The sequence below is a fragment of the Streptomyces sp. NPDC018833 genome, assembly GCF_044390825.1.
In the GTDB taxonomy this organism is placed as follows: Bacteria; Actinomycetota; Actinomycetes; order Streptomycetales; family Streptomycetaceae; genus Streptomyces.
Genome location: NZ_JBIRZM010000006.1, coordinates 114933 through 171189, shown reverse-complemented (window position 1 = coordinate 171189; position 56257 = coordinate 114933). Strand labels below are relative to the sequence as shown.

Here is a 56257-nt window from a genome sequence, read left to right as displayed (position 1 = left end):
GACGATGACCGCCTTCGGGGTGGCCGTCGACGCACTGAAGGAACTCGGCCTCGGTGCCGAGGACGTGGTCCGCACACGTATGTACATCACCCACGCCCGGGATATAGATGAAGTGGGCCGCGCACACAAGGAGTGGTTCGGCGAGGTCCGTCCGGCCGCGTCGATGCTGATCGTCGCCGGCTTCGTCGACCCCTCGCTGGTCGTCGAGGTGGAGGTCGAGGCGTACCGAGGAGGTGCGGAATGACCCTCGCGGTCCGAGTGATCCCCTGCCTGGACGTCGACGCCGGCCGGGTCGTCAAGGGCGTCAACTTCCAGAACCTGCGCGACGCGGGCGACCCCGTCGAGATGGCCAAGCTGTACGACGCCGAGGGCGCCGACGAGCTCACGTTCCTCGACATCACCGCCTCGTCCGGGAACCGGGAGACGACATACGACGTGGTGCGCCGCACCGCAGAGCAGGTCTTCATCCCGCTCACCGTCGGTGGTGGCGTGCGCAGCGCCGAGGACGTCGACAAGCTGCTGCGGGCGGGCGCCGACAAGGTCGGCGTCAACACCGCCGCGATCGCCCGGCCGGAGCTGATCCGCGAGATCGCCGAGCGGTTCGGCCGCCAGGTGCTGGTGCTCTCGGTCGACGCCCGGCGGACCGCCTCGGGCTCGTTCGAGGTCACGACGCACGGCGGCCGCAAGGGCACCGGCATCGACGCCGTCGAGTGGGCGCACCGGGCCGCCGAGCTGGGCGCCGGCGAGATCCTGCTCAACTCGATGGACGCCGACGGCACCAAGGACGGCTACGACACCGAGATGATCGCGGCCGTGCGCAAGCACGTCACGGTCCCGGTGATCGCCTCCGGCGGCGCCGGCAGGCTTGCCCACTTCCCGCCGGCCGTCGAGGCCGGCGCGGACGCGGTGCTCGCCGCCTCCGTGTTCCACTTCGGCGATCTGCGGATCTCGCAGGTCAAGGAAACACTGCGGGCGGCGGGCCACCTGGTGCGCTGAGGCAGTGGCTCCCTGCTCCTTGAGGGCCGTTGCTGAGGCCGGTGTCGACCCGGAGAGCATCGGCCCCGTGCCGCCGGGGCCGGGGCCGCCGCCCTCCGGTCGGTTCCGGAGCGGGGCGGGCGTTGTATGCGCCCCGCGCGGTAGGTCCGCTTGACCTACCCCGCTGCTGTGTGACGCCGCCGGTGCCGCACCGTACCGAGCCGCCGCCGCGCACGGACTGCCGGCGGCGGTGATGGAGGGCCGCGCGGGAGCCTGCCGCCTGGCTGGCCCATCGGGCCGTGCGGTACGACCTCCGGTGGCCCGACCCGGCCTACCCGAACGACTTGATCCGACCTGTTACGGAATGTCGCGATCTGTCACGGCCTGCTACACGTGACCGCGGCAGGCGTCGGGCGCGAGACCGTCGCCGTGGAGGCGTGGCGTCTTTCGAGAGGTCATCGACACAGATGCGTTGCTGGACCGTGATGCGGAAAATGTCGCATACCCCTGGGTACCGACCAGGCGGTATGCCATTCTCGGACGTCAGGAAGATCCGGTGCACGGCCTGCCCCCAACCGCCGCACCGGAGCCAACCGACTCCCTGTGGAGGCCGCCATGCCGCACGTCCTGCGTTCGCGCGTCAGAGCCCTGCCCGCGCCCTTCAGCGGACCGCAGCGTTCGCGCTCGCTCGTCGACGCCGAGGCACTCGCCGTCCTGCACCGGGCCGCGCAGGTCCTCCTCGACAACCTGGACGGCCTCACCAGCAGCCTGGTGGCGGAGCTGCGCGAGCAGGAACCGGCGTACCGCGCGATGATCGAGGCCGATCCCTCGGGGGTGTGGCAGGAGGTCCACCTGTCGCTCCGGCACAGCATCGAGTCGATGATCCGGCCACGCGAGATGCGGGAGGCGGCGCGGCTGATCTCACGGCGGATCGGCGCATCGCGGGCCGAGCAGGGCGTGCCGCTCGACGCGCTGCTGCACGCCTTCCGTCTCGGCGGCGCCATGGCGTGGCAGGGGCTCGTGGACGAGACCGCGCGCCGTCATCCGGAGGACATGCGGCTGCTCGTGCACGTGGCCGCGGACGTGTGGACTTTCGTCGACGAGCACTGCCGCCTGGTCGCCGAGGCGTACCACCAGACGGAACGGCAGCTGGCCTGGCGGAGGGAGAACAGGGTGCGGCTGATGACCGGGGCACTGCTGGACGGCACCACCCGCATCACCGACCTCCCCGAGGTCGCCGCGACCCTGGCCCTGCCGGAGGCCGGCCGGTACGCGGTGGTCGCCGTCTCTCCCGGCGCCCCGGCCGTCCACGCCCCGCCGGCGCTGCCGGCCGGCACCCGCGCCATGTGGCACGCGTCGGGGGACGGCGAACTGGCGATCGTCCTCCTGGACGCGGACCCCGACACGGACTGGCATCCGGGCGGGCGTGGGTATCCGGTCGCGGACGGCAATGTGGGCACGGACGGGCCCTGGGCCGCGAACGGGCACCCGGACACGGACAGCCACGCGCGTACGGCCAGGAACGCGGACACGGCCGGCCACCCGCACACGGCCGGCCACCCGGCCGCGGGCGGGAGCCCCGGCACGGGCAGCCGTCCGGGCGCGGACGGGAGCCGGGACATGGACAGGCAACCGGGCGCGGAGGTGGAGCACGGCGGCCTCGCCCGTCCGGAGCCGCCGCTTCGCACCAGGACAGGCGCCCCCACCACACCCGCCGAGCTCGCCGCGCGCCTGGACGTGCCGCCCGGCGTCCGGGTCGGCATCAGCCCGGTCGTCACCGGTCTGGCCGCCGTGGGGGAGGCCCGCGGCTACGCGGAGATCGCGCTGCGCGCCTGTCCGCGTGACGGCGGTGTCGTCCTCCTCGACGAGCACCTGCCCGCCGCGCTCGTCGTCACCTCGCCGAATCTCGGCAGGGCGCTGGCCGACCGCGTACTCGGCCCGCTCGGCTGCATCGACCCCGCCGACCGCGAACTCCTCGTCGAGACCCTCACCGCGTGGTTAAGGTCCGACGGCTCCGCGCAGCGCGCCGCGAAGCTCCTGTACTGCCACCGCAACACGGTGCTCAACCGGCTGCGGCGCTTCGAGCAGCTCACCGGCCGGTCGCTGTCCCGGCCGTCCGACGTGGTCGAGGTGTCTCTCGCGCTCACGGCCGCACGCCTGCTGACGACCTGACATAAACCGCCCTGCGCCGGGGCACAGGCCCGCGCCGCCTGCGCCTGTGCTCCGGCACCGGAGATCCGCGGACCGCTGTACGCGCCGCCGTGGCCCTGGTGGCGTGGGCGTCACGCATTCCCTCGTACCTCTGGTCCTCGCTGCGGGCGGCGAAGGCCCCTTCCTTGCCCTTGTCGTCCTTCTCGTCTTCGTCGCGGCCTCGCTTGTGCTGTGCGGCCTGGCGGCCGCCGACGAGGACGACCCGACGCGGGCGGCGTGCGGTGGGCGATCTACGGGACGCTGCAGCTCCTCGCCGTGCTGATGGCGTTGTCACCGGTCACCTCGGGCACACCGACCTCCCTCTTCCCGGACCAGGACTTCCACTGGTTCCCCGTGCGGACGCCGGGTCTGGTCACCATCCCGGTGGGCTTCCCGCCGGCACTTGCGGGATCACGCCGTGGGCGCGCGGCCCTCGCGCCCACGGAGGTGTGGGCCGCCGGCCGGCGACGGCGCCGACGGGACCACGATCGTGCGCGCCGCCGAGGAATGCTCTCCTGGGCTGCGCCGCACGAGCGCCGTACGGGCTGTGCTCCCCGCACCCGGGCCGCATGGAACTCCCCGCGCTGCTTCCGCCCGCGGACGTACGGTGTGTCCCGCACGGTGGCCGACGGTCACGAGGGGCTGAGGCGCGGTGCCCGGCGCCCCACGGACGATCACGGCCCCCGGCTGGCGGACCCGCCTCGTCACCGGCACCTGCCGGCGCACGATGTTGTCAGTCCCCGCCGACCTGGTGCCCCGGGACCTCAGATCCCCAGCTTCGCCTCACGCACCCGCGCGATCGCATCCTTGTCGCCCTCCAGGTCCACCCGCGAAGCGTCCTGGCGTCCGAAGGCGAAGAACGTCAGCTCGCCGGGCTCCCCGGTCACCGTCACGACCGGCGTCCCGCGGTGCGCCACCGCCGTCTGCCCGTCCGGCCTGCGCAGCACCAGGCCCACCGGCGACCTTCGTCCCAGCAGCCGCGCGCCCTTCTCCAGACGCGACCACAGGACGTTCTCGAACACCTTGTCCAGATCGCGCGGCGCCCAGTCGGGCTGCGCCCGCCGCACGTCCTCGGCGTGGACGAAGAACTCGACCGTGTTCGCCGCCTCGTCGACCTGCTTGATGGCGTACGGGGACATCCGCGGTGGGCCCGTACGGATCAGCTGGACCAGCTCCTCGTACGGCTTGGCGGCGAACTCGGCCTGGATCCGCTCCGCACGGTCCTTCAGCGCCCTGAGCAGAATCCCGCCCGCGGCGTCGGGCCGGTGCTCGCGCATCACTAGGTGCGCCGCCAGCTCTCGTGTCGTCCAGCCGCCGCACAGGGTCGGAGCATCCGGTCCGGCCGCCTCCAACAGATCGGCGAGGAGAAGTCGTTCACGCTTCGCATGGGTCGACATGCCCGCCAGCGTACGGCCGCTCAGACGGGTCCGCCCGGTGGAGGAACCGCCGCCCCGGCCGGGTCCGCACAGTGGACGCACCGTCCGACCCGCCCCACGGCACGGCACAATGGGCGCATGACCAGCAGTGTCCCCGCGAGTGCCCTCGACCTCGCCGTCGCCGCCCGCCTCAAGCGCAGCGCCGACGGCCTCCTGCCCGCCATCGCCCAGCAGTACGACACCGGTGAGGTGCTGATGCTCGGCTGGATGGACGACGAGGCACTGCACCGCACCCTGACCACCGGCCGCTGCACCTACTGGTCCCGCAGCCGCCAGGAGTACTGGGTCAAGGGCGACACCTCCGGCCATGTGCAGCACGTGAAGTCGGTCGCCCTGGACTGCGACGCCGACACCGTGCTCGTCAAGGTCGACCAGGTCGGCGCCGCCTGCCACACCGGCGCCCGGACCTGCTTCGACGCCGACGTCCTGTTCGACGCCGATGCCGTGTCGCTCGGCGAGTAGGGTCTGCCGCCATGGATCTCGAGACCTTCCGCAAGCTGGCCGCCGACCGCCGTGTCATCCCCGTCAGCCGCCGCCTGCTCGCGGATGGCGACACGCCGGTCGGGCTCTACCGCAAGCTCGCCGCCGAGCGCCCCGGCACGTTCCTCCTGGAGTCGGCGGAGAACGGCCGCTCCTGGTCGCGCTACTCGTTCATCGGCGTGCGCTCAGACGCCACGCTGACCGTGCGCGACGGCGAGGCGCACTGGCTCGGGGGCCCGCCCGTCGGCGTCCCCACCGGCGGTGACCCGCTCACCGCCCTGCGCGAGACCGTGCAGACCCTGCACACTCCGCGTGACCTGGCATCCGCCATGCCCCCCTTCACCGGCGGCATGGTCGGCTACCTCGGGTACGACATCGTCCGCAGGCTCGAGAAGATCGGCCCCGGCGAACGCGACGACCTGCGGCTGCCCGAGCTCACCATGCTGCTCACCTCGGACCTCGCGGTCATGGACCACTGGGACGGCAGCGTCCTGCTGATCGCCAACGCGATCAACCACAACTGCCTCGACACCGGGGTCGACGAGGCGTACGCGGACGCCGTGGCCCGCCTCGACGCCATGGAGGCGGACCTCGCCCGGCCGATCGTCTCCGCGCCCGCCGCACTGCCGCCCTCGGAGCTGCCCGAGTTCTCCGCGCTGTGGGGAGGGCGGGACTACCAGGACGCCGTCGAGGACATCAAGGAGCGCATCCGGGCCGGCGAGGCGTTCCAGGTCGTGCCCTCGCAGCGGTTCGAGACGCCGTGCACGGCCGGCGCGCTGGACGTCTACCGGGTGCTGCGGGCCACCAACCCCTCGCCGTACATGTACCTCTTCCGCTTCGAGGGCTTCGACGTCGTCGGCTCCAGCCCCGAGGCGCTGGTCAAGGTCGAGGACGGGCAGGCCATGCTCCACCCGATCGCCGGCACCCGCCCGCGCGGCGCCACCCCGCAGGAGGACCACGACCTCGCCGAGGAACTGCTCGCCGACCCCAAGGAACGCGCCGAGCACCTGATGCTCGTCGACCTCGGCCGCAACGACCTCGGCCGTGTCTGCGAACCCGGCAGCGTCGAGGTCGTCGACTTCATGTCGATCGAGCGGTACTCCCACGTCATGCACATCGTCTCCACCGTGACCGGCAGGGTCGCCGAAGGCCGTACCGCCTTCGACGTCCTCACCGCCTGCTTCCCCGCGGGCACCTTGTCCGGTGCGCCCAAGCCCCGCGCGATGCAGATCATCGACGAGCTGGAGCCGTCGCGGCGCGGACTGTACGGCGGCGCCGTCGGCTACCTGGACTTCGCCGGCGACTCCGACACCGCCATCGCCATCAGGACGGCGCTGCTGCGCGACGGCACGGCGTACGTCCAGGCCGGAGCGGGTGTCGTCGCCGACTCCGACCCGGTCGCCGAGGACACCGAGTGCCGCAACAAGGCGGCGGCGGTGCTGCGCGCCGTTCACACCGCCAACCGCCTGAACGACGCCGCGGGGCGTAAGGGATAGTGGACGCGTGAGTGCCGTACCCGTACCCCAGTCCCGCGCGGCGGCCCCGTCGGCCGCCACGAGCGGCAGCCGCCGCAGCCTTGCCGCGGCCCTGCTCCTCGGCGCCACCGGCGCGACCGTCGTCCTGCTCGCCGCCGGCCGGATCTGGGCCGAGGGCCACGCCTTGGTCGGCGGCGGAACCGTTGCGCTCGACGCGAAGGGCGGGGACGTCACGGGCGTGCCCACCGCCCTCGCGATCGTCGGTCTCGCCGCGCTCGTCGCCGTCTTCGCCGTGCGCAACGGCGGCCGCGTCGTCGTCTCCGGGCTGCTGGCCCTGAGCGGCGCGGGTGCGACGCTGGCCGCGCTGCTGGGCGCGTCCGACAGCGCCGCGCTGGACGAGCAGGCGGCGCGGACCACCGGCGACGCCGGCGCGACGGTCGAGGCGCTCACGCACACGGCCTGGCCGTATGTCACCGTGGCCGGCGGGGGGTTGATCCTGCTCGCCGGAGTCCTGGCCCTGCGGTACGGCAGGCAGTGGCCGACCATGTCCGGCCGCTACGAGCGCGACGGGACGCCCCGTCCCCGCAAGGCGGCCGTGGTGGACCCCGACCGGCCCGAGGACCTCTGGAAGGCCCTGGACCGCGGCGAGGACCCGACGCGCGAAGGGTGACCCCAGCTCATCACGCCTGTCGTCGTACGGGACAATGACAGCGAGCGTCCGGCTCAGCACGAGCACCAGCTCACGACAGCGCATCAGAAACGAGGAGCAACTCATGGCGGGCAGCAGCCACGGACACACCCCGGCCGCCTGGACCGGTGTCACCATCTCGTTCATCGGCTTCTGCGTCGCAGGCGTCTTCATGGTGGCGAACAGCCCGGTCGGCTTCTGGGCCGGTTCGGCCCTGATCGCGCTCGGCGCGATCGCGGGCGGCGCCATGAAGAGGGCCGGCTTCGGCACCCCCAAGGAGCCGCAGGACGTGGTCGAGGCCCGGGAGCGTGCCGCCGCACGGGAGCGGGCGACCGCGTGACGCGGTGACGACCCGACCCACGAGACGGCGCAGCACGGACACGACCGGGCTGCGCCGTTCTGCTGCAACGGTGCAGAATCACGCCATGACCGCGATGCCCCGCCCTACGCCCCGCCCCGCCGCCGAGCCGGGCACGCCGCAGGGGGGCGCCGCTGCGCCGCCGGTCACGCCCGTGGCTGCGGCGACCGGCACGCCGCCCGTGGCCCACGCCGGTCCGACCGCGTCCGACCGGCCCGCGCTGCCGCCTGCCCATTCGGGTGCGCGGGGGCCGGTGGGCCAGGAGATCGCCGCGCCGGTCCGGCGGCTTGCGACGCCGCAGGCGGCCGCTGTGCCGGGCAGGCCGCTCCAGGGCGCCGTCGCCGCCACGCGACGGGCGGCCCCGGCGCCGGGCACGCCGCAGGGGGGCGCAGGTACTGCCCCGGTCGGGAGCGCCGTTGCGCCGGTCGGCCCGCCTGTCGGTTCGGCCGCGCGGGGGCCGGTGGGCCAGGAGATCGCCTCGTCGCCGCAGCCGGCTGCTGAGCCCGGTACGCCACACGCGCTCGCCACACCGCACAGGGACCCAGCGCCCGACGGGTCGGCGCGTGGGTGGGCCGTCCGGGACGGCGTGGACGCAGTGGGCGTGGGCGGCGGCGCGCGACACAGCGGGGTCGCGCGGCGGGTCGCCGCGCCCCTCGCGGCGCTCAGTGGCGTCGCCGCCGCCTTCGCCTACGTCGGCACCGTCGACCCCAACGAGCCCGGCCATTACCCCGTCTGCCCCCTCCTCCGCTTCACCGGCATCTACTGCCCCGGCTGCGGCGGCCTCCGCAGCGCCCACGCCTTCATCCACGGCGATCTGGCCACCGCCCTCGGAGCCAACGCCGCCGCCGTCGCCGGCTACGCCGTTTTCGCCGTCGTATGGGTCCTGTGGCTGGTTCGCTCCGTTCAGGGCCGGCCGCTGCGCATCGGTCTCACCCCCGGCTGGTGGTGGGTCGTGGGCAGCGTCCTGCTCGCCTTCAGCGTGGTGCGGAACCTGCCGTTCGGATCCATGCTCGTCCCGTGAAGTCCCAGGTAGTGGGACAGCGGCCGACCGGATGAGCACCCTGGGCGCTCCTGCGGATACCATCGAGTTGGCTGATCCTCAACCATCACCGTCCCGGAAGGGGGCCGCTCGCGTGAGTGTGCTCGACGAGATCATCGAAGGTGTGCGCGCCGACATGGCAGAGCGGCAGGCGCGCGTCAGCCTCGACGAGCTCAAGGAGCGCGCCGCCAAGGCTCCCGCGGCCAAGGACGGCGTCGCCGCACTGCGCGGTGAGGGCGTCACGGTGATCTGCGAGGTGAAGCGCTCCAGCCCCTCCAAGGGCGCGCTCGCCGCGATCGCCGACCCGGCGGGACTCGCCGCCGACTACGAGGCGGGCGGCGCGGCCGTCATCTCCGTGCTCACCGAGCAGCGCCGCTTCGGCGGATCGCTCGCCGACCTCGAGGCCGTCCGGGCCAGGGTCGACATCCCGGTGCTGCGCAAGGACTTCATCGTCTCCGCGTACCAGTTGTGGGAGGCGCGCGCGTACGGCGCGGACCTGGCGCTCCTGATCGTCGCCGCGCTGGAGCAGGAGGCCCTGGTCTCCCTGATCGAGCGTGCCGTGTCCATCGGCCTCACCCCGCTGGTCGAGGTGCACGACGAGGACGAGGTCGAGCGTGCCGTGGATGCTGGCGCGAAGATCATCGGCGTCAACGCCCGGGACCTGAAGACGCTCAAGGTCGACCGCTCCACGTTCGAGCGGGTCGCCCCCGAGATCCCGGCGCACATCGTCAAGGTCGCCGAGTCGGGTGTGCGCGGCCCGCACGACCTGATCGCCTACGCCAACGCGGGCGCGGACGCCGTGCTCGTCGGCGAGTCCCTCGTCACCGGCCGCGACCCCAAAACGGCGGTCGCCGACCTGGTGGCGGCAGGTGCCCATCCCGCGCTGCGGCACGGGCGGGGCTGAACCACAGCATGACCGCCGTCCGCCGCCGACCGACCCCGGGCTCGCGCCCGGGTGCCGTCGGCGTGCCCGCGGCGACGCCCACACCGGCGTGCGGCCCGTACGCGCGCCTGGCCCGGGGCTGCCGACCGCGCGGCTGCCGGGCGCCGGCGCGGCGGGTGCACGGGCGGCGGGTGCGTTACGTCATCGGCGACGAGCCGGGACAGGTCAACGGGATGCGATGGCGCGCCGCGGCGCGCGCCGGCCGCTAGGCCGTTTCCTCCCATGCTCTTCCCGGGGCCCCGCCCCGGACCCGTACCGCCTCCGGCCGGTTCTCGATCACCGGGCGGGCTCCCTGCGGAGCCCGGCCGGCGCTCGGGGGCAGCCGCGAGGCGCGGGGTGGGAAGGTCTGCGACGGCGCGCGGCACGCCCGACGTCCTGCACACCCACATCCGGGGCCCCGCCCCGAAACGCCCTGAAACAAGGAGCATCGTCGCCATGTCCAGCGACTACTTCATCCCCGACCCCGAGGGTCAGGTCCCCAGCCCCGCGGGCTACTTCGGTGACTTCGGCGGAAAGTTCATCCCCGAGGCCCTCGTCGCCGCCGTCGACGAGGTCGCGGTCGAGTACGAGAAGGCCAAGTCGGATCCCGCCTTCGCGGCCGAACTCGGCGAACTCATGGTCAACTACACCGGCCGTCCCAGCGCCCTCACCGAGGTCTCCCGGTTCGCCGAGCACGCCGGCGGTGCGCGCGTCTTCCTCAAGCGCGAGGACCTCAACCACACCGGCTCGCACAAGATCAACAATGTGCTGGGCCAGGCCCTGCTCACCAAGCGCATGGGCAAGACGCGGGTCATCGCCGAGACCGGCGCCGGCCAGCACGGGGTGGCCACGGCCACCGCCTGCGCGCTGTTCGGCCTCGACTGCACCGTCTACATGGGTGAGATCGACACCCGGCGGCAGGCGCTCAACGTCGCCCGCATGCGGATGCTCGGTGCCGAGGTCGTCGCCGTGAAGTCCGGCAGCCGTACCCTCAAGGACGCCATCAACGAGGCGTTCCGTGACTGGGTCGCCAACGTCGACCACACCCACTACCTCTTCGGCACCGTCGCGGGTCCGCACCCCTTCCCCGCCATGGTCCGTGACTTCCACCGCGTCATCGGCGTCGAGACCAGGCGTCAGATCCTGGAGCGCGCCGGGCGCCTCCCGGACGCCGCAGTCGCCTGCGTCGGCGGCGGGTCGAACGCGATCGGGCTCTTCCACGCCTTCATCCCGGACACGGACGTCCGCCTGATCGGCTGCGAGCCCGCCGGACACGGCATCGGGACGGGGGAGCACGCGGCCACCCTCACCGCGGGCGAGCCCGGCATCCTGCACGGCTCGCGTTCCTACGTCCTCCAGGACGACGAGGGCCAGATCACCGAGCCGTACTCGATCTCGGCCGGGCTCGACTACCCGGGCATCGGCCCGGAGCACTCGTACCTCAAGGACATCGGCCGTGGCGAGTACCGCGCGGTCACCGACGACGCCGCCATGCAGGCGCTGCGCCTGCTGTCCCGCACCGAGGGCATCATCCCGGCCATCGAGTCGGCGCACGCGCTGGCCGGTGCGCTCGAGGTCGGCCGCGAGCTCGGCAAGGACGGACTGATCGTGGTCAATCTTTCCGGCCGCGGCGACAAGGACATGGACACCGCCGCCCGTTACTTCGGGCTGTACGACACCGACGCCCGGGTCGAGGCCGACGCCTCCGCCGACAACGGCGCCGCCGAGATCCAGGGGGACGTGAAGTGAGCGGCAACATCCAGCTTCTGAGCGACACGCTCGCGGCGGCGAGGAACGAGGGCCGGGCCGCGCTCATCGCCTACCTGCCCGCCGGTTTCCCGACCGTCGACCTCGGTATCGAGGCGGTCAAGGCAGCCTTCGACGGCGGCGCCGACGTCGTGGAGGTCGGACTGCCGCACAGCGACCCCGTCCTCGACGGGCCGGTCATCCAGACCGCCGACGACATCGCCCTGCGCGGCGGCGTCCGGATCGCCGATGTGATGCGCACGGTCCGCGAGGCCCATGCGGCCACGGGCAAGCCGGTGCTGGTGATGACGTACTGGAATCCGATCGACCGGTACGGCGTCGAGCGGTTCACCGCCGAGCTCGCCGACGCGGGCGGCGCCGGGTGCATCCTGCCCGACCTGCCGTTCGAGGAGGCGGGCCTGTGGAGGGAGCACGCCGAGAAGCACGGTCTCGCCACCGTCTTCGTCGTCGCTCCGAGCAGCAGGGACGAGCGGCTCGCCAAAATCACGGCGGCCGGTTCCGGCTTCGTATACGCGGCCTCCCTGATGGGCGTCACGGGCACGCGTGAGTCGGTCGGCGCGCAGGCCCAAGACCTGGTGGCGCGCACGCGTGCCACCACGGACCTGCCCGTGTGCGTCGGACTCGGCGTGTCCAACCCGGCCCAGGCGGCCGAGGTCGCCTCGTTCGCCGACGGCGTGATCGTCGGCTCCGCCTTCGTCAAGCGCATGCTCGACGCGCCGGACGAGACCGCGGCCGTCGACGCCGTACGGGAACTGGCGGGCGATCTTGCCCGGGGTGTGCGCGGCGACGCGTAGCTCGTACGGGTGGATGTGGGACCGGGGAGGCGTGCTGACGCCTCCCCGGTTCGTTTGCGGATTGTGAGCGAGAACGAAGAACGGAAGCGGACCGCACGCGAGCGGCTCCAGCAGGAACGGAAGCGGGACCAGGCGCGCGAGAAGCGCAGGCGGACCCTGATCGTGGCGGCGGCCGTCGTCGGGGTCCTCGGCCTGGCCACCGTGGTCGGCCTGATCGCGGCGAACAGCGGCAAGGACGGGGACGGCCCGTCGCAGACCGGTCCGCTCTCGGCGCCGAGCGGGGCGGAGGGCGAGGAGCAGCTCGCGATCCCGGTCGGCGCGAGCGATGCGCCCTCCACCCTCACCGTGTGGGAGGACTTCCGCTGCCCGGCCTGTGCCCAGTTCGAGAACGCCCTGCGGGAGACGATCCACGAGCTGGAGAAGGCCGGCCAGATCAAGACCGAGTACCACCTCGCCACCCTCATCGACGGCAACATGGGCGGCACCGGCTCCCTGCGCGCGGCGAACGCGGCGGCCTGCGCCCAGGACGCCGGCAAGTTCCCCGAGTATCACGACGTGCTCTTCATGAATCAGCCGCCCGAGCCGGACGACGCCTTCGCCGACAACGACAGGCTCATCGAGCTCGCAGGCAAGGTCGAGGGCCTAGACACGCCCGCCTTCCGCAGCTGCGTCGAGGACGGCAAGCACGACGGCTGGGTCAAGAAGTCCAACGAGGCCTTCCAGAAGGGCGGCTTCCGCGGCACGCCGACCGTGCAGCTCAACGGCGAGTCGATCTTCCCGACGAAGGGCAAGGAGCAGATCTCCGTGGCCAACTTCAAGAAGTGGGTCGAGGAAGCCAACAAGGGCAAGAAGCCCGGCACCCAGCAGCCCGCGGCGGGCGTCGGCGGGTCCGCGGGCGCGTCGTCGCCCTGACCCCGCCGCTTCCGCGGCACGGCGTCCGCTCCGTGTGCACGACGGCCGGGGGCAGGGGCTCGTTACCCAGACGTTGCCGGGTGGGTTGTCGTACGTCCCACCCGGCACGGTAGCGTCGGTGCTGCCATGGACATCGCCTACATTCCCAGCCCGTCGACCGGAGTCATCCATCTCGGACCGCTCCCGCTGCGCGGCTATGCCTTCTGCATCATCATCGGCGTCTTCGTAGCCGTCTGGTTCGGCAACAAGCGCTGGGTCGCCCGGGGCGGCAAGGCCGGCACCGTCGCAGACATCGCCGTCTGGGCCGTGCCCTTCGGCCTCGTCGGCGGCCGGCTCTACCACGTGATCACCGACTACCAGCTGTACTTCAGCGAGGGTGAGAACTGGGTCGACGCATTCAAGATCTGGGAGGGTGGCCTCGGTATCTGGGGCGCGATCGCGCTGGGCGCGGTCGGTGCCTGGATCGGCTGCCGCCGCCGGGGCATTCCGCTTCCGGCCTGGGCCGACGCCCTCGCCCCCGCGGTCGCCTTCGCCCAGGCGATCGGCCGCTGGGGCAACTGGTTCAACCAGGAGCTGTACGGCAAACCCACCGACCTGCCCTGGGCCCTGAAGATCACCGAGGGCCCGAACCGCGAGGCCGGCCTCTACCATCCGACGTTCCTCTACGAGTCCCTGTGGTGCATCGGCGTCGCGCTGCTCGTGATCTGGGCAGACCGCCGCTTCAAGCTGGGCCACGGCCGGGCGTTCGCGCTCTACGTCGCCGCCTACTGCGTGGGCCGCGGCTGGATCGAGTACATGCGGGTCGACGAGGCGCATCACGTGCTGGGCCTGCGGCTGAACGTATGGACCTCGATCGTGGTCTTCCTGCTGGCCGTGGTGTACATGGTCGTCTCGGCCCGGCTGCGCCCGGGCCGTGAGGCGATCGTGGAGCCCGCGGCGGTGGACCTCGCCAAGAAGGCCGGGGACGAGAACGCCGAGCACACTGAGAGCAGCTCTGAGAACACCGACGACGTCGGCGCCACGACCGCCGATGTCGCGCCCGAGGCCGATGCGGCCGATCACCCCGATGCGGTCACCGACGCCGACGCCGACGCCGACGGGGACGCGGCCACGGACGCCAGATCGGCGGGCAAGGGCTGATACGGCAGAGCCGTGACGAAGACCGCCGGAGGCGACGCCTCCGGCGGTCTTCGCGTATCGGGAGTGGAGTCCGGGGTCTTGAGCAGCCGCCCTGGAACGGGTGGGGCTCGGCCGTCGCCTCGACCACCGCCCGTACGCGCTGTCCGGCGGTGAGAAGCAGCGCGTCGCGATCGCCCGTGCGGGGGCCGGCCAACCGGCCGTCCTGCTCGCCGACGAGCCGACCGGAGCACTCGACTCCAGGGAGGGTGCGGCGGTGATGGAGTTGCTCCATGAGCTCCATGAGCTCCATGAGCTCCATGAGCTCCACGAGTTCCACGAGCTGCCCGAATGGGGAAACCCTGGGACTCCGGGGCTAAGACTCCCGGGCCCGGTTCGTGTGGGCCGGGAGTCCGGTGGGGTGCCCGCACCGGACCGCGCACCAGGGCACGGCCCGCGCCGCGCCGCACACCAGGGCGCGGCCCGCACCGGACGGCGGGCGCACCGGGCGGGGGCCGGTGGTGTCAGGGCTCCCAGTCCCGTGCGGCGATGTCGAGCGTGCGCTGCGCGGCCGCCACGACCGCCGCATCGACGAACCGTCCGTCCGGCAGGGCCATCGCGCCCTCGTCCTCGGCGGCCGCCTTCACGATCTCCTCGGCGGACTCGATCTCCTGAGGAGTCGGCCGGTAGGCGCGTTCGATGACCGGCAGCTGACGGGGATGGATGGCCGCGCGGCCGAGGAAGCCGAGGGAGCGGCCGTGGGTGCACGACGCGTGCAGCGCGTCGAGGTCGAGGATGTCGGGGAACACGGACTGCGTCGGCGGCGCCAGCCCCGCCGCTCGGGCCGCGACCACCGTGCGGGTGCGCGGCCAGTCGAGACCGGTGTCGCCGCGCACGCCCAGATCGGCGCGGAGATCGGACTCGCCGAGGGCGATGCCGCGGACCGCGTCATGGGCGGTGGCGATGGCGTACGCGTGCTCGACCGCGAGCGCCGACTCCAGCAGCGCGTACAGGGGGACGCCCGGTGCCGAGGCCGCGATCTGCTGAATGTCAGTGGCGTATGCGACCTTGGGAACACGCAGCGCTGTCAGACCCGGCAGCCCTGTGAGGGTCTCGATGTCCAGGGGGGAGTTGATGCGGACATGGACCGGCAGGGGCAGGTGGGAGGAGAGCAGTTCGGCCGTGGCGGCAAGGGCGTATTCCTTGCGGCCCTGGGCCACCGCGTCCTCGAGGTCGACGATGACGACGTCGGCGCCGGAGGCGATGGCCTTGTGCACGACGTCGGGGCGGTCACCGGGGGCATAGAGCCAGGTCAGGGGGAAGGTCATAGAGCTCCTTCGGTGCGCAGCGCGGTGATGTCGGCCGGGGTGAGACCCAGTTCGGAGAGCACCTCCTCGGTGTCGGCGCCGTGCGGGCGCCCGGCCCAGCGGATGGCGCCAGGAGTCTCGGACAGCCGGAAGAGGACGTTCTGCATACGCAGCGGGCCGAGCTCGGGGTCCGGGACCTCGGTGATCGTCCCGAGCGCCTGGTACTGGGGGTCGGCGACGATGTCACGGACGTCGTAGACCGGAGCGATCGCCGCCTCGGCTTTTTCGAACGCGGCCACGGCGTCCGTGCGGGTGTGCCGTGCGATCCATCCGCCGACCGCCTCGTCGAGCAGGTCGGCGTGCTCGGCGCGGCCGTGGCCGGTGGCGAACCAGGGCTCGTCGATCAGCTCGGGGCGGCCGACCAGGTGCATCACGCGTTCGGCGACGGACTGGGCGGAGGTGGAGACCGCGAGCCAACTGCCGTCGGCCGTGCGGTAGATGTTGCGGGGCGCGTTGTTGCGGGACCGGTTGCCGGTGCGCGGCTGGACGTAGCCGAGCTGGTCGTACCAGAGCAGTTGCGGTCCGAGTACGGCGAGGATGGGTTCGATGATCGCCATGTCGACCACCTGGCCCCGGCCGGTGGTGGTGCGGGCGGCGAGCGCGGTCATCACGGCGTAGGCGGTGGCGAGCGCGGCGACGGAGTCGGCGAGGCCGAAGGGCGGCAGGGTGGGCGGGCCCTCCGGCTCGCCGGTGGCGGCGGCGAATCCGCTCATCGCCTCCGCGAGCGTTCCGAACCCGGGCCGGTTCGAGTACGGCCCGAACTGGCCGAAGCCCGTGACCCGGGTGAGGACGAGACGGGGGTTGGCCGCGCTCAGTTCCTCCCAGCCGAGGCCCCACTTCTCCAGGGTGCCCGGGCGGAAGTTCTCGACGACCACGTCGGCCGTCGTCGCGAGGCGCAGCAGCGTGGCCCGGCCGCCGGGTGTGGACAGATCGAGGGTGACAGTGCGCTTGTTGCGGCCGAGGACCTTCCACCACAGCCCGACGCCGTCCTTGGCGGGCCCGTGGCCGCGGGACGGATCGGGGCGGGTGGGGTGCTCGACCTTGATGACCTCGGCACCGAAGTCGCCGAGCAGGGTGGCGCACAGCGGACCGGCGAAGAGGGTCGCGAGGTCGAGGACGCGGAGTCCGGTCAGGGGAGCGGGCGGGGTGTCCGGTGTGGGAGAGGGGGTCATGAGGCGGCGTCGATCTCGGGGCGGTAGGGCATGGAGGTGGACGCTCCTGGGCGTTGGACGGACAGGGCGGCGGCGGTGGAGGCCCACGCCAGGGCCTCGGGGACCGGTTTTCCTTCCCCGAGGGCGACGGCGAGGGCGCCGGCGAAGGTGTCGCCGGCCGCGGTGGTGTCCACGGCGGCGACCTGGGGTGCGGGCACGGTGACGGGTTCTCTGTCGCGGGCGGCGTACAGACAGCCCGCGGCGCCGAGGGTGATGACGACCGCGGGGACCTGTCGCAGCAGGGCTTCGGCCGCGCCGTGCGGGTCGGCGATCCCGGCGAGGGCGGCCGCCTCGTGCTCGTTGGGCACCAGCAGGTCGATGACGGAGAGGAGTTCGGGTGGCAGCGGCTGCGCGGGAGAGGGGGTGAGCACGGTGCGTACGGAATGCCGGTGAGCGGCCTCGGCACCGTTGAGCACGGCGCTGAGCGGAAGTTCGAGCTGCAGCAGGACGAGGTCGGCCGTGGCGATGAGGGCTTCGTCGCCGGGTGAAAGCCCCGTCACGGTGCCATTGGCGCCGGGGATGACGACGATGGAGTTCCCGCCCTCGTCGTCGACGACGATGTGCGCGGTGCCGGAGGGGCCGTCCGCGGTGCGCAGCAGGTCGGTGTCGACGCCCGACGCGTCGAGGGTGTGACGGAGCACGGCGCCGAAGTCGTCGGACCCCACGGCGCCGATCATGGCGACATCACCGCCCGCGCGGGCGGCGGCCACGGCCTGGTTCGCGCCCTTGCCACCGGGGACCGTACGGAACTCCCGTCCCGTGACGGTCTCTCCGCGCTTGGGGGCGTGTGCGACATAGGCGACGAGGTCCATGTTGGTACTGCCGAGCACCACGATGCCGGTCATGGGCGGAGTGCCTCCTTCAGCGTGAGACGGGCCAGGGTGTCGAAGCCGGTACCGTCGAATCCGGCGACGGAGGTGGACAGCCGGTTCTTCAGCGGGGCCGTCCAGTGGTCCGGCAGCCTCCCGGGGTGGCCGGCCAGCAGCCCGGCGAGCGAACCGGCCGTCGCACCGCCCGAGTCGGTGTCGAGCCCGCCGGAGACGGCACGCGAGACGGTGCCGGTGAATTCGCCTTCGGCATGGGTGAGCGCGGCGGCGAGCAGGGCGGCGTTGGGCAGGGCGTGCACCCAGTGGTACGCGCCGTAGGCCGCGTGCACAAGGTCGACGGCGCGGTCGAAGTCGACCTCCGAGCGGGCCGTTTCGACGCCGAAGCGTACGGCGCGGGCGAGGCGGGAGCCGGTCGGTACGACGGTCAGGCCGGTGGCGATCGCCTCGTGCACATCGGTGGTGCCGCCGGCCGCCGCCGCGATGGCGCCGGCGGTGAACATCGCGCTGTAGACGCCGTTCGCGGTGTGGGTGAGCACGGCGTCGCGGTACGCCTGCTCGGCCGCGGCGGCCGGATCGCCGGGGTTGGTCCAGCCGTGCAGGTCGGCCCGGATCGCGGCGCCGATCCATTCGCGGAAGGGGTTGCGGTGGGTGGCGGTGAACGGGGGCTCGATGCCGGAGAGGAGGTTGCGGTAGGCGACGCGTTCGGCGGTGAAGGTCCGCCCGGCGGGGAGTTCGTCCAGCCACAGGGCGCCGACCTGCGCTGTGGTGAACGCGCGGCCGTGGCGCTGGAGGAGGGCAAGGGCGAGGAGGGGATAGTTCAGGTCGTCGTCCTCGGGCATGCCGTCGATGTTCTCGGCGAGCGATGTGGCCGCGCTGCGCCGGTTCCACGGGTGCGTGGCGGCGAGTTCGGCAGGCAGGCCCTTGGCGGTGAAGTAGGTGGTCGGGGGCCAGTTCCCGGTGGCGCGGCCGATGGCGCGGATGGCCTGGAGGGGCAGCTTCTCGACGGGCTTGCCGAGCAGGCACCCGACGGCACGGCCGAGCCATGCGGCGTGCAGGGCGTGCAGCAGAGACTCGTCAGGGGGCCGGGACACGGCGGGCGTGCGCCCCTCGGGCCCGGCGGCCGCGAGCCGCGAGCCGCGAGCGTGGACGTCCGGTCCCCACTCGGGGGAATGCGGTGCCCCGGGCGGCGGCAGGGGGCCTTCGGCGGGTGGCGGGTCGCCCGGACGGCCGGGCACGACGCCCGGCGCGGACGGCACGGCGCCCGAGGCAGGGGGCGCGCTGTCCCGGGCGTCGGGGCGGGGATCCGTTTCCCGGGCCCCGAGACCAGGCTCGGCGGCCGGGACGGGGTGGCGGTCAGGGCCGCGCCGCGGGGACGACGGCCACTGGGGGCAGGCCGCGACGATCGAAGGCCAGTCCGTCGGTTCGTCGGCCGCCAATGGGGAGGACAGCGCGGCCAGTTCGTCGAGCAGCTCTCCGGCGAGCGCCCGCAGCTCCGGGCGCGGCGGGTCCGGGGAAGCGCCCGCCCGGGGCGGGGCGTAACCGCCGCCGGCGGCCAGCCAGCGGTCGCGCACGGCCGTGGCGTCGCGGCCGTCCTGCTCCGCCTGGCGGAGCTCGTGGCCGACGAGGTCCTCCGGCTGCACCCAGGTAAGGCGCAACAGGCTGGTCATCGGGCGTCCGTCAGCTCGGCGAACGCCGCCTCGTGGGCGCGGCGGCGCGCCAGGTCCCGGGCGTGGATCTCCCGGGCCACGGTCGTCAGCTCAACGGCGGGCGCACGCAGATCGACCCGGCTCGCCTCGGCGACCCGCTCCGCCCACTCCTGCGGTACGGCCCCCTCGCCGTGCAGGGCGCCCGCGATCGCGCCGGCCATCGTCGCGATCGAGTCGCAGTCGCGCCCGTAGTTGACGCACGACAGGACCGTACGCCGGAAGTCGCCGTCACCGACGAGCAGCATGCCGAGGGCGATCGGCAGCTCCTCGATCGAGTGCAGTCGCGAGGGCCGCCGCGCACCCAGCGACGGGGCGCGGTAGTCGGGACCGACCGTGTCGAACGGTGCCACCGCGGCCCGCAGCGGGCCGAGCGCGGACTCGAAGTCCGAGTGATGGGCGGCGGTTTCGGCGGCGGCCTCGATCGCGGCCTGTGTGCCGTCCTTCGCGAGGGCGAGCGCCGCGTCCACCACGGTGGCGGGCGTCGACCGAGGAAGACAGGCCGCGGCGACCGCCGCCGCGAAGACGCCCGCAGCCTCACGGCCGTACGAGGACTGGTGTGCGCCGGCGATGTCGAGGGCCTCGTGGTAAGCGGCCGTCGGGTCCGCCGCGTTGACGAGGCCGACCGGTGCCATGTACATCGCGGCACCGCAGTTGACGATGTTGCCGACGCCCGCCTCGCGCGGGTCGTTGTGCCCGTAGTACAGGCGGTGGACGATCCACTTCTCGGCCAGGAAGACCCGGTGCAGGGGGAGGGCCTCTGCCTCCAGTTCAGGGATCCAGCGGGTGTTGGAGATCAGGTCCGGGACGAGGTGGTCGGCGACGGCGTAGGCGTCCAGATGGTCGCGGACGGTGGCGTAGACGCGGACCAGGGCGTGGGTCATCAACGTGTCGTCGGTGATGTGGCCGTTGCCCTTGTGGTACGGGGCGAGGGGGCGCGCGGTGCGCCATTCGTCGCCGTTCCAGGGGCCGACGATGCCCTCGACGCGGCCGCCGTGCCGCTCGACGATCTGTTCCGGTGTGTAGCCCTCGACGGGCCCGCCGAGAGCGTCGCCGACGGCGGCGCCCACGAGGCTGCCCCGGAAGCGGTCGTCGAGTGAGGGGGGCGGGGGAGTCGTGCGCTCTGCCGACGTCGTGCTCGTCGCGCTCGCCGTCGTGTTCGCCGTCGCTGTCGTCATGCCCCAATTGTTCCCTTGGGGTGGCGGTTGACGGCGTACCGCGCGCCCGGATTCGACCGTGGCCCCTCGGCTGCCCTACAGCGCGACCGCGAGCAGGGCGGCGAGTTCGATGAGATCCGTCCCGGCGAGATGGGGCAGGGCACAGCCCGCGAGGATGCGGCAGCTGTCGCGCCAGGTGCCGGGCACGGCGTCGCCGCCGCCGAGGACGCCGGTCAGCGCGCCGGCCAGCGCGGGCGCGGAGTCGGCGACCCGGGAGAGGCATGCGGCCGCGGGCACCGCCTCGGCGACCCGGCCGTGGGCCGCGATGGTGACGGCGAGCGCGATGGGGACGGTCTCGGCCGCGGCGATGCCGTAGCTGTAGACGTGGTCGACGATCTGATGCTCCAGCAGGGGCACGAGCTCGAACGCCCCTTCGGTACCGCGGGCGAGTGCGACGGCGTGGCGCGCGTTGCGGCCGATCTCCGTGGACTCGGGGAGCTGGGCCAGTGCGGTCTCGACGGTGTCGTCGGCCGACGCGCCGCCGAGCGCCGCGGCCACGGCGGCGGCCATGGCACGCGCGCCGTGCACGCCGTCGCCGTCCTGGGTGTAGCGGGCGTCGAACTCGGCGAGTTCGGCGGCCGCGGCGGGGTCGCCGGGGTGCACGACGGCGAGTACGGCGGCCCGTACGCAGGCAGCGTCGTCGAAGTAGTGCGGATTGTCGTGGCCGGTGGCGGGCGGGCGCAGCCCGGCCGCGAGGTTGCCCAGCCCCGCGCGTACGGAGATGCGGGCGCGCAGGGGGATTACGGCTGACTCGACCTCGGGGGCGCGGTCGGCGGCGGCGGCGACCTGGCAGGCGAGCGAGTTCCAGGCCAGGTCCACGGCGGCGCGCACCCGGCGGCCGGGAGTGAGGCCGCGGAAGTGGTCCCCGCAGGCGGTGAGCACGGTCCCGGCGGCGAACGCGGCCCACTCGGCGTCGTCGGACGGGCCGAGCCGGAGGGGTTCCGGGGGCTGGTTGAGGGCGATGGGCACGGGGAGGGTGGTGGTGGCGTTGTGCTCGGCGAAGGTGTCGAGCTCGCGGGTGAGCCGCCGGGTCCACTCGGGCATGCGGCCGGCGCGGTGCCGCGCGGCGGGCCAGCCGGCGGCGTCGCCGGCTGCGATCCCGAGCAGCAGCCCCTCGACCGGCCGCTCCGGGCCGGGTGCCTCGGCCCCCCGGCCCCGGTGCGGAGCTGGGGAGGGCGCCTCGGCCACGGTGGTGCCACCCCCGCCCTCAGCGGCGACGTGCCGCGCGGGCGCGCCCTCGACTGCGTGGGCGCTGCGCGGGGTCGCCGCCGCGTGGGCCGGTCCTGCCGCTCTTGCGCTGCGCGTGTGCCCGGGTGGGGCCATGTCGGTGGTGGCCAGCGGTCGGGCCGCTGGCCCGGTGGGCGTGCGTCCGGCCGCTCTGACGTTGTGCGGTGCCGACTCCGTGGCCGTGGGCTGCCGTGCGGGTTTCCTCAGGCTGAGGTCCCCTCGCCCGGCGGGCGAGGTCGCGGCCGCCGCCTGGCCAGGCGTTCGGCTGGGGTGTGTCTCTTCCGGAGGGAGAGTCTCGTCCGGAGACGGCTCTCCTTGCCCAGTGGGCGCTGCCTCGGCCGCTCTTGCACTGTGTGCCGGGCCAGGTGGTGCCGCATCGGTGGTGGCCGGGAGCCGGGCCGCTGGCCCGGTCGGTGTCGTCGCGCTGCGCGCCCGGCCCGGTGGCGTCGCCTCCGTACGGGCAGAAGGACCGGCCCCGGTCTCCGGGGGAGGGATCGCGTCTCCCACGTGCAGGCCCTCGGGGGGCGGGGGCGTCGGGGGCGTCATCGGGAGACGGGGGTCAGGAGCGCGGCCACGTCCAGGACGTGGTGGCCGCGCATCGAGGGGAGGCAGCTGCCGCGGACCGGGCCGATCGCCGACGCCCATGCCTCCGGGATCGCCCGCGCCCCGGACACCGCTCCCGACAGCGCCCCCGCCACCGCCGCGGTCGTGTCCGCGTCGCGGCCCATGTTCACCGCCGTCAGCACCGAGCCGCGGAAGTCCCCGCGGGCCGCCGCGAACGCGCCGAAGGCCAGACCGACCGCCTCCGGTGCCAGGTCCGTCCAGGGGTAGCCGCCGATCACCACGGTCGAGCGGATCGCCCGTTCCATGGTGAGGACGTCCGGGTAGGCGCGGCCCGCCGCCACCACCGCGCGGCGCATCGAGCGGGCCGTCCACGAGTCCATCGGGACGACCGACAGCGCCGCGCCGATCACCCCGGCCGGCCCGGCGCCGCCCATCGCCGCCGCGACCCCGGCCGCGACCGCGCGGCCGCCGTGGATGCCCTCGCCATCGTGGCTGACGCTGCCGTCGATCGTCACCAGCCGGGCTGCCTCCTCCGGCTGCCCGGCCGCGAAGACGCCGAACGGGGCCGCCCGCATCGCCAGGCCGTCGCTCCACGCGTGCCGGTGCTGCGCCGAGATCGGGGCGGCGAGGCCGCGGCGGAGGTTCTCCAGCGTGCCGCGCTCGCTGAAGCCCGCGCCGCGGAAGGGGCCCTCGTCCAGGTCCGCGATCCACTCGTGCCACGCCGACTCGACATGCGCGACGGTCAGCTCCGAGCCGTGCCGGGCGAGGAGCAGACCCGAGAAGATCGCGTACTCGGTGTCGTCCGTGCCCGCGGGATCGTCGCTGACGAAGCCCTCGATACGGCCCCAGCGGCGGCGGATCTCGGAGGGCCGCAGGTTCTCGGCGGGCGCGCCGAGCGCGTCGCCGACCGCGAGGCCGAGCAGCGCGCCCCTCGCCCGGTCATCGACGTCCGCCGCGCGGGGGAGGGCGTCGGCGGCAGGGGCCCGTTCCCCGGACGCCGAGGCTGTGGACGTCTCGGTCAGCAACTCCATGAGGGGCCCTTTCGCGCGCGAGCCTGTTCCCGGATATGTGCCACGCGCCGCCCACGAAACAGCCCGAGAGACGTTTCTGTCACCCGGCTCGCTGCACCCCTCCCTGCCAGGTAAGTACGGCCTGCCTTGCTGGCGCGCCCCTTACGCGGTGCGTATTTTCGAGGGCATCGAGGGGGAGCGGGCCTGCCGGGTACCGCTGCCGGAGAGGGGATAGCCGTGTCCATCATCGAAACCGAGGCCGCGCTTCACGAGGCGCACCGCGACAACCACACCCACCGTGATGTGAACGGCGGCTGGCTGCGCCCCGCGGTGTTCGGTGCGATGGACGGGCTCGTTTCCAACCTCGCCCTGATGACCGGCGTCGCGGGCGGTGCCGTCTCGCCGCATACCGTCGTGATCACGGGACTGGCGGGCCTCGCGGCCGGCGCGTTCTCCATGGCGGCGGGCGAGTACACCTCCGTCGCCTCGCAGCGCGAGCTCGTCCAGGCCGAACTGGACGTCGAGCGGCGGGAGTTGCGCAAACACCCGGTCGACGAGATGGAGGAGCTCGCCGCGCTCTACGTCTCCCGTGGCGTCGAGCCCCCGCTCGCCCGTGAGGTGGCCATGCAGCTCTCCCGGGATCCGGAGCAGGCGCTGGAGATCCACGCCCGCGAGGAGCTCGGCATCGATCCCGATGACCTGCCCTCGCCCGCCGTCGCCGCCGTCTCCTCCTTCGGTTCGTTCGCGCTCGGCGCGCTGCCGCCGGTCCTGCCCTATCTTCTGGGCGCGACCGACCTGTGGCCGGCCGTGCTGCTCGCCTTGGCCGGCCTGTTCGCCTGCGGCGCGCTGGTGGCCAGGGTCACGGCTCGCAGCTGGTGGTTCAGCGGGCTGCGCCAGTTCGCGCTGGGCGGCACCGCGGCGGCCGTCACGTACGGTCTGGGCATGCTCATCGGAGCCGCCGTCTGACGGGAGCTCCGCCCCGGATTCCGCACCGGTCCTGATCCAGGGCCGGTGCGGTGGTGCGTCGAGGGCGGGTACGGTGGCCGGCCGAGGGCCGGTGCGGTGGCACGTCCAGGCCCCGGTGTGGTGGCGCGCGAGGCGGGTGCGGTGACGTTTCGAGGACCCGCACTGGCGTTTCGGGGCTGTGTCGGCGACCCTGTGACGTACGCCCTCTCCTCGGATCGGGGTCGGGATGAGACACTATGCAAGGCACAACATAAGTAGCGGTTACCCGGCGGTTTCGACGCCGTAATCACCGGGCATGAGCCGTAGGCGCTGAGGGCAATGAAGCCCGCTCCTGCGCTGGTCCTCCGAATCCCGATCCGTCCGGTCTGTTCGGCTGTGACCCACCCTTCACCGCTTGGCGCGGTGTCCGCATGCTGGAATGAGCTATCCGCTTTCCGAGAAGCACTCCATCATGTAACCTGCACGAAATTTCGCGGAGGGCCAACGTCGTCCCTCGGCACTGCACATGCCACGACGACGACGGGAGAGCCGATGCGTTCCGACGCCTGGTCGCCCATGGACGGTCGCCCCGCCCCCCAGGGGATGTACGACCCCCGTAACGAACACGACGCCTGCGGTGTCGGGTTCGTGGCCACCCTCACCGGTGTAGCCAGCCATGAGCTGGTCGAGCAGGCGCTGACCGTACTGCGGAACCTCGAACACCGCGGCGCCACCGGCTCCGAGCCGGACTCCGGGGACGGCGCCGGCATCCTGATGCAGGTGCCGGACGCGTTCCTGCGCGAGGTCGCCGGATTCGACCTTCCGGACGCCGGTTCGTACGCCGTCGGTATCGCCTTCCTTCCCGCCGACGGCTCCGCACAGGCCGTCTCGCGGATCGAGACGATCGCCGCCGAAGAGGGCCTGAACGTCCTCGGCTGGCGCGAGGTCCCCGTCACCCCCGACCTCCTCGGCAACGGCGCCCGCGCCACCATGCCCGCCTTCCGCCAGCTCTTCGTGGCCGACGGCAGCAGCAGCGGCATCGCGCTGGACCGCAAGGCCTTCGTGCTGCGCAAGCGCGCCGAGCGCGAGGCCGGGGTGTACTTCCCCTCCCTCTCCGCCCGCACGATCGTCTACAAGGGCATGCTGACCACCGGACAGCTGGAGCCCTTCTTCCCGGACCTGTCCGACCGCCGCTGCGCCACCGCCGTCGCGCTCGTGCACTCCCGGTTCTCCACGAACACGTTCCCGAGCTGGCCGCTGGCCCACCCGTACCGTTTCGTCGCGCACAACGGCGAGATCAACACGGTCAAGGGCAACCGCAACTGGATGCGCGCCCGTGAGTCCCAGCTCGCGACCGGACTCTTCGGCGAGGGCGCCTTGGACCGGATCTTCCCGGTCTGCACCCCCGACGCGTCCGACTCCGCCTCCTTCGACGAGGTCCTGGAGCTGCTGCACCTCGGCGGACGTTCGCTGCCGCACTCCGTGCTGATGATGGTCCCCGAGGCGTGGGAGAACCACGACTCGATGGACCCGGCCCGGCGCGCCTTCTACCAGTACCACTCCACGATGATGGAGCCCTGGGACGGCCCGGCCTGCGTCACCTTCACCGACGGTACCCAGGTCGGCGCGGTCCTCGACCGCAACGGGCTGCGCCCCGGCCGCTACTGGGTCACCGACGAAGGCCTCGTCGTCCTCTCCTCCGAGGTCGGCGTCCTCGACATCGATCCCGCCAAGGTCGTCCGCAAGGGCCGGCTCCAGCCCGGCAAGATGTTCCTCGTCGACACCGCCGAGCACCGCATCATCGAGGACGACGAGATCAAGTCCGCCCTCGCGGCCGAGGCTCCGTACGCCGAGTGGCTGGAGACCGGCGAGATCGAGCTCGAGGACCTGCCCGAGCGCGAGCACATCGTCCACACCCATGCCTCGGTCACCCGCCGCCAGCAGACCTTCGGCTACACCGAGGAGGAGCTGCGCGTCATCCTGGCGCCGATGGCCCGCACCGGTGGCGAGCCGCTCGGCTCGATGGGCACCGACTCGCCGATCGCCGCGCTCTCCGAGCGCCCGCGGCTGCTCTTCGACTACTTCACCCAGCTGTTCGCGCAGGTCACGAACCCGCCGCTGGACGCCATCCGCGAGGAGCTCGTCACCTCGCTGCACTCCTCGCTCGGCCCGCAGGGCAACCTGCTGGAGCCGACCGCCGCGTCCTGCCGCAGTGTCACCCTGCCCTTCCCGGTGATCGACAACGACGAGCTGGCCAAGCTCATCCACATCAACGCCGACGGCGACATGCCCGGCATGACGGCCGCCACGCTCGCCGGCCTCTACCGGGTCTCCGGCGGTGGCGACGCGCTGGCCGCCCGCATCGAGGAGATCTGCGCCGAGGCCGACGCCGCCATCGAGAACGGCGCGCGCCTGATCGTGCTCTCCGACCGGCACTCGGACGCCGAGCACGCGCCGATCCCGTCGCTGCTGCTCACCTCGGCCGTGCACCACCACCTCATCCGCACCAAGCAGCGCACCCAGGTGGGCCTGCTCGTCGAGGCCGGTGACGTGCGCGAGGTCCACCACGTCGCGCTGCTCATCGGCTACGGCGCCGCCGCCGTCAACCCGTACCTGGCGATGGAGTCCGTCGAGGACCTGGTCCGCGCCGGCACGTTCATCGAGGGCCTGGAGCCCGAGAAGGCCATCCGCAACCTGATCTACGCCCTCGGCAAGGGCGTCCTCAAGGTCATGTCCAAGATGGGCATCTCCACGGTCGCCTCCTACCGTGGCGCGCAGGTCTTCGAGGCCGTCGGTCTGGACGAGGCGTTCGTCGAGAAGTACTTCAACGGCACCGCGACGAAGATCGGCGGCGCCGGTCTCGATGTCGTCGCCAAGGAGGTCGCCGCCCGTCACGCCAAGGCTTACCCGGCCTCCGGCGTCCCCTCCGCGCACCGTGCGCTGGAGATCGGCGGCGAGTACCAGTGGCGCCGCGAGGGCGAGCCGCACCTGTTCGACCCCGAGACGGTCTTCCGGCTGCAGCACGCCACGCGCACCAACCGGTACGACATCTTCAAGAAGTACACGGACCGTGTGAACGAGCAGTCCGAGCGGCTGATGACGCTGCGCGGCCTCTTCGGCTTCAAGTCCGGCCGCGAGCCGATCTCCATCGACGAGGTCGAGCCCGTCTCCGAGATCGTCAAGCGCTTCTCCACCGGCGCCATGTCGTACGGCTCCATCTCCAAGGAGGCGCACGAGACCCTCGCGATCGCCATGAACCAGCTGGGCGCCAAGTCCAACACCGGTGAGGGCGGCGAGGACCCGGAGCGTCTCTACGACCCCGAGCGCCGCTCCTCCATCAAGCAGGTCGCCTCCGGCCGCTTCGGCGTCACCAGCGAGTACCTGGTCAACGCGGACGACATCCAGATCAAGATGGCCCAGGGCGCCAAGCCCGGCGAGGGCGGCCAGCTGCCCGGCCACAAGGTCTACCCGTGGGTCGCCAAGACGCGTCACTCGACGCCGGGCGTGGGCCTGATCTCCCCGCCGCCGCACCACGACATCTACTCCATCGAGGACCTGGCCCAGCTGATCCACGACCTCAAGAACGCGAACCCGGCCGCGCGTATCCACGTGAAGCTGGTGTCCGAGGTCGGAGTCGGCACGGTCGCCGCGGGTGTCTCCAAGGCGCACGCCGATGTCGTCCTCATCTCCGGCCACGACGGCGGAACGGGCGCGTCCCCGCTCACGTCGCTCAAGCACGCGGGCGGCCCGTGGGAGCTGGGTCTCGCCGAGACCCAGCAGACGCTGCTGCTCAACGGCCTGCGCGACCGGATCGTCGTGCAGACGGACGGCCAGCTGAAGACCGGCCGCGACGTCGTCATCGCGGCGCTGCTGGGCGCCGAGGAGTTCGGTTTCGCGACCGCGCCGCTCGTCGTCTCCGGCTGCGTCATGATGCGTGTCTGCCACCTGGACACGTGCCCGGTCGGCATCGCCACGCAGAACCCGGTGCTGCGGGAGCGGTTCTCCGGCAAGGCCGAGTTCGTCGTGAACTTCTTCCAGTTCATCGCCGAGGAGGTCCGCGAGATCCTCGCCGAGCTGGGCTTCCGCAGTATCGAGGAGGCCGTCGGCCACGCCGAACTCCTCGACACCGAGCGGGCCGTGGGCCACTGGAAGGCGCAGGGCCTCGACCTCGCCCCGCTGTTCTACGTACCCGAGCTGCCCGAGGGCGCCGTGCGCCACCAGGTCATCGAGCAGGACCACGGTCTGGAGAAGGCACTCGACAACGAGCTCATCGAGCTCGCCGCCGAGGCGCTGGGCGCGGCGACCGCCGAGGACGCGCAGCCCGTGCGCGCCCAGGTCGCGATCCGCAACATCAACCGCACCGTCGGCACGATGCTCGGTCACGAGGTGACGAAGAAGTTCGGCGGCGCCGGACTGTCGGACGACACCATCGACATCACTTTCACCGGCTCCGCCGGCCAGTCCTTCGGCGCCTTCGTGCCGCGTGGCATCACGCTCCGGCTGGAGGGCGACGCCAACGACTACGTCGGCAAGGGCCTGTCCGGCGGCCGGATCGTCGTCCGCCCGGACCGCGGTGCCGACCACCTCGCCGAGTACTCGACCATCGCCGGCAACACCATCGCCTACGGCGCGACCGGCGGCGAGATCTTCCTGCGCGGCCGCACCGGCGAACGCTTCTGCGTCCGCAACTCGGGTGCCACCGTCGTCTCCGAAGGCGTGGGCGACCACGGCTGCGAGTACATGACCGGCGGCCACGCGGTCGTCCTCGGCGAGACGGGCCGTAACTTCGCGGCCGGTATGTCCGGCGGCATCGCGTACGTGATCGACCTCGACCGGGACAACGTCAACTCCGGCAACCTGGAGGCGATCGAGGCCCTGTCCGACGCCGACGAGCAGTGGCTGCACGATGTCGTGCGCCGCCACCACGAGGAGACGGGCTCCACCGTCGCCGAGAAGCTTCTCGCCGACTGGTCCGTGAACGCGGCCCGTTTCAGCAAGATCATCCCGACCACGTACAAGGCAGTGCTCGCCGCCAAGGACGCCGCTGAGCTCGCCGGTCTCTCCGAGCAGGAGACCACCGAGAAGATGATGGAGGCGGCGACCAATGGCTGACCCCAAGGGCTTCCTGACCACCGGGCGCGAGGTCGCCAAGACCCGTCCCGTGGAGGAGCGCGTCAAGGACTGGAACGAGGTCTACCAGCCCGGCTCCCTGCTGCCGATCATCAGCAAGCAGGCCGGCCGGTGCATGGACTGCGGCATCCCGTTCTGCCACAACGGCTGCCCGCTCGGAAACCTCATTCCCGAGTGGAACGACTACGCCTACCGCGAGGACTGGTCGGCGGCGTCCGAGCGGCTGCACGCGACCAACAACTTCCCGGAGTTCACCGGCCGCCTGTGCCCCGCTCCCTGTGAGGCGGCGTGCGTGCTGGGCATCAACCAGCCCGCGGTCACCATCAAGAACGTCGAGGTCTCCATCATCGACAAGGCGTGGGAGACCGGTGACGTCACCCCGCAGCCGCCCGAGCGCCTGTCCGGCAAGACCGTCGCCGTCATCGGCTCGGGCCCGGCCGGTCTCGCCGCCGCCCAGCAGCTGACCCGGGCCGGCCACACGGTGGCCGTGTACGAGCGCGCCGACCGCATCGGCGGTCTGCTGCGCTACGGCATCCCCGAGTTCAAGATGGAGAAGGTGCACATCAACCGGCGCATCGAGCAGATGCGCGCGGAGGGCACCAAGTTCCGCACGGAGGTCGAGATCGGCCGCGACATCGACGCCGCGAAGCTGCGGCGCCGGTACGACGCGGTGGTCATCGCCGCCGGTGCGACCATCTCGCGCGACCTGCCGGTCCCGGGCCGCGAGCTCAAGGGCATCCACTTCGCGATGGAGTACCTGCCGCTCGCCAACAAGGTGCAGGAGGGCGACTTCATCGCGCCTCCGATCACCGCAGAGGGCAAGCACGTGGTCGTCATCGGCGGCGGTGACACCGGCGCGGACTGCGTCGGCACGGCCCACCGGCAGGGCGCCGCCTCCGTCACGCAGCTGGAGATCATGCCGCGTCCGGGCGAGGAGCGGTCCGCCGGCCAGCCGTGGCCGACGTTCCCGATGCTCTACAAGGTCACCTCCGCGCACGAGGAGGGCGGCGAGCGGGTCTACTCGGTCTCCACCACCCACTTCGAGGGCGACGAGGACGGCAACGTCCAGTTCCTCCACCTCGTGGAGGTGGAGTTCGTCGACGGCAAGCTGACCCAGAAGCCCGGCACCGAGCGGAAGATCCCCGCGCAGCTGGTCACGCTCGCGATGGGCTTCACGGGCACGGACCGGTCCAACGGTCTGGTCGACCAGTTCGGCCTGGAGCTCGACGAGCGCGGCAACATCGCGCGGGACGCGGACTACGCGACGAACGTCGACGGCGTGTTCGTCGCGGGCGACGCCGGCCGCGGCCAGTCGCTCATCGTGTGGGCGATCGCCGAGGGCCGCTCGGCGGCCCGCGGAGTGGACCGCTACCTGACGGGCGCCAGCGAACTGCCGGCCCCGATCCGCCCGACGGACCGCGCACTGACGGTCTGACCCCCTGATACGTCCCGTACAACGGCGTACGGAACTGAACACGGCGCCTGCCTTGTCCCCGACCGGACCATGGCAGGCGCCGTGGTGCGTTCGGGTGCGGGGCCGTTGCGCGCGGTGTTCCGGGGCGCCGCCCCGCACTCTCGCGCCACAAACGCCGGCGAGGCTGCTTCGCAGCCCGTCCGGCGATTGAGGACACCGCGCGGAACGCGGTACCGGGGTCCGGGGCGAAGCCCGGTCTCAGGGGAGGGGCGGGGTGGGGAAACGGCCCCGCCCAGCGGCCCGTTCGCGTCCGCCGCCGCGGGATATCGTGCGAACCGGCGCCCACCCGGTCCGACGAAACGGAGCCCGCATGCCCGTCAGCCTCCAGAAGCTCGAGCGCAGCGCCCCCGCGCTCGTGAGCCTCTACAAGACCGCGGGCGTCTGCCTTCAGAAGTACGGACTGCACGGGCAGCGCGCCGCCGTCTACCTCGTCGTCGACTACTCGGGGTCGATGAAGGACTACTACAAGGACGGCAGCGTCCAGGCACTCGCCGACCGTGTCCTTGGGCTCTCCGCCAACCTCGACGACGACGGCACCGTGCCCGTCGTGTTCTTCTCCACCGACGTCGACGCGGTCACCGACATCGCGCTGGAGAACCACCACGGCCGGATCGACGAGATCGTCTCGGGCCTCGGGCACATGGGGAAGACCAGCTACCACCTGGCGATGGACGCCGTCATCGACCACTACATGGACAGCGGCTCGACCGCTCCCGCTCTCGTCGTCTTCCAGACGGACGGCGGCCCCATCAACAAGCTCGCCGCGGAGCGCTACCTCTGCAAGGCGGCGAAGCTGCCGCTCTTCTGGCAGTTCGTGGGCTTCGGCGACAAGCGCAGCTCGCAGTTCGCCTTTCTGCGGAAGCTCGACGAACTCGCCGTACCCGCCAGGCGTCCCGTCGACAACGCCGGTTTCTTCCACGCCGGGCTCGACCCGCGCCAGGTGCCGGATGCCGAGCTGTACGACCGGCTGGTCGGGGAGTTCCCCCAGTGGCTCGCCGCCGCACGCGCCCAGGGCATCGTCCGGTGACGATGCGGCTGTTGCGGGCGGCCGGCCGGGTGGCCGTGCCGTGGAAGAACGGCGGCGGTGTGACCAGGGAGATCGCCGCCTCGCCCGAGGACGCGCCGATGGACGCCTTCGACTGGCGGATCAGCCTTGCCGATGTCGCCGATGACGGGCCCTTCTCCGCGTTCCCCGCGGTGGACCGCACGCTCACCGTGGTGGAGGGGCGCGGCATGGAACTCACCGTGGGCGGCGAGCGGCTCGTCGTCGACGAGCGCTTCGTGCCGCGCGACTTCCCCGGCGACCGCGCCACCGACGGCAGGCTGCTCGGCGGCCCGGTGGTCAACTTCAACGTCATGCACAACAGGGGCCGCGCCGTCGTCATGACCTCGGTCGTACGCGGCCGCCTGCCCGTGGTCGTTCCCGACCGCTCGGTCGTCGTGGCCGTCGCCCTGCGGGGCACGACGGTGCTGGAGGCGATGAGCCCCGGCGCCGAGCGCGTCACGCTGGACCGGTACGACGCGGCGGTACTGGACGGCCACGCGGTGGTGCTGGCGACGGACGGCGACGCGGCGCTGGTCACGATCCGCTTCCGGGGGGCCTGAGCCGCGCGGGCCCCGATCCCGTGCCTCTTCGCGATCGGGCGGCTCCGAGGGCCCCGGCCGATGCGAAGCGCCGGCGGCCTGCGCTGCTTTCCACCGGATCATGTCCGCCGCCCGGCGCCGTCCGAGTCCGGAAGCCCGACAGCGGATGTCCGGTTTCCGAGATTGGCTGGTGTCATGACCTACGCCCCATGGTCCGCGTTCCGGACCGCAGAGCCCGCCTTCGCCGAGATCGTCCAGCACCGCTTCGAGCAGTACCGGCACCACGTCCTCGCCACCCTCCGCAAGGACGGGTCGCCCCGCCTGACCGGCCTGGAGGTGAGTTTCCGCTTCGGTGAGCTGTGGCTCGGCATGATGCCGGACTCCCTCAAGGCCCGGGACCTCCGGCGCGATCCGCGCTTCGCCCTGCACGCGAATCCGGGCACGGACGATTCCATGGACGGTGGTGACGTGCGCGTCTCCGGGCGCGCGATCGAGGTGACCGACCCCGAGGAGGTCGCGCGATTCGTCGCCGCCGTCGAGCCGCCCGAGCCCTTCCACCTCTTCCGGACCGAGCCGGCCGAGGTGGTGAGGACCTGGGTCGAAGGCGACGAGCTGGTCGTGCGGTCCTGGCGTCCGGGCACGGAGGTCAGGACCGTCCGGCGACGCTGAACCCGAGACTCAGTCGGCCAGCACCCGAGCCCGGCAGACCGACGGGCTGCCCCACGCGTCCCGCAGCGGGCGGGCCTTGCGCAGCCACAGCGCGAGGTCCGGCTCGTCGGTGTATCCGATCGCGCCGTGCAGGTGCAGCGCGGTGAGCGCCGCAGCGTACGCGGCCTCACCCGCTGCCACCTTCGCCGCCGCGATGTCCGCCCGGCTCATCGACAGCGCGGCCCCGAAGAGCAGAGGGCGCGCGAACTCCAGCCCGATCAAGGTGTCCGCGAGCCGGTGCCCCACCGCCTGGAAGGACCCGACCGCCACCCCGAACTGCGTGCGTTGCTTCACGTACGACACGGTACGGTCCAGCAGCGCCAGCCCGGTGCCGAGCGACTGGGCCGCGGTCACGAGGGCGGCGACATCGGCCGCGTACGCCGCTGCCCGCGTGACCTGCGGGCCGTCGGCGAGCACCGCACCCCCGGCCCCGGGTACGGCGAGCCGCCGTACGGGGTCGGCGGAGATCCGCAGCCGACCGTGCCGGCCTGCGGTGCGCAGCACACCGGCGCCGTCGACGGTCAGGAGCACGGACGCCGCGTCCGGGTCCAGGGCGTACGGGCCGTGACCGGCGAGCACGAGCGTGGCGATCTCCTCGCCCGACACCAGCCGGGGCAGCAGCCGCTTGGCGGCCGAGGCGTCACCCAGGTCGGCGAGCCGGCCCAGCAACGCGGCCGCCGCCACCGTCTCGACCACCGGACCGGGCATCGCGTGCCTGCCCAACTCGACGAAGGCCAGAGCAAGTTCGGCAGGCAGCGGGCCGACACCGTCGTACGCCTGTGGTGCCGCGAGCGCGAACACGCCGGCTTCCGCGAGCCGCGACCAGAGCGCCGTGCCCGGCGTGCTGTCACCCGACGCCCATGCGCGGGCGACGGCGGGCACGTCGGCGGCCGACAGCAGGGCGTCCAGCGACCGGGTGAAGGCCTGCTGTTCGGCGGTCGGCACAAGACGCATCAGCGGCGGCCCTTCGGCAGGCCGAGCAGCCGCTCGGCGATGATGTCGCGCTGGATCTCGTTCGTACCGGCGTAGATCGGGCCGGCCAGTGAGAAGACATGGCCCTCGGCCCAGGGGGTGTCGCGCAGTTCCCCGTCCGGGCCGAGGAGGTCGAGCGCCGTCTCGTGCAGGGCGATGTCGTACTGCGACCAGAAGACCTTGTTGAGGCTGGCCTCCGCCCCGAGTCCGGCCCCCTCGGCGAGTCGGGACGCGGCGGCGAAGGCGAAGAGCTGGTAGGCGCGTGCGCCGATGACCGCATCCGCGACCCGGTCCCGCAGCGCCGTGTCCGCCGGGTCGGCCGACGCGCGCCACTGCCGCACCAGCCGGTCGGCGGCGGAGAGGAAACGGCCCGGTGAGCGCAGCGTCAGACCGCGCTCGTCGCCCGTCGCGGACATCGCGATCCGCCACCCATGGCCCGGCTCGCCGATCACGTCCTCGTCCGGGACGAAGACGTCGTCGAGGAACAGTTCCGCGAAGGCGGGCTTGCCGTCGAGGCGCCCGATCGGCCGGACGCTCACCCCGGGCGCCGACAGGTCGAACATCAGATACGTCAAGCCCTGATGAGGTCTCGCCACAGCCGGATCGGTGCGGAAGATGCCGAACGCGCGGTCCGCGAACGCGGCCCGCGACGACCACGTCTTGGTGCCCGACAGCAGCCAGCCGCCGCCCGTGCGCACCGCGCGGGCCCGGAGGGAGGCGAGGTCCGAGCCCGCCTCCGGCTCGGACCAGGCCTGCGCCCACACGGTCTCGCCGCGTGCCGTCGGCGGCAGGACGCGGGCCCGCTGCTCCTCGGTGCCGTGGGCGAGGAGGGTGGGGGCGAGCAGCGCGATGCCGTTCTGCGAGACCCGGCCCGGCGCGCCGGCTGCCCAGTACTCCTCCTCGAAGAGCAGCCAGCCGGTGACGTCCGCGCCGCGCCCGCCGTACCGCTCGGGCCAGGAGACCGCCGACCAGCGGCCCTCCGCGAGTCGTGCCTCCCATGCGCGATGCGCCGCGAAACCCTCCCGCGTCTCCAGCGAGGGAAGGGGCGAGGCGGGGACGTGCTCGGCGAGCCACGCTCGCGCCTCGGCGCGGAACTCCTCGTGGGCCGGGGACAGATCGAGGTCCATCGGGCTCCTTCCCTAACAAGTGTTTGGTAGGTTAACGTGCCGATGTGACGGACAACAGGGCACGGGCGCGGATCGACGCCTCCCGACCGCGGTACGAACCCGGTCACGGCCTGCTGAGGGGGCGTACCGCCGTCATCACGGCCGCCGCGGGCGCCGGGATCGGCGGGGCTGCCGCGCGCAGATTCCTTCAGGAGGGCGCCCGCGTCCTCCTCTCCGACGCCCACGCCCGCCGCCTGAAGGAGTCCGAGGCCGCCCTCGCCGCGGAGTTCGGCCCAGGTGCGGTCGCCGCGCTGCCCTGCGACGTGACCCGGGAGGACCAGGTCCGGCAACTGTTCGACACCGCGGTCCGGCTGCACGGCCGGCTCGACGTCGTCGTCAACAACGCCGGGCTCGGCGGCACGGCCACGCTCGCCGAGATGACCGACGACCAGTGGACCCGCGTCCTCGATGTCACCCTCAACGGCACCTTCCGCTGCACCCGCGCGGCCCTGCGCCGGCTGCGCGACGGCCCCGGCGGCGGCGTGATCGTCAACAACGCCTCCGTCGTCGGCTGGCGCGCCCAGGCCGGACAGGCCCACTACGCCGCCGCCAAGGCGGGCGTCATGGCGCTCACCCGGTGCGCGGCGGTCGAGGCCGCCGAGTACGGTGTCCGCGTCAACGCCGTCGCGCCCAGCCTCGCCATGCACCCCCACCTGGTGAAGGTCACCTCGCCCGAGCTGCTGGCGGAACTCACCGCACGCGAGGCCTTCGGGCGGCACGCCGAGCCGTGGGAGGTCGCCAATGTCATCGTCTTCCTGGCATCCGGCTACTCCTCGTACTTGACCGGCGAGGTCGTCTCCGTCAGCAGCCAGCATGCGTAAGGGGCTGGCGACGAGGACGACAATGGACCCGTGCCCCCGACGAAGAAGAACCAGGTGAACCCGGCCCCGCCCGAGCGGCGCGCCGAACTCCTCGCCACGGCGGCCGAGGTGTTCGCCGCACACGGCTACAACGCGACCACCGTCCGCCGGATCGCCGACGAGGCCGGCATGCTCGCCGGCAGCCTCTACTACCACTTCGACTCCAAGGAATCGATGGTCGACGAGATCCTGTCGACGTTCCTCGACGAGCTGTGGGCCGGCTACGACACGGTCCTCGCGGCCGGACTCGGACCGCGCGAGACCATCGAGGCGCTCGTCACCGAATCGTTCCGCGAGATCGACCGGCACCGGGCCGCCGTCGCCATCTACCAGAAGGAGTCCCGGCAGCTGGCCGCGCAGCCGCGCTTCGGCTATCTCACCGAGTCCCAGGCGAAGTTCGAGAAGGCCTGGCTCCAGGCGCTGGAGCGTGGGGTCGCCGAGAACGTCTTCCGTGCCGACCTCGACATCCGGCTCACCTACCGGTTCGTGCGCGACACGGTGTGGGTCGCCGCGTCCTGGTACCGGCCCGGCGGACTGCACAGCCCCGAGGAGATCGCCCGCCAGTACCTGTCGATGGTGCTGGACGGCATCGCCGTACGCATCTGACCCGACAAGGAGCCCAGCCATGCCCGAGGCCTACATCGTCGAAGCGGTACGCACTCCCGTCGGCCGGCGCAGGGGCGGACTCGCCTCGGTCCACCCGGCCGACCTCGGCGCCCATGTGCTGCGGGCCCTGGTCGAACGCTCCGGGATCGACCCGGCGGCCGTCGACGACGTCGTCCTCGGCTGCCTGGACACGGTCGGCCCGCAGTCCGGTGACATCGCCCGCACCTCGTGGCTCGCGGCCGGACTGCCGGAGGAGGTGCCGGGCGTCACGGTCGACCGCCAGTGCGGCTCCTCGCAGCAGGCGGTCCACTTCGCCGCGCAGGCCGTGCTCTCCGGGACGCAGGACCTCGTGGTCGCGGGTGGCACGCAGAACATGTCGATGATCCCCATCGCGTACGCCTCCCGGCAGGCCGCGGAACCGCTGGGGCTCACCGAGGGACCGTACGCGGGCAGCGCGGGCTGGCGCGCCCGCTACGGGGACCGGCCGGTCAACCAGTTCCACGGCGCCCAGCTGATCGCCGAGAAGTGGGGGATCACCCGACGGGAGATGGAGGAGTATGCCCTGATGTCCCACGGTCGCGCGGTCCGCGCGATCGACGAGGGCCGCTTCGACCGGGAGATCGTGCCGTACGGCTCCCTCACGGCGGACGAAGGGCCGCGCCGGGACACGACGCTCGAGAAGATGGCGGCGCTGCGCCCCGTCCTGGCGGGCGGTACGATCACGGCGGCGTGCTCCTCCCAGGTGTCCGACGGGGCCGCGGCGATGCTGGTCGCGAGCGAACGGGCCGTGGCGGAACACGGGCTGACCCCGCGGGCCCGGATCCACCACCTGTCGGTCCGCGGCGAGGACCCGATCCGGATGCTCTCCGCGCCGATTCCGGCCACGGCGCACGCCCTGAAGAAGACGGGCCTGACGATCGACGACATCGACCTCGTGGAGATCAACGAGGCGTTCGCCCCGGTGGTGCTGGCCTGGCTGCGCGAAACGGGCGCGGACCCGGCCCGGGTGAACGTGAACGGCGGAGCGATCGCGCTGGGCCATCCGCTCGGAGCGACGGGTGTGCGGCTGATGACGACGCTGCTGTGCGAACTGGAGCGGACGGGCGGCCGGTTCGGTCTGCAGACGATGTGCGAGGGCGGGGGCCAGGCGAACGTGACGATCGTGGAACGGCTGTAGGGCCCTCTCCTCTTCTCCGGGGAGCGGCTCAGCGACGGACCTCCGGGAGGCCTATCGGATTCGGGAAGCGCAAGTCCGCCGCACACGCCCGCGCCAGCGGGGTCAGCGTCGTCAGCAGCTCATCGGTCGCCTCCATCCGCGCCGCCGCCCCGTCCGTCGCCGCCTCCACCGCGCGGTGGACCGCCCGGCCGGCGTCCGTCGCCGTGCCGTCCGGGGTCAACAGGCCCCGCCCCGTGAGGCGTTGGCATGCGGCCGCCCACTGGTCGTCCGACCAGCCGCGGTACGGCTGGAGTTCGGAGCGCGGCAGGTCGATGCCCGCCCGCAACGCCAGGATCTCGCAGCCGTCGAGCCCCGCGGCCACCAGTGCCGCCACGTGCCCGTCCCCGCGGTGCTCACGCAGGAGGGTGGCGCAGTGCCACAGCCGGTCGACCGGATCGTCCGGCCAGGGGAGTTCGGCGTTGGCCGCGGCGAGCGGGCGGCCGGCGAGGTCGAGGCTCCCCGCGTACGGCGTCAGCAGTTCCACGGCCCGGGCGGTCTCCGCCTCCAGACCCGTGAGCAGGCGGCACAGCGCCGCGCGCGCCCCCGTCCTGCGCAGGGCGAGCGCGTCGGCGGGTGAGACGAGGTCCCACACGGACGGCACGGCGCGGGTCACCATCGTGGGGGCGAACGAGAAGAACGCCGCGACCACCGGTCCCTGGCCGACCGGCCCCAGGGGCGCGGCCCGGCCGGCGAAGTAACCGCGCCAGAATCCCCGCAGTCCCGCGGCCTCGAAGGCGGCGTGGGACTCGGGTGCGAAGTAGGTGACGGCGTGGACCGGTTCGATCAGGGACCAGAGCGTACGGGCGGTGTTCTTCGGCGTGTCCATGTCCATGCTGGCATTCTGCCCCAGGAAGATCCGACGCCCGGCGCCGATACGTGCTACGGTGAAGGCGTTGCAGTTTTGGTACCCATGAACTTTGTGTGCGCCTGACGGGAATGCTTCCTCAGGCGCATGTTTTGTTTCCGGCAGTCTCCGGATGGGGTCAATGCAGCGACAGGGAATTCGCGCAGTGTGGATTCTCGGCTTGCCCCGTTTTAGGAGAATGACATGGCAACTGGCACCGTGAAGTGGTTCAACGCGGAAAAGGGCTTCGGCTTCATCGAGCAGGACGGCGGCGGCGCCGACGTCTTCGCCCACTACTCCAACATCGCCACCTCGGGCTTCCGTGAGCTCCAGGAAGGCCAGAAGGTCACCTTCGACGTCACGCAGGGCCAGAAGGGCCCGCAGGCGGAGAACATCGTCCCGGCCTGATCGCTGGACGTACACCTCGGCCGGGGTCCGCACCACACGGTGCGGGCCCCGGCTCGTTCTGTCCACAGGGACCAGGAAGGCATTGCCTATGAACCGCTCCGAACGTCCGGTACGAAAGCGACCGGCAGGCACCCGCGTCACTTCCCGCGCCTCCTCCCGCGCCGCGGCTCCCGCGAAGGGCGCCGGGAAGTCCGCCGCCCGCAGGCCGGCCGCGCCGCAGGAATTCACGCTGCCGGAAACCATCACCCCGGCACTGCCTGCCGTCCAGGCGTTCGGCGAGCTGGACATGCCGGCCGCCCTCCTCAAGACCCTCGACGCGCAGGGCGTCACCGAGCCCTTCCCCATCCAGGCGGCGACCCTGCCGAACACCCTGGCCGGCCGCGATGTCCTCGGCCGCGGGCGCACCGGGTCGGGCAAGACGCTCGCCTTCGGGCTCGCACTCCTCGCCCGCACCGCGGGCCGCCGCGCCGCGCCGAAGGCGCCGCTCGCGCTCGTCCTGGTACCGACCCGCGAACTCGCGCAGCAGGTCACCGATGCCCTCGCCCCGTACGCCACCTCCGTGCAGCTGCGGCTCGCGACCGTCGTCGGCGGAATGTCGATCAACAAGCAGGCGGGCACGCTGCGGCGCGGCGCCGAGGTACTCGTGGCGACGCCGGGACGGCTGATCGACCTCGTGGAGCGCGGCGACTGCCGCCTCGACGAGGTGTCCCTCACCGTTCTGGACGAGGCCGACCAGATGGCCGACATGGGCTTCATGCCCCAGGTCACGGCGCTGATGAAGCAGGTCGAGCCGGGCGGTCAGCGCATGCTGTTCTCGGCGACGCTGGACAAGAACATCGACCGGCTGGTCCGGATGTTCCTGACGGATCCCGTCGTGCACTCCGTCGACCCGTCCGCGGGCGCGGTCACGACGATGGAGCACCACGTGCTGCACGTGGCCGACGAAACCGACAAGAAGGCCGTCGCCGTACGCATCGCGGCCCGCGACGGCCGGGTGATCCTCTTCGTCGACACCAAGCGGAGCGCCGACCGCTTCACCAAGCGGCTGCTGGCCAGCGGCGTCCCGGCGGCGGCCCTGCACGGCGGCCGTTCGCAGCCGCAGCGCAACCGCACGCTGGACCAGTTCAAGAACGGGCAGGTCACCGCGCTGGTCGCGACCAACGTCGCGGCGCGCGGCATCCATGTCGATGACCTCGACCTGGTCGTCAACGTGGATCCGCCGGTCGACCACAAGGACTACCTGCACCGGGGCGGGCGCACCGCCCGCGCCGGTGAGTCCGGCAGCGTCGTGACCCTGGTGCTGCCGGAGCAGCGCCGCGAGATGACACGGCTGATGGCGGACGCGGGGATAGAACCGAGGACCGCGAGGATCAAGTCCAGCGACGAGGAGCTGGCCCGCCTCACCGGTGCGCGTGAACCGTCCGGCGTGGCGGTGACGATCGAGGTCCCGCAGCCGCCGGCCCCGGCGGAGAAGTCCGGGACGGCAGCCCGCCGCCGGCCTGCCCGCCGCCGCACGGACGCCCCACGGGCGTCGCACACCGAGCCGACCGGGCGTGGTCGTGCGCAGGGTGAGTCGACGGGCCGTGGTCGTGCGCAGGGTGAATCCACGGGCCGTGGTCGTGCGCAGGGCGATTCGGCCGGGCGTGGTCGTGCGCAGGGCGATTCGGCCGGGCGTGGTCGCGCGCAGGGCGATTCGGCCGGTCGCGGTCGTGCGCAGGGTGAGCCGACTGGGCGTGGTCGTGCGCAGGGCGGCTCCGCCGGCCGCAGCCGTGCGCGTCGCGGTGGCGGCGCCGGAGCCTGACCCGGGCTTCTTGAGCGGGGCTGGTCGACCTCCAGGCCCGCACGACTGACACTCCCGCGGCGACTTCACGGCCGCGGGAGCCTTCAGCCTTCGGCAGCGCGGCCCCTGATGGCCCCTCGGCCGCGGGGAGCCTCGGCCGGGCGGCAACAGACGTTCGGACCCCGGCCTGCCCCCCCACCCTCGGTCGAGGGCCGGGGGAGCGACACCCGCCTGCGACGACTCCAGCCTGTAGAGGGGCCGTTGGATCGGGCACGAGTCCGGGATGGTCCGCTCGTGGAGGCACCCCGTTGCGGTCCCCGGGCCTCCGGCGGAGGCGGGACGTGGCGTCGGGCCGGCGAGCTGTCCGGCATCTCTCCAAGACGATGCGTGGAGGACTTCGGGGGTCTCCCCGTACGCTCCCGACCCGCTTGCCCGAACGACCGCTGCGGCCCGGCGGTCCCAACGTGCCGTCGGCCAGGCAGACCTGTCGTGCCGCAACCGCGGTCCGGTTGCTCCAGCGGACGCGGCCCCACCGCCGGCGTACCGCGTTCGTGGCCAGGCCCTGGGGGCACCCCCCGGCGCCCCGCCCTCCCCGTTCCCCGTCACGGCCGCGGCAGCCCCGCCAGGATCTCCGAGGCCTCACGCATCACGCGGCCGATCAGTTCCTCGCAGCTCGGCAGGTCGTCGATCACGCCCGCCACCTGGCCCGACGCCATGACGCCGAGGTCCGTGCGGCCCTCGACCATCGAGGCGCGCAGCAGCATGGGGGTGTTGGCCGCGAGCAGAACCTGAGGCCAGCTCAGGTCCCTGCCGCGCCTCATCGCCAGGCCCTCACCGATCATCCGGCGCCAGGTCACGCCTGACAGCCGGCGGAACGCGGACGCCCTGCGCAGGGCCCGTGCCAGGGACATCATGCGACCCGCGCCCTCCAGCGAGGCGACCAGGTCGGTGCGGAGCATCCGGTGCGGCAGCCCGTCGACCGCCCTCGTCACCGTCACGTCCTCGACGCGCGCCGCCAGGTAGCGCGCCTTGACCTCGTCCGGGACCGTCGAGTCGGACGTCAGCAGGAAGCGGGTGCCCATGGCGACGCCCGACGCGCCGTACGCGAGCGCCGCGACCAGTCCGCGCCCGTCGTGGAACCCGCCAGCGGCGACGACGGGGATGTCGACCGCGTCCACGACCTGGGGGAGGAGCACGCTCGTCGCCACGCCCCCGGTGTGCCCGCCGCCCTCGCACCCTTGCACGATCACCGCGTCCGCGCCCCACGCCGCCACCTTCTCGGCGTGCCGCCGCGCCCCGACGCTCGGCATCACCACCACGCCCGCCTCCTTGAGTTCGGCGATCAGCTCCCGGGACGGGGCCAGCGCGAACGACGCGACCCGTACGCCCTCCTCGACGATGATCCTGACCCGCTCGCCCGCGTCCGCCGCGTCGGCGCGAAGGTTGACGCCGAACGGCGCGTCCGTGCGGGACCTCACCTCGCGTACGGCGGCCCGCAGCTCGTCCGTCGTCATGGTCGCCGAGGCGAGGACGCCCAGTGCTCCGGCGCGCGCCGTCGCCGTGACCAGTCGCGGGCCCGCGACCCAGCCCATGCCGGTCTGGACGACGGGGTGACGCACTCCGGTCAGCCGGGTGAGCGCGGTCTCCATCAGGACCGCACCTCCCGCTCGCGTACGCCGTCCGGGTCGAGGACCCCACGGATCAGCCGCAGCTCGTCGGCGGAGGGGTCGCGGGTGAAGAGCACCTCATCGGGGATCGCCGGCGGGAAGCCCGTCGCTTCGAGGACCTCGTCGACCGTCACCCCGGGGTGCAGCGATACCAGCCGCATCGAGTGGTCGGGGGTGGCGAAGTCGAAGACGCCCAGATTGCTCACGACCCGCTCGACCCGGTGGAAGCGCGCCCCGGCCGCCCGGTCGTACCCCACGCCGCACACCATGTCGACCCGCTCGACGAAGACCCGCGCCGAGTGCCGGGGGATCCAGTAACTGGTGGGATGGTTGAGGGTGTTGACCGGTGCGCCGCGCACCCCCAGGAGCTGCCGGCGGGGCCTTCGCCAGTCTCCGACGCAGGAGATGTTCTGGTTGCCGTAGCGGTCGAGCTGGCTCGCGCCCATCATCACGTGCCGCTTCCCGCCGGTGACCAGGGCGAGATGCCTGCGGTACGGCAGCCAGCCCTCCACCGTGCCGTCCGGGGCGAGGAGCATCGCCTCGCCGTCGGTCAGCAGCAGTTCGGGGGAGAAGGTGAGCCTGGCCAGACGCGCCCCGAGTGAAGGGATCGGGCCCATCGGGCTCGCCAGCACCTCGCCCGCGCCGCGCCACGCCTCGGCACAGGCGATCACACAGTGCTCGGCCCTGGTGACGCTCATGTCCGCTCCTCGTGCCAGGCCCGGACGGCCGACCGGTAGGCGCGCTCGTCCCCGGACAGGAAACGCGCCGAGAAGTCGGCCCAGGGCGTCGTCGCGTACATCCGCTGGAACTCCTCGTCCCTGGCGTGGTCGGGGGCACAGGAGGTGAAGTGTGCGCCGTTCGGCGCCTCGACGACCCCGGTGACCGAGTGCCGGGCGACCAGCAGCGTCTGCGGCACGGCGCCCTTGCTCAACTCGGCGGTCCCGACGAGCCGCTCGCAGGAGACGTACGCGGTGTCGGCGGCCTCGCAGAACAGATCGTCGAAGTACGGGTCGGGGCCGAGGTACTGGCCGTTGCCCAGCCGGTCGCAGCGGTTCAGGTGGACCAGCGCCGCGTCCATGCGCAGCGCGGGCGCGGCGACGAACGTCTCCCCGTCGTCGTACGGCGAGGTGACCGTGCGCAGCCCCGGATTGACCGTCATCACGTCGGAGCCGAGCCCGGCCCGGACCGGCAGGAAGGGCAGCCGGTTGGCGGCGGCGTGCAGGCCCCACATGAACATGGCCTCGTCGAGTTCCGTCAGCTCGAACGCCCCGCGCTCGCGCGCCGCCCGGTAGTGCGGTTCCAGCGGTACGGAGTCCAGGGTGACGAAGGGGGTCACCAGGCGGCGGATGCGTCCGGTGGCGGCGAGGAGGCCCACGTCGGGGCCGCCGTACGAGACCACGGTGAGATCGGTGATCCGGGACCGGAGCAGCGCACGCACCAGGGCCATCGGCTTGCGGCGCGAGCCCCATCCGCCGATGCCGACCGTCATCCCGCTGCGCAGCCTCGACACCGCCTCGTCGGCGGTCATGGTCTTGTCACTCATGCCGCGCCTCCTCGCGGGCGTCCGCCAGGCCGTGGTCGCCGCCGAACCTGCCGCGCACGCGCCCGCCCGCACCGCTCAGCTCCGCCTCGAAGGTGAAGCCCTGCTCGAAGCGGTAGCTGCGGCGTACGTCGACGGGGTCGATGCCGTTGATCGCGGCCTTCGCGAGACGCAGCAGCGTCCCGTCCTTCCGGGCGATCTCCTGCGCCAGCTCCAGGGCCGCGGAGAGGAGGTCGCCGCGCGGGACGGTCCGCCACACCGAGCCGTGTGCCTGCAGTTCGGCGGCGGTCGCGGTCCGCGAGGTGTAGTACAGGGCGCGCATCAGATGCCAGGGCACCAGCCGCGCCAGGTGGGTGGCCGCGCCGAGCGCGCCGCGGTCCAGTTCGGGCAGTCCGAAGACGGCGTCCTGCGAGGCGACGATCGCGTCCGCGTTGCCGACGAGGCCGATGCCGCCGCCCAGGCAGAAACCGTGGACGGCGGCGACGACGGGCACCTCGCACTCGTGGACGGCGGCGAACGCCTCCGCGCAGCCGCGGTTGACGTCCAGCAGGACCCGGTGGCCGTTGTCCCGCTGCAACTCCTTGATGTCCACGCCCGCGTTGAATCCGCGGCCCTCGGCGGCGAGGAGCACACAGCGGACGTCCGGGTCGCGCCCAGCGGCGCACACCGCGTCGGCGAGGTCGTACCAGCCCTGTACGGGAAGGGCGTTGACGGGCGGGAAGTCGACGGTGACGACGCGAATGCCCGTCCGCGGGCTTGCGGTGGAGACAGTCATGAGCGGATCATCTACCTTCCACCAAACGTTTGTTAGGTGAGAAAGGTAGCAGTCGATGGAGCTGGACGGGAGGGTCGCCGTCGTCACCGGCGGCACGCGCGGTGTCGGTGCGGGCATCGCGGGCGCGTTCGCGCGGGCGGGTGCCACCGTCGTCGCGTGCGCCCGCCGACCGCCCGAAGTGCCGTTGCCCGGCGTGGAGTTCATCGGACTGGACGTACGGGACGCGGCAGCCGTGGGGGAGTTCTTCGCCACCGTCGCCTCGCGGTACGGACGGCTGGACACCCTCGTCAACAACGCGGGCGGCACGCCGCACCGGCTGCTCCGGGAGGCCGGCCCGGAGCGGCACGCGCGCGTGATCGAGCTCAATCTCGTCGCACCGCTGACCGCCTCGCTCGCCGCCCGCCCGCACCTGGACGCCTCCCGCGGGTCGATCGTCATGATCGGCAGCGTGAGCGGGACGCGCCCTTCGCCGGGCTCCGCCGCGTACGGCGCCGCCAAAGCCGGTCTGGAGAGCCTGGCGCGGTCGATGGCCGTCGAATGGGCGCCCCGGGTCAGGGTGAACACGCTGGTGCTCGGCATGGTCCGCACCGAGCTGTCCGCCCTGCACTACGGGGACCAGGCCGGCATCGGCGCCGTCGGCCGCACCGTGCCGCTGGGCCGGCTCGCCGAACCCTCCGACGCCGGCGACGCGGCCGTCTTCCTCGCCTCCCCGCGCGCCGCGTACATCAGCGGGGCGTCCCTCCTCGTGCACGGCGGCGGCGAGCGGCCCGCCTTCCTCGACGCGTCCAGGGCGGATCTGCCGGGCGGACCCGCGGATCTGCCGGGCGGTTCCGCGGAGGAACCGGGCGGACCCGTGGACCTGCCAGGCGGATCCGCGGAGGAAGAGGCCCGCCGACGGCGGCGCGACGGCGCATGACACGTGGACGGGGCAAGGCGGACCAGGAGTAGCCGATGACGGCGACGACCGGGGAGGAGAGAAGCCATGACAGGCATGTGCGACGGACGTGTGGTGATCGTGACCGGAGCCGGGCGCGGCCTCGGCCGTGCCCATGCGCTGGCCTTCGCCGCCCACGGGGCGAAGGTCGTCGTCAACGACCTCGGCGTCTCGCTCCACGGGGCGGGCGGCTGCGCCGATCCGGCCCGCGCGGTCGTCGAGGAGATCGCCGCGGCCGGCGGCACGGCGATCGCGCACGCGGGCGACATCGCGACCACCGACGGCGCGGCGTCCCTGATCGCCGCCGCCGTCGACGCCTTCGGCCGGCTGGACACCCTGGTCAACAACGCCGGGTTCCTGCGCGACCGGATGCTCGTCAACCTGGACGAGGACGACTGGGACGCAGTCGTGCGCGTCCACCTCAAGGGCCACTTCCTGCCGCTCAAGCACGCGGCGGCGCACTGGCGGGCCGAGGCGAAGGCGGGGCGAGAGCCGGTGGCCAGGGTGGTCAACACCAGTTCCGGGGCCGGGCTGCTCGGCAGCGTCGGCCAGGGCAACTACGCGGCGGCCAAGGCCGGGATCCTCGCGCTCACCCTGGTCGCGGCGGCCGAGATGGGGCGGTACGGCATCCAGGTCAACGCCATCGCCCCGGCCGCCCGCACCCGGATGACCGAGCACACCTTCGGCGGCACGATGGCGGCCCCCGAGCACGGCGGTTTCGACGCGATGGCGCCGGGGAACGTCTCACCGCTCGTGGTCTGGCTCGGCTCCGCCGGCTGCGCCGGAGTGACCGGCCGCGTCTTCGAGGCGGAAGCGGGGCGCATCACCGTCATGGACGGCTGGCGACCGGGCCCCACCGCAGACCGGGGTGCCCGGTGGACACCGGCCGAGGCGGGCGGAGCCGTACGCGAGCTGCTCGCGCAGGCGGCGGAGCCGGGACCGGTGTACGGCGCACGGTGACGTTGTGCCCGGTCGGCGACCGAGTTGCGGACGACAGGTGAAGACCTGCGGCCCGGCGCTCCGCGAGCAGTGAACTCCCGGGAAATTCGCCTGGGTTGGCGTTGACGCGGCATGGTCTACGCGCATCAATGGTTGCCATGCGAATCCCCCCACGAATAGCTGCCGCCGGCGGTGTCGCCGCCCTCGTCTCCGCCCTTCTCCTCGGTGGCCAGGCCGCCGCCGCCCCCGCCGCCCCCACAGCGGTCGGTGACATCTGCTACTCCGACCTGCCCCCACAGGCGCACGACACGCTCGACCTGATCGAGCAGGGCGGGCCGTTCCCCTACGAACAGGACGGCACCGTCTTCCAGAACCGCGAGGGCATCCTGCCGTCGCAGTCGACCGGCTACTACCACGAGTACACCGTCGTCACGCCGGGCTCCCCCACACGCGGCGCACGGCGGATCGTCACCGGAGAGACGGAGCAGGAGGACTACTACACCGCCGACCACTACGAGTCGTTCGACCTCGTCGACCACGGCTGCTGACCCGCTGAACGGCAGCCCGCGACCGGTATCCTCCGCTCCGTGACGACCACCTATGTGATCGACGGGGCGGAGGTCACCGACCTGGACAGCTTCTGGACGGTGATCGGCGAAGCCGTCAACGGACCAGGCGGATACTTCGGCCGCAACCTCGACGCCCTCGCGGACTGCCTCCACGGCGGCATGGGCACCCCCGACGACGGCGACTTCGTCGTCGAATGGCGCGACCACGAACTCTCGCGCCGCGCTCTCGGCCGGGAGGAGACCGTACGGCAGCTGGGCCTGCGCGCCCGGCGCGCGGGCCCCGACAGCCGTGCCGAGATCCTCGCCCGGCTCGCGCGCGCCCGCGCCGGACAGGGCCCCACCGTCTTCGACTGGTTGGTGACGGTCTTCGAGGAAGCGGCACCGGGCAAACTCAGACTCCTGTGAGCCCTCAGCCCCGGGGGCCGGTCCGCGGGGCCCGGGTCCGCTGAGCGCTCAGGCCGTCGGGTCCGTGCGCGGCTCGGCGGCGCCGGAGGTCGTGCTTCGGGCAGGCCGCCGGGTCCGTCGTGGTCGTGCTTGGGGTAAGCCGCCGGGTCTTGCGTGGTCTTGCTCCCAGGCAGGCCGCCGGGTCCGTCGTGGTCCCGCTCCCGGGCAGGCCGCTAGGGCCGTCGCGGCACCGTCGCCTCCAGGCGCCGCCTCAGCCGGTCGTCCCTGATGTGCCGTACCGCGTCTGTCGCCGTACCGTGCGCCGGGCTCGCGGAGTCCCCGTCGGCGAGGAGGCGCACCAACGCAGCCACAGAACGTGGATCCTGACGGATCGCCAGTCCGCGTGCCGCCTCCGCGGCGGTGTCCGCGTCGGGATCGTCGAGCCGGGCCGCCAGCGCCTCACGGATCTCCGGGGTGTCGGCGTCCAGTTCGGCCAGCGCCGTCGTGGACCAGTCCCTGACCGCGTCGGCCGGGTCCCGGCTGAGCGTGATCAGGGCGGCGATCGCCTCGGCGTGGTCGCCGGGGACCAGGCCGCACAGCGCGAGTGCCACCCGGTGACGGACCGCCGCGTCCTGGTGCCCGGCGTGCCGCAGGACGTCGTTCAGGGCCGAGGGGTCCGCGTGGTGGCCGAGCGCCGTGACCGCCGCCTGGATCAGCTCGGCATCGCGCGCCTCCCGGGACAGCTCGCGCAGCAGGGGCAGCGCCCGCGCCGCGAACGGCCGCACGATCCTGTCGGCGTCCCGTGGACTCGCGTCACCTCGTACGTCCCCGTCCCGCGCGGGAAGCTCCGCGCCTCCATTCGCCGCGCGGCCGTCCGCCGTGTCGCCGTCCGCCGTGCGGCTGCCTGCCGCGCCGCCGTAGGTGAATCCCAACTGCCCCAGGATGTCCGCCGCGAACGCCTGGTGCAGCGGATCGTCGCTCGCGCACCACGCGGCCGCGGCCTGGAACGTCTCCTCGTCGCCGCGCCGCCACAGCACCGTCACCGACTCGATCCAGTCGTCCCGGTCCGGGTCGCCCTCGCGCAGGGCCCGTTCCGCCAGGGTCGCGTACGGGGTGCGGATGCCGAGGTCCTCCTCCAGGAGCGTGGCGATGGCCCCATGCCCGGTCTGCTGTTCGTTGCCCGCCGCCGGTACGCCCTCGCGCAGCACCTCCACGACGACCGTCTCCCCGCCGTCCTCCGCCACCCGCCGCGAGACGGTCTCCGCCCCCGGCTCGTGCGACAGCAGACTCTTGCGCAGCTGCTGCTCCACATCCAGCGTCAGCCAGCGGCGGGCCTCCTCCAGCGCCTTGGCCCGGGCGCTCGCGCCGTGTCGCAGCAGCGCACGCACGGTCGACGGGGACCCGCGCCGGGCCGCGACCACCAAAGGGGGCTCGCCGCTCGGACAGGTCAGGTCCGGGTCGGCTCCGTGCTCCAGCAGCGCCTCCGCCGTCTCCGCGTGCCCTTGGCCCACCGCCCAGGTCAGCGCGGTGAAGCCGAGCAGTTCCCGTCGGTCGGGCGTGGCGCCCGCGGTGAGCAGGGCGCGTACGACTCCGGTGTGGCCACCGACGGCCGCCCCGCACAGCGGCAGGTCGTCGTTCTCCGGCCCGCAGGCCCGGTCGGGATCGGCGCCCGCTGCCAGCAGCAGCCGTACGATGCCCGTCTCGCCCTCCACGGCCGCCAGGTACAGCGGCGTCTGCCCGTCCTCGTCCACGGTGTCGGCCGGAACGCCCGCGCGCAGCAGCCGCACCACCGAGTCGTCGTCGCCCTCGTACACGGCTGCGAACAAGCCGCGCGCGTCCGCCCGCTCCCCGTCCGCCGTGCCCTGGTCCGTGCGGCCCTCGTCCACGTGACTGTCGTCCATGGCACGACCCTACGGAGACGGTGTCAGGTGTCGCATTCGAGAATCGTCCGGCACAGCCCGCACCGGGCGCGCACCCGGCCCCGGACGGGCACCCGGATGCGCTGGTGGCAGGTGGTGCACGGAAAGGACACCCGCATCCCGCCCGGGCCGGGCTCGAAGACGTACGCGCCCTGGCCCGCGTGCTGCCGCGCGGGATCCTCCAGCGCGTGGCGGCGGTCCTTGGCGTAGCGGTGGCGGGCGAGGCGGCCCGCGGTGGTGAGCGGAGGGCGCCGGGCGTCACGCAGCGCCTGTGCGCGCCCGGCGGTGTACGCGGAATAGCCCTCGGCGCTGGTGAACCACGGCGAGGGGTCCTCGCCGAAGGTCAGGGCCCGCCCGGCGAGCACGTAGCCGAATTCCTCCGGGGTGAGATAGCCCAGCTTCTGGCTGGACATGCCGTCCTCGCGGAACGCGTCCAGCAGCAGCCAGCCCGCCCCGAGATAGGTGGTCACCGTGTCGGTGAGGATCTCGTTGTCGCGCCGGCCGGGGAAGGAGAGCCCGAGCCGGTGCAGCAGCACATGGGTGATCTCGTGGGCGAGAGCGGCGCCGATGTCGCGCCGGTGCGTGCGGAAGCGGTCGTTCAGCTCGATGAAGTACTCGGGGCCCGCGGCCAGTTCGACGCTCGCGGCGTGTTCCATCTCGCGGAAGCTCACGATCATGCGCGCGTTGGGCAGCCGCAGATGCCGGACCAGAGCGCCGGCGACCCGCTGGGCGCCCAGGTGCAGATCGTCCTGGTCGTCGAAGGCCACGTCGGCGGGCAGCACGCTCGGGGCGTAGGAGTGCACGCCCTCGGGCGAGAGCCGGCGGTACAGGGCGGTGACCGCCGACCGCACGGTGTCCAGGTGCGGGAACCCGTGCACCACCTCGCTGCCGTTCGCCACGTCCCGTACCCCCATACACGACAGTCGGCCGCTTTCAACTCTACGGCCGGGCTGGGGAAGGGCCTCGGGACCAGGCCGGCCCGCGCCCTCGCACATGGCCGAAACACGCTTCTTGTGGGGCCGCTGATCCGGTGCGGATAATCCGGCACACGTCTTTGTCGGGCGCATGTCATTATCCGTACTGCCGCATGCGTGCGAACGAGGCGCACTCTCAACCCCCCACGAAAGGCAGTCCGTTGAAGCAGCTTCTGCGTGTGCTCAAGAGATGCGCCGTGGCCGGGGCCGTCGTGCTCGCCGCGATCAGCCTCCAGCCCAGCTCCGCCTCGGCCGCCGCCCCGCCCGTCGTCGGCGGCACCCGCGCCGCCCAGGGCGAGTTCCCGTTCATGGTCCGGCTCTCCATGGGCTGCGGCGGCGCGCTCTACACCAAGGACATCGTTCTGACCGCCGCCCACTGTGTGAGCGGCTCCGGCAACAACACCAGCATCACCGCGACCGCCGGAGTCGTGGACCTGCAGAGCCCCAGCGCCATCAAGGTCCGCTCCACCAAGGTCCTCCAGGCCCCCGGCTACAACGGCTCCGGCAAGGACTGGGCGCTGATCAAGCTTGCCCAGCCGATCAACCTGCCCACGCTGAAGATCGCCGAGACGACGGCGTACAACAGCGGCACGTTCACCGTCGCCGGCTGGGGCGCGGCCCGCGAGGGCGGCCCGCAGCAGCGCTACCTGCTCAAGGCACAGGTTCCGTTCGTCTCCGACGCCAGCTGCGGGCAGGCGTACGACGAACTCATAGCGGGTGAGGAGATCTGCGCCGGCTACAACCAGGGCGGCGTCGACACCTGCCAGGGCGACTCCGGCGGACCCATGTTCCGCCGGGACAACGCGGGTGCCTGGATTCAGGTCGGCATCGTGAGCTGGGGCTACGGCTGCGCCAGGGCGGACTACCCCGGTGTCTACACCGAGGTCTCGACGTTCGCCACCGCGATCAAGTCCGCGGCCGCCACGCTGTAGCCCTGGCGGCGGCAGTCAGCACACCGGGAGGGTCGGGCCGACGGGCCCGCCCCCCTTCCGCGACCCCCGCCACGCCGCGCGCCGCCGCACCGCATCCGCGCGCCTCCCGGTGTGCCCCGCCCTACTTCCGCGCACCCCCGCCACGCGCCGCCGCATCCGCACCCCTCCTGTCGCACGCCGCCGACAGGGCCGCCTGCCGTCAGCGCAGCAGCACCTCACGGTCCGCCGCACAGCCCTCCAGCTCCAGCACCCACACGTCGTTCCCACCCGCGCGCAGCACGGGGCCGGGCACGTACAGCGCCTGCTGCGGACCCTTCGACCAGTACCGGCCCAGGCCGAACCCGTTGACCCACACGAAACCGCGCGTCCAGCCGGGCAGTTCGAGCCAGGCGTCCCCCGGCGACGCCACCTCGGCGACACCCCGGAACAGTCCTCGGGCCCCCTCACCGGGCGCATCCCGCCACGGCAGCCGGTCGACCGCGGCCACCTCGAAGGCGTCCAGCCGCAGCCCCCGCGCCCGTACCCCGTGCAGATACTGCCGCTCGTGCAGGACCCCGCCCGTGATGCCCTTCGGCTCGCCGGTCGCGGCCCGTAGTTCACCCGGCCCAGCGACTCCACCCACAGCTCCACGGCGGCCGGCCCCGGCACCCGCTCGGAGAGGGCCGCTTCCTCCTCTTCTCGCCCGCGACGCCGCCCAGCCCCTGTCCGTCGCCGAGCATGCGGCCCGGCACGGCATGACCCCCGCCGAACTGCGCACGGCCGTGCGCCGCGGTGCCGGAGGCAGCCCCAAGACCACCTCCTCGGCATCCGGCTGGGCCACGCCAAGGAACTCCTCGCGACCACCGACCTGCCCGTGGCGGCCGTGTCCCGGCGGTTCGGCTACGAGGACCCGGCCTACTTCTCCCGGCTCTTCACCCGCCAGGTCGGCCTCGCGCCCGCCCGCTTCCCCGAGCAGCAGGGACGCAACGTCCCCGGCGGCTGGAGCGACCGCGTCCCGGACCCTGAACACCCCCGACCGTCATCGGTAGCTGGACGTAAGCTCCATGACCATGACCACGAAGGACATCGACGAGAACGTGCGCGCCGAACTGACCCGCCTGCGCGAGAGCATCGACAACATCGACGCAGCGGTCGTGCACATGCTCGCCGAACGCTTCAAGTGCACCCAGCAGGTCGGCCACCTCAAGGCCGAGCACCACCTGCCGCCCGCCGACCCGGCTCGCGAGGCCCGCCAGATCGAGCGGCTGCGCCAGCTCGCGGAGAGCGCGAACCTGGACCCCGCGTTCGCCGAGAAACTGCTCAACTTCATCATCGCCGAGGTGATCCGCCACCACGAGACCATCGCAAGCGGACCCCCGCCGGCGAACGAGGAGTAGGGCCGGGCCCTGCCCGCGCACGCCGTGCGGCCCAGGTGGCGCGGCTCGAACGCGAGATCGAGGACCTCACCACACGCCTCGCGACTCAGGAGGCCACATCGGGCAGGCCGGTGCCGGGTCAGCGGTCACTCGCGTACGCCCGCCAGCTCCACCGCCCTGCGGCGCGAGGAGAGGCCGGCCGGAGCGACCGCCGAGATCACGGCGAGCACCGCGCAGGCGCCCACAGCCGCCGCGAGCGTCGCCCACGGGATCTCGATGGACGTCCGCACCGAGAGCAGGCCCAGCGCGCTCCAGAGGCCCACCAGGTTGAGCCCGGCGACCAGCGCTCCCAGCAGCCCGCCGACCATGACCACCACCAGCGCCTCGGCGCCCACCAGCCGCAGCACCTGCCACCTGGTGGCGCCGGCCAGACGCAGCACAGCCAGTTCGCGGACCCGGTCGGAGGTCGCCATGACCATCGTGTTGGCCAGCGAGATGCCGGTGTAGAGGAGGGCGATCCCGAGGACCAGGAAGAAGCCCATCCGGGTCGTCCTGTTGGTTTCGGGGTACGTCGCGCGCACCCAGGCGTCCCTGGTGAGGACCTCCCCGCCCGACGCCCGCACCGCCTGACGCAGACCTGCGGCCACGGTGCCCGTGTCGGCACCGTCCGCGAGGCGTACCTCGACCCGGTCGACGGGCGCCGCGGGGGCGTTGCGCGCGGTGACGTAAACGCCGTTGTTGCCGGTGCCGACAGTCATGACCGCGGCGATCTTCAGTGACTCCTCGTTCCGTCGCCGAGCCACACGTCCACCCGCTCGCCCACGGTGTGCTTCTCCCACTCCTCGTTGACGATGATCGAGTCGTCGTCCAGGTCGGTCACCTTCCCTGCGGCGAGAGGGAGACGAGCTGTCGCCGCGAGCGGTTCCGGCTCGACAGCCCTGGCATCGGACCTGATGAGCGCCACGCCCTCCTCCAGGACGTACACGGCGCTCGACGAGCTCGCCGAGACCTCGGCACCGGACACGGCCTGAAGCCGCCGCAGCGTCCCATCGTCGAAGCCGGCACCGACCGCCGGAGTGACCACGAAGTCGGCGGCCGTCTGCTCGCGCACCTCGGTGGCCTTCGCCTCATCGAGGGTCGCGGTGGCGCCCAGCAATGAGCCCGCCAGCGCCACCGTGACCAGCACGGGCGCCGCGACGGCGGCGGTTCGGCGCACCCCGGCGGTGGCGTTCTCCCGCACCAGCATCCCGCCGGCACCCGGCAGTTGGGCCGGCAGCCAGGCGATCAGCCGGGCCAGTGGCCGCACCAGCACCGGCGCGAGCAGGGCGACCGCGGTGATCAGCAGCATCGGCCGGCTCACATAGGTCTTGCGCTGCAGCAGGTCGCCCGGGTTCATCACCAGGGCCAGGGCCGGCGTCACCACGGCGGTGATCAGCAGGGCCGCGCCGAACAGCCGGCGGCCCCATGTCATCGTCCGGGTGTCCACGGACGCCTCGCGCAGCGCCTCGGCGGGACCGGTGCACCCCGCCCGCCAGGACGCGGCCAGCACGCCGCACAGGGCCACGAACAGGCCCGTCCAGAACGCCATGTGGTAGGGCCAGGTGTAGTCGCCGATGGTGAACCAGCGGGGCGCGAGGCCCTCGTCGACCGCCCACTCGGCGAGCTTCGGAGCCCCGTGGGAACCGAGTGCACAGCCGGCGGCCGAGGCGAGCACACCGACCGCGAGCGCCTCGCAGACGACCATGCGGCGGATCTGCCCGGGGGTCGCCCCGGCGGTGCGCAGCAGCCCGAACTCGCGGCGCCGCTGGGCCACCGCGAACGCGAAGGTCGAGGCCACCACGAACACTGACACGAACCCGGTGACGCCGCCGGCCGTGCCGAACATGGCGTTCATCGCGGTGAGGGCCTCGCTGTCCCGGTCGGGGTCGGCGTCGGCGTACCGGCGTGCGTCCCCGGTGAGGACCTGGACGCCCTCGCTGCCGCGCACCGCCTCGCGCACGGCCGCCGCATCGGCGTCGACCACGAGCTGGAGCCTGCGCGGCGACAGTGCGGCGGCGCGGGTGTCGGTGTAGAACACGGCGTTCTCGAAGCCCAGCCGGGCCACGGTGCCGACGACGCGCACGGTGCCGCCGTCGGTCCGCACCCGGCTGCCCGGACGGGCCCAGTCGCCGCTGACGACGACCTCGTCGGCGGCCTCGGGCGTGCGTCCCGCGTCGAGCTCGTACGGCGCGAAGGCTGCGGTGGACCAGGGGTGGCCCACCAGATCGGCGGGCCCGCCCTCGGCTCGCACGGCGAACGACCGGTCCTCGACGATCATCCCGAGGTCCCGCAGCTTCGCGACCGCGTCGTCGGGCACGGCACGCGGCTGCGCGAGCTTCTGGGTGCGGTCGCCGATCGAGGTGGGCACCTCGATGGTGTCCTGACCCTTGACGACGACCGGCGCGGCGGCGAACCGCTCCGGCCCCCGGTCGGGTGCGTCCAGCGAGGACGCCAGGGCCAGCCCCATGACGGCGATCAGCGCCACGCCCAGGGAGAGGGCGACGAAACCGCCGACGAAGGTGACCCAGCGGGTGCGCAGGGTGCGCGGCGCGGTGCTCAGCACGGCACCGCCTCGAGCTTGGTCATGCGCGCCGCGATGTCCTCGGCACAGGCGCCGATCAGCTCACCGTTGACACGGCCGTCGACGAGGAAGACGACGCGGTCGGAGTAGGAGGCGGCGACGGGGTCGTGGGTGACCATGATGATCGTCTGGCCGTCCCGGTCGACCATGCCGCGCAGCAGGGTCAGCACCTCGCGGCTGGTCTGCGAGTCGAGCGCGCCGGTCGGCTCATCGCCGAACAGCACTTCGGGGCGGGTGATCAGGGCACGGGCCAGGGCAACCCGCTGCTGCTGACCGCCGGACATCTCCGTCGGCCGGTGCCGCGCCCGGTCGCCGAGTCCGACCTGTTGGAGCACCTCGCGCACTTGGGCCTTCTTCGGGCGGCGGCCGGCCAGCCGCAGCGGCAGGGCCACGTTCTGCTCGGCGGTCAGCGAGGGCAGCAGGTTGAACGCCTGGAACACAAAGCCGATGCGCTCGCGGCGCAGCAAAGTCAGCTTCGTCTCGCTCAGCCTGCTCAGCTCCGTGTCGCCCACGGTGACCGAGCCCGACGTGGGCCGGTCCAGGCCCGCGGCGCACTGCAACAGGGTCGACTTGCCGGACCCGGACGGGCCCATCACGGCGGTGAACGTCCCCCTCGGGAAGGCCAGCGATACCTGGTCGAGGGCGGTGACGAAGGTGCCGCCCGAGCCGTACCGCCGG

At 72.9% G+C, this 56257-nt stretch carries 49 protein-coding genes and 4 pseudogenes (2 of these 53 only partly in view); 33 read left to right on the top strand and 20 right to left on the bottom strand.

The window, feature by feature from the left end:
* From ACH5AF_RS14935 to ACH5AF_RS14925, 3 genes are all read left to right on the top strand, one after another.
* Positions 1-244 carry the 3' portion of a RidA family protein gene (locus ACH5AF_RS14935; RefSeq protein WP_398902065.1) on the top strand. 155 nt of this gene lie to the left of the window's left edge, so the window shows 244 of its 399 coding nt (coding positions 156-399); the start codon falls outside the window, past its left edge; the stop codon is at positions 242-244.
* Entirely contained in the window at positions 241-996 is a 756-nt protein-coding gene (gene hisF / locus ACH5AF_RS14930) for an imidazole glycerol phosphate synthase subunit HisF (protein WP_398902064.1), read from the top strand. The genes ACH5AF_RS14935 and hisF overlap by 4 nt, the downstream gene beginning before the upstream one ends.
* 594 nt (positions 997-1590) lie before the next feature.
* Positions 1591-3147, top strand: coding sequence for a helix-turn-helix domain-containing protein (locus tag ACH5AF_RS14925; protein ID WP_398902063.1), 1557 nt, complete (start codon positions 1591-1593; stop codon positions 3145-3147).
* 782 nt (positions 3148-3929) lie between these two features.
* Here ACH5AF_RS14925 and ACH5AF_RS14920 read toward each other — a convergent pair.
* Positions 3930-4562: a TIGR03085 family metal-binding protein gene (locus tag ACH5AF_RS14920; protein WP_398902062.1), complete on the bottom strand. Its 633-nt coding sequence runs from the start codon at positions 4560-4562 to the stop codon at positions 3930-3932.
* A gap of 117 nt (positions 4563-4679) precedes the next feature.
* Between ACH5AF_RS14920 and hisI the strand changes: the two genes are divergently transcribed.
* The 12 genes and pseudogenes from hisI to ACH5AF_RS14860 all read left to right on the top strand — a co-directional run.
* The gene (gene hisI / locus ACH5AF_RS14915) at positions 4680-5063 is read left to right on the top strand and encodes a phosphoribosyl-AMP cyclohydrolase (protein WP_398902061.1); all 384 of its coding nucleotides are present in this window, start codon (positions 4680-4682) and stop codon (positions 5061-5063) included.
* Between the two features lie 11 nt (positions 5064-5074).
* The gene (locus ACH5AF_RS14910) at positions 5075-6577 is read left to right on the top strand and encodes an anthranilate synthase component I (RefSeq protein ID WP_398902060.1); all 1503 of its coding nucleotides are present in this window, start codon (positions 5075-5077) and stop codon (positions 6575-6577) included.
* Between the two features lie 7 nt (positions 6578-6584).
* Positions 6585-7226, top strand: coding sequence for a TIGR02234 family membrane protein (locus tag ACH5AF_RS14905; protein WP_398902059.1), 642 nt, complete (start codon positions 6585-6587; stop codon positions 7224-7226).
* 103 nt (positions 7227-7329) lie between these two features.
* A complete protein-coding gene (locus tag ACH5AF_RS14900; RefSeq protein ID WP_398902058.1) occupies positions 7330-7584 on the top strand; it encodes an HGxxPAAW family protein in 255 nt (84 codons plus the stop codon).
* A gap of 604 nt (positions 7585-8188) precedes the next feature.
* Entirely contained in the window at positions 8189-8623 is a 435-nt protein-coding gene (locus tag ACH5AF_RS14895) for a DUF2752 domain-containing protein (protein ID WP_398902057.1), read from the top strand.
* Positions 8624-8735: 112 nt separating this feature from the next.
* A complete protein-coding gene (gene trpC / locus ACH5AF_RS14890; protein WP_398902056.1) occupies positions 8736-9545 on the top strand; it encodes an indole-3-glycerol phosphate synthase TrpC in 810 nt (269 codons plus the stop codon).
* Positions 9546-9553: 8 nt separating this feature from the next.
* The gene (gene trpM, locus ACH5AF_RS14885; RefSeq protein ID WP_398902055.1) at positions 9554-9793 is read left to right on the top strand and encodes a tryptophan biosynthesis modulator TrpM; all 240 of its coding nucleotides are present in this window, start codon (positions 9554-9556) and stop codon (positions 9791-9793) included.
* A 226-nt stretch (positions 9794-10019) separates the two neighbouring features.
* Positions 10020-11312, top strand: coding sequence for a tryptophan synthase subunit beta (gene trpB, locus ACH5AF_RS14880; protein WP_398902054.1), 1293 nt, complete (start codon positions 10020-10022; stop codon positions 11310-11312).
* Positions 11309-12124 carry a tryptophan synthase subunit alpha gene (trpA, locus tag ACH5AF_RS14875; protein WP_398902053.1) on the top strand — a complete coding sequence of 272 codons (816 nt, stop codon included), beginning with the start codon at positions 11309-11311 and terminating at the stop codon, positions 12122-12124. The genes trpB and trpA overlap by 4 nt, the downstream gene beginning before the upstream one ends.
* Before the next feature lie 63 nt (positions 12125-12187).
* Positions 12188-13036 (top strand): DsbA family protein, encoded by an 849-nt coding sequence (locus tag ACH5AF_RS14870; RefSeq protein ID WP_398902052.1) that lies wholly within the window; start codon positions 12188-12190, stop codon positions 13034-13036.
* Between the two features lie 126 nt (positions 13037-13162).
* Positions 13163-14176 (top strand): prolipoprotein diacylglyceryl transferase, encoded by a 1014-nt coding sequence (gene lgt / locus ACH5AF_RS14865; RefSeq protein ID WP_398902051.1) that lies wholly within the window; start codon positions 13163-13165, stop codon positions 14174-14176.
* A gap of 88 nt (positions 14177-14264) precedes the next feature.
* A pseudogene (locus ACH5AF_RS14860) lies at positions 14265-14456 on the top strand (ATP-binding cassette domain-containing protein); the annotation flags it as partial.
* A 220-nt stretch (positions 14457-14676) separates the two neighbouring features.
* On the opposite strand, the gene ACH5AF_RS14855 reads toward ACH5AF_RS14860, so the two are convergent.
* The 7 genes from ACH5AF_RS14855 to ACH5AF_RS14825 all read right to left on the bottom strand — a co-directional run bounded on the left by ACH5AF_RS14855 (position 14677) and on the right by ACH5AF_RS14825 (position 23299).
* The gene (locus tag ACH5AF_RS14855; RefSeq protein WP_398902050.1) at positions 14677-15480 is read right to left on the bottom strand and encodes an HpcH/HpaI aldolase/citrate lyase family protein; all 804 of its coding nucleotides are present in this window, start codon (positions 15478-15480) and stop codon (positions 14677-14679) included.
* Positions 15477-16691, bottom strand: coding sequence for a CaiB/BaiF CoA transferase family protein (locus ACH5AF_RS14850; RefSeq protein ID WP_398902049.1), 1215 nt, complete (start codon positions 16689-16691; stop codon positions 15477-15479). The genes ACH5AF_RS14855 and ACH5AF_RS14850 overlap by 4 nt, the downstream gene beginning before the upstream one ends.
* Positions 16688-17575 carry a ribokinase gene (gene rbsK / locus ACH5AF_RS14845; protein ID WP_398902048.1) on the bottom strand — a complete coding sequence of 296 codons (888 nt, stop codon included), beginning with the start codon at positions 17573-17575 and terminating at the stop codon, positions 16688-16690. The genes ACH5AF_RS14850 and rbsK overlap by 4 nt, the downstream gene beginning before the upstream one ends.
* On the bottom strand, positions 17572-19224 hold the full coding sequence (locus ACH5AF_RS14840) for an ADP-ribosylglycohydrolase family protein (protein WP_398902047.1): 1653 nt from the start codon (positions 19222-19224) through the stop codon (positions 17572-17574). Before ACH5AF_RS14840 ends, rbsK begins: the two co-directional genes overlap by 4 nt.
* Positions 19221-20438 carry an ADP-ribosylglycohydrolase family protein gene (locus ACH5AF_RS14835; protein WP_398902046.1) on the bottom strand — a complete coding sequence of 406 codons (1218 nt, stop codon included), beginning with the start codon at positions 20436-20438 and terminating at the stop codon, positions 19221-19223. Before ACH5AF_RS14835 ends, ACH5AF_RS14840 begins: the two co-directional genes overlap by 4 nt.
* 75 nt (positions 20439-20513) lie before the next feature.
* Positions 20514-21800 carry an ADP-ribosylglycohydrolase family protein gene (locus ACH5AF_RS14830; RefSeq protein ID WP_398902045.1) on the bottom strand — a complete coding sequence of 429 codons (1287 nt, stop codon included), beginning with the start codon at positions 21798-21800 and terminating at the stop codon, positions 20514-20516.
* A gap of 446 nt (positions 21801-22246) precedes the next feature.
* Positions 22247-23299, bottom strand: coding sequence for an ADP-ribosylglycohydrolase family protein (locus ACH5AF_RS14825; protein ID WP_398902044.1), 1053 nt, complete (start codon positions 23297-23299; stop codon positions 22247-22249).
* A gap of 216 nt (positions 23300-23515) precedes the next feature.
* Here ACH5AF_RS14825 and ACH5AF_RS14820 point away from each other — a divergent pair, with 216 nt between their 5' ends.
* The 6 genes from ACH5AF_RS14820 (at position 23516) to ACH5AF_RS14795 (ending at position 33080) form a co-directional block, all read left to right on the top strand.
* Positions 23516-24244, top strand: a complete 729-nt coding sequence (locus ACH5AF_RS14820) for a VIT1/CCC1 transporter family protein (RefSeq protein WP_398902043.1) — start codon at positions 23516-23518, stop codon at positions 24242-24244.
* 531 nt (positions 24245-24775) lie between these two features.
* Positions 24776-29335 (top strand): glutamate synthase large subunit, encoded by a 4560-nt coding sequence (gltB, locus tag ACH5AF_RS14815; RefSeq protein WP_398902042.1) that lies wholly within the window; start codon positions 24776-24778, stop codon positions 29333-29335.
* On the top strand, positions 29328-30788 hold the full coding sequence (locus ACH5AF_RS14810) for a glutamate synthase subunit beta (RefSeq protein WP_215181119.1): 1461 nt from the start codon (positions 29328-29330) through the stop codon (positions 30786-30788). Before gltB ends, ACH5AF_RS14810 begins: the two co-directional genes overlap by 8 nt.
* Before the next feature lie 349 nt (positions 30789-31137).
* Positions 31138-31854 (top strand): vWA domain-containing protein, encoded by a 717-nt coding sequence (locus tag ACH5AF_RS14805; protein ID WP_398902041.1) that lies wholly within the window; start codon positions 31138-31140, stop codon positions 31852-31854.
* Positions 31855-31856: 2 nt separating this feature from the next.
* A complete protein-coding gene (locus ACH5AF_RS14800; protein ID WP_398902278.1) occupies positions 31857-32432 on the top strand; it encodes a HutD family protein in 576 nt (191 codons plus the stop codon).
* A 174-nt stretch (positions 32433-32606) separates the two neighbouring features.
* Positions 32607-33080, top strand: a complete 474-nt coding sequence (locus ACH5AF_RS14795; RefSeq protein WP_398902040.1) for a pyridoxamine 5'-phosphate oxidase family protein — start codon at positions 32607-32609, stop codon at positions 33078-33080.
* 9 nt (positions 33081-33089) lie between these two features.
* On the opposite strand, the gene ACH5AF_RS14790 is transcribed toward ACH5AF_RS14795, so the two are convergent.
* Together ACH5AF_RS14790 and ACH5AF_RS14785 are read right to left on the bottom strand one after the other, a co-directional pair.
* Complete coding sequence (locus ACH5AF_RS14790) at positions 33090-34073, bottom strand: acyl-CoA dehydrogenase family protein (protein WP_398902039.1); 984 nt, start codon at positions 34071-34073, stop codon at positions 33090-33092.
* Positions 34073-35218 carry an acyl-CoA dehydrogenase family protein gene (locus ACH5AF_RS14785; RefSeq protein ID WP_398902038.1) on the bottom strand — a complete coding sequence of 382 codons (1146 nt, stop codon included), beginning with the start codon at positions 35216-35218 and terminating at the stop codon, positions 34073-34075. The genes ACH5AF_RS14790 and ACH5AF_RS14785 overlap by 1 nt, the downstream gene beginning before the upstream one ends.
* 44 nt (positions 35219-35262) lie before the next feature.
* On the opposite strand from ACH5AF_RS14785, the gene ACH5AF_RS14780 reads away from it, so the two are divergent.
* Genes ACH5AF_RS14780 through ACH5AF_RS14770 form a run of 3 tightly spaced genes read left to right on the top strand, consistent with a single transcriptional unit; the run spans position 35263 to position 37900 of the window.
* Positions 35263-36078, top strand: coding sequence for an SDR family oxidoreductase (locus tag ACH5AF_RS14780; protein ID WP_398902037.1), 816 nt, complete (start codon positions 35263-35265; stop codon positions 36076-36078).
* A 30-nt stretch (positions 36079-36108) separates the two neighbouring features.
* Positions 36109-36723: a TetR/AcrR family transcriptional regulator gene (locus ACH5AF_RS14775; protein WP_398902036.1), complete on the top strand. Its 615-nt coding sequence runs from the start codon at positions 36109-36111 to the stop codon at positions 36721-36723.
* A gap of 19 nt (positions 36724-36742) precedes the next feature.
* Positions 36743-37900, top strand: a complete 1158-nt coding sequence (locus ACH5AF_RS14770; protein ID WP_398902035.1) for an acetyl-CoA C-acetyltransferase — start codon at positions 36743-36745, stop codon at positions 37898-37900.
* A gap of 28 nt (positions 37901-37928) precedes the next feature.
* On the opposite strand, the gene ACH5AF_RS14765 is transcribed toward ACH5AF_RS14770, so the two are convergent.
* Positions 37929-38771 carry a hypothetical protein gene (locus ACH5AF_RS14765; protein WP_398902034.1) on the bottom strand — a complete coding sequence of 281 codons (843 nt, stop codon included), beginning with the start codon at positions 38769-38771 and terminating at the stop codon, positions 37929-37931.
* Between the two features lie 216 nt (positions 38772-38987).
* Between ACH5AF_RS14765 and ACH5AF_RS14760 the strand changes: the two genes are divergently transcribed.
* Together ACH5AF_RS14760 and ACH5AF_RS14755 are read left to right on the top strand one after the other, a co-directional pair.
* The gene (locus tag ACH5AF_RS14760) at positions 38988-39191 is read left to right on the top strand and encodes a cold-shock protein (RefSeq protein WP_020871138.1); all 204 of its coding nucleotides are present in this window, start codon (positions 38988-38990) and stop codon (positions 39189-39191) included.
* An 88-nt stretch (positions 39192-39279) separates the two neighbouring features.
* Positions 39280-40992 carry a DEAD/DEAH box helicase gene (locus ACH5AF_RS14755; protein ID WP_398902033.1) on the top strand — a complete coding sequence of 571 codons (1713 nt, stop codon included), beginning with the start codon at positions 39280-39282 and terminating at the stop codon, positions 40990-40992.
* A gap of 581 nt (positions 40993-41573) precedes the next feature.
* Here the strand turns inward: ACH5AF_RS14755 and ACH5AF_RS14750 are convergent.
* The 4 genes from ACH5AF_RS14750 to ACH5AF_RS14735 are packed head-to-tail and all read right to left on the bottom strand — an operon-like array spanning position 41574 to position 44953.
* A complete protein-coding gene (locus ACH5AF_RS14750; RefSeq protein WP_398902032.1) occupies positions 41574-42620 on the bottom strand; it encodes an NAD(P)H-dependent flavin oxidoreductase in 1047 nt (348 codons plus the stop codon).
* Positions 42620-43336, bottom strand: coding sequence for a CoA-transferase subunit beta (locus ACH5AF_RS14745; protein WP_398902031.1), 717 nt, complete (start codon positions 43334-43336; stop codon positions 42620-42622). The genes ACH5AF_RS14750 and ACH5AF_RS14745 overlap by 1 nt, the downstream gene beginning before the upstream one ends.
* Entirely contained in the window at positions 43333-44181 is an 849-nt protein-coding gene (locus ACH5AF_RS14740) for a CoA transferase subunit A (RefSeq protein ID WP_398902030.1), read from the bottom strand. Before ACH5AF_RS14740 ends, ACH5AF_RS14745 begins: the two co-directional genes overlap by 4 nt.
* The gene (locus tag ACH5AF_RS14735; RefSeq protein WP_398902029.1) at positions 44174-44953 is read right to left on the bottom strand and encodes an enoyl-CoA hydratase family protein; all 780 of its coding nucleotides are present in this window, start codon (positions 44951-44953) and stop codon (positions 44174-44176) included. Before ACH5AF_RS14735 ends, ACH5AF_RS14740 begins: the two co-directional genes overlap by 8 nt.
* Positions 44954-45008: 55 nt before the next feature.
* Between ACH5AF_RS14735 and ACH5AF_RS14730 the strand changes: the two genes are divergently transcribed.
* The 4 genes from ACH5AF_RS14730 (at position 45009) to ACH5AF_RS14715 (ending at position 47800) form a co-directional block, all read left to right on the top strand.
* Positions 45009-45869, top strand: coding sequence for an SDR family oxidoreductase (locus ACH5AF_RS14730; protein WP_398902028.1), 861 nt, complete (start codon positions 45009-45011; stop codon positions 45867-45869).
* A 66-nt stretch (positions 45870-45935) separates the two neighbouring features.
* Complete coding sequence (locus ACH5AF_RS14725; RefSeq protein WP_398902027.1) at positions 45936-46847, top strand: SDR family oxidoreductase; 912 nt, start codon at positions 45936-45938, stop codon at positions 46845-46847.
* A 137-nt stretch (positions 46848-46984) separates the two neighbouring features.
* Positions 46985-47374 (top strand): ribonuclease domain-containing protein, encoded by a 390-nt coding sequence (locus ACH5AF_RS14720; RefSeq protein ID WP_398902026.1) that lies wholly within the window; start codon positions 46985-46987, stop codon positions 47372-47374.
* Positions 47375-47413: 39 nt separating this feature from the next.
* Complete coding sequence (locus tag ACH5AF_RS14715) at positions 47414-47800, top strand: barstar family protein (protein WP_398902025.1); 387 nt, start codon at positions 47414-47416, stop codon at positions 47798-47800.
* A 212-nt stretch (positions 47801-48012) separates the two neighbouring features.
* On the opposite strand, the gene ACH5AF_RS14710 is transcribed toward ACH5AF_RS14715, so the two are convergent.
* Together ACH5AF_RS14710 and ACH5AF_RS14705 are read right to left on the bottom strand one after the other, a co-directional pair.
* The gene (locus ACH5AF_RS14710) at positions 48013-49680 is read right to left on the bottom strand and encodes an ankyrin repeat domain-containing protein (protein ID WP_398902024.1); all 1668 of its coding nucleotides are present in this window, start codon (positions 49678-49680) and stop codon (positions 48013-48015) included.
* Between the two features lie 23 nt (positions 49681-49703).
* A complete protein-coding gene (locus ACH5AF_RS14705; protein WP_398902023.1) occupies positions 49704-50612 on the bottom strand; it encodes a hypothetical protein in 909 nt (302 codons plus the stop codon).
* A gap of 221 nt (positions 50613-50833) precedes the next feature.
* On the opposite strand from ACH5AF_RS14705, the gene ACH5AF_RS14700 reads away from it, so the two are divergent.
* Entirely contained in the window at positions 50834-51604 is a 771-nt protein-coding gene (locus ACH5AF_RS14700) for a S1 family peptidase (protein ID WP_398902022.1), read from the top strand.
* 199 nt (positions 51605-51803) lie between these two features.
* Here the strand turns inward: ACH5AF_RS14700 and ACH5AF_RS14695 are convergent.
* Positions 51804-52300 (bottom strand): annotated as a pseudogene (locus ACH5AF_RS14695) (beta-galactosidase); the annotation flags it as partial.
* Here ACH5AF_RS14695 and ACH5AF_RS14690 point away from each other — a divergent pair.
* Both ACH5AF_RS14690 and ACH5AF_RS14685 read left to right on the top strand, forming a co-directional pair.
* Positions 52267-52616, top strand: a pseudogene (locus ACH5AF_RS14690) (helix-turn-helix transcriptional regulator); the annotation flags it as partial. The pseudogenes ACH5AF_RS14695 and ACH5AF_RS14690 overlap by 34 nt on opposite strands.
* Before the next feature lie 37 nt (positions 52617-52653).
* Positions 52654-52980 carry a chorismate mutase gene (locus tag ACH5AF_RS14685; RefSeq protein WP_398902021.1) on the top strand — a complete coding sequence of 109 codons (327 nt, stop codon included), beginning with the start codon at positions 52654-52656 and terminating at the stop codon, positions 52978-52980.
* A 125-nt stretch (positions 52981-53105) separates the two neighbouring features.
* On the opposite strand, the pseudogene ACH5AF_RS14680 reads toward ACH5AF_RS14685, so the two are convergent.
* Together ACH5AF_RS14680 and ACH5AF_RS14675 are read right to left on the bottom strand one after the other, a co-directional pair.
* Positions 53106-55561 (bottom strand): annotated as a pseudogene (locus tag ACH5AF_RS14680) (ABC transporter permease).
* Positions 55555-56257 carry the 3' portion of an ABC transporter ATP-binding protein gene (locus ACH5AF_RS14675; RefSeq protein WP_398902277.1) on the bottom strand. Its footprint extends 35 nt past the window's final position, so 703 of the gene's 738 nt are visible here — the last part of the coding sequence; the start codon falls outside the window, past its right edge; it ends in the stop codon at positions 55555-55557. The pseudogene ACH5AF_RS14680 and the gene ACH5AF_RS14675 overlap by 7 nt, the downstream one beginning before the upstream one ends.

Coding starts and splice junctions, on each gene's coding strand:
- ACH5AF_RS14805 (WP_398902041.1), top strand. CDS start 31,138: ATGCCCGTCAGCCTCCAGAAGCTCGAGCGCAGCGCCCCCGCGCTCGTG.
- lgt (WP_398902051.1), top strand. CDS start 13,163: ATGGACATCGCCTACATTCCCAGCCCGTCGACCGGAGTCATCCATCTC.
- ACH5AF_RS14725 (WP_398902027.1), top strand. CDS start 45,936: ATGACAGGCATGTGCGACGGACGTGTGGTGATCGTGACCGGAGCCGGG.
- gltB (WP_398902042.1), top strand. CDS start 24,776: ATGCGTTCCGACGCCTGGTCGCCCATGGACGGTCGCCCCGCCCCCCAG.
- ACH5AF_RS14830 (WP_398902045.1), bottom strand. CDS start 21,800: ATGGCCCCACCCGGGCACACGCGCAGCGCAAGAGCGGCAGGACCGGCC.
- ACH5AF_RS14710 (WP_398902024.1), bottom strand. CDS start 49,680: ATGGACGACAGTCACGTGGACGAGGGCCGCACGGACCAGGGCACGGCG.
- ACH5AF_RS14795 (WP_398902040.1), top strand. CDS start 32,607: ATGACCTACGCCCCATGGTCCGCGTTCCGGACCGCAGAGCCCGCCTTC.
- ACH5AF_RS14835 (WP_398902046.1), bottom strand. CDS start 20,438: ATGACGACAGCGACGGCGAACACGACGGCGAGCGCGACGAGCACGACG.
- trpB (WP_398902054.1), top strand. CDS start 10,020: ATGTCCAGCGACTACTTCATCCCCGACCCCGAGGGTCAGGTCCCCAGC.
- ACH5AF_RS14735 (WP_398902029.1), bottom strand. CDS start 44,953: ATGACTGTCTCCACCGCAAGCCCGCGGACGGGCATTCGCGTCGTCACC.
- hisF (WP_398902064.1), top strand. CDS start 241: ATGACCCTCGCGGTCCGAGTGATCCCCTGCCTGGACGTCGACGCCGGC.
- ACH5AF_RS14810 (WP_215181119.1), top strand. CDS start 29,328: ATGGCTGACCCCAAGGGCTTCCTGACCACCGGGCGCGAGGTCGCCAAG.
- ACH5AF_RS14840 (WP_398902047.1), bottom strand. CDS start 19,224: ATGACCAGCCTGTTGCGCCTTACCTGGGTGCAGCCGGAGGACCTCGTC.
- ACH5AF_RS14705 (WP_398902023.1), bottom strand. CDS start 50,612: ATGGGGGTACGGGACGTGGCGAACGGCAGCGAGGTGGTGCACGGGTTC.
- ACH5AF_RS14685 (WP_398902021.1), top strand. CDS start 52,654: ATGACCACGAAGGACATCGACGAGAACGTGCGCGCCGAACTGACCCGC.
- ACH5AF_RS14900 (WP_398902058.1), top strand. CDS start 7,330: ATGGCGGGCAGCAGCCACGGACACACCCCGGCCGCCTGGACCGGTGTC.
- ACH5AF_RS14850 (WP_398902049.1), bottom strand. CDS start 16,691: ATGACCCCCTCTCCCACACCGGACACCCCGCCCGCTCCCCTGACCGGA.
- ACH5AF_RS14785 (WP_398902038.1), bottom strand. CDS start 35,218: ATGGACCTCGATCTGTCCCCGGCCCACGAGGAGTTCCGCGCCGAGGCG.
- trpM (WP_398902055.1), top strand. CDS start 9,554: ATGACCGCCGTCCGCCGCCGACCGACCCCGGGCTCGCGCCCGGGTGCC.
- rbsK (WP_398902048.1), bottom strand. CDS start 17,575: ATGACCGGCATCGTGGTGCTCGGCAGTACCAACATGGACCTCGTCGCC.
- ACH5AF_RS14745 (WP_398902031.1), bottom strand. CDS start 43,336: ATGAGCGTCACCAGGGCCGAGCACTGTGTGATCGCCTGTGCCGAGGCG.
- hisI (WP_398902061.1), top strand. CDS start 4,680: ATGACCAGCAGTGTCCCCGCGAGTGCCCTCGACCTCGCCGTCGCCGCC.
- ACH5AF_RS14800 (WP_398902278.1), top strand. CDS start 31,857: ATGCGGCTGTTGCGGGCGGCCGGCCGGGTGGCCGTGCCGTGGAAGAAC.
- ACH5AF_RS14750 (WP_398902032.1), bottom strand. CDS start 42,620: ATGGAGACCGCGCTCACCCGGCTGACCGGAGTGCGTCACCCCGTCGTC.
- ACH5AF_RS14855 (WP_398902050.1), bottom strand. CDS start 15,480: ATGACCTTCCCCCTGACCTGGCTCTATGCCCCCGGTGACCGCCCCGAC.
- ACH5AF_RS14920 (WP_398902062.1), bottom strand. CDS start 4,562: ATGTCGACCCATGCGAAGCGTGAACGACTTCTCCTCGCCGATCTGTTG.
- ACH5AF_RS14720 (WP_398902026.1), top strand. CDS start 46,985: ATGCGAATCCCCCCACGAATAGCTGCCGCCGGCGGTGTCGCCGCCCTC.
- ACH5AF_RS14910 (WP_398902060.1), top strand. CDS start 5,075: ATGGATCTCGAGACCTTCCGCAAGCTGGCCGCCGACCGCCGTGTCATC.
- ACH5AF_RS14790 (WP_398902039.1), bottom strand. CDS start 34,073: ATGCGTCTTGTGCCGACCGCCGAACAGCAGGCCTTCACCCGGTCGCTG.
- ACH5AF_RS14740 (WP_398902030.1), bottom strand. CDS start 44,181: ATGAGTGACAAGACCATGACCGCCGACGAGGCGGTGTCGAGGCTGCGC.
- ACH5AF_RS14765 (WP_398902034.1), bottom strand. CDS start 38,771: ATGGACATGGACACGCCGAAGAACACCGCCCGTACGCTCTGGTCCCTG.
- ACH5AF_RS14755 (WP_398902033.1), top strand. CDS start 39,280: ATGAACCGCTCCGAACGTCCGGTACGAAAGCGACCGGCAGGCACCCGC.
- ACH5AF_RS14760 (WP_020871138.1), top strand. CDS start 38,988: ATGGCAACTGGCACCGTGAAGTGGTTCAACGCGGAAAAGGGCTTCGGC.
- ACH5AF_RS14770 (WP_398902035.1), top strand. CDS start 36,743: ATGCCCGAGGCCTACATCGTCGAAGCGGTACGCACTCCCGTCGGCCGG.
- ACH5AF_RS14730 (WP_398902028.1), top strand. CDS start 45,009: ATGGAGCTGGACGGGAGGGTCGCCGTCGTCACCGGCGGCACGCGCGGT.
- ACH5AF_RS14925 (WP_398902063.1), top strand. CDS start 1,591: ATGCCGCACGTCCTGCGTTCGCGCGTCAGAGCCCTGCCCGCGCCCTTC.
- ACH5AF_RS14825 (WP_398902044.1), bottom strand. CDS start 23,299: ATGGAGTTGCTGACCGAGACGTCCACAGCCTCGGCGTCCGGGGAACGG.